The sequence below is a fragment of the Streptomyces sp. NPDC041940 genome, assembly GCF_055589465.1.
The window spans coordinates 1-56,164 of sequence record NZ_JBVJBP010000013.1; the positions used below are offsets into that span (position 1 = coordinate 1).

Here is a 56,164-nt window from a genome sequence, read left to right on the forward strand (position 1 = left end):
GGGGGGGGGGGGGGGGGGGGGGGGGGGGGGGGGGGGGGGGGGGGGGGGGGGGGGGGGGGGGGGGGGGGGGGGGGGGGGGGGGGGGGGGGGGGGGAGGGGGGGGGGGGGGGGGGGGGGGGGGGGGGGGGGGGGGGGGGGGGGGGGACCCCCCCCCCCCCCCCCCCCCCCGCTCGGCGTGCCTGTCCGAACTGGCGTGGACCCGTCGCATATCCACCGTTTCCCAGCGGTAGGAAGCACCTTGGTGGCAGTCTGCTCAACAGCAGATACGCAAAGTAGAGGCACGCAGCCGGAGGTGCACGTCCCGTGGCGTCCAATACCAATCCCACCGTCCGGCGGCGCCGGCTGGGCATGGAGCTGCGCAGGCTCCGCGAAGCCAAGAACATGACCGCCGAACAGGTGGCGGCACGGTTGCTCGTGTCGCAATCGAAGATCAGCCGACTCGAGAACGGCCGCCGCAGTATCAGCCAGCGCGATGTCCGGGACCTGTGCGAGGTGTACGAGGTCGAGGACCACAAGATGGTCGACTCGCTGATGCAGATGGCGAAGGACTCCCGCCAACAAGGCTGGTGGCATGCCTTCGGGGACATCCCGTACAGCGTCTACATCGGTCTGGAGACGGACGCGGAGTCGCTTCGCGTGTACGAGCCGCAGATCATCACGGGGCTGTTGCAGACCCGCGCCTACGCCGAGGCGATCATTCGGGGCGCATCGCCCGAGACCTCCGAGGACGACATCCGGAACCGTATCGAGGTTCGCATGCGTCGTCAGGGCCGCATCACTGCTGAGGGGGACCCGCTGCGCCTCTGGGTCGTGCTGGACGAGGCAGCCCTGCGCCGGGGTGTGGGGAACCGCCAGGTGATGCGCGAACAACTGGAGTACCTCGCCGACGCGTCGCAGCTTCCGCACATCACGGTGCAGGTGCTGCCGTTCGACGTAGGCGCCCATGCGGGGCTCAACGGGCAGTACTCGATCCTGGAGTTCTCCGATGCGACCGATTCGAACGTCGTGTACATCGAGGGCGTGACCAGTGACCTGTATCTGGAGAAGGCCCAGGACGTGCAGAAGTACACCGTGATGTACGAGCACCTCCGCGCACAGTCCCTGAACGTCGACCAGTCGCTGCGTCTCATCCAGGACACCGCGAAGGAGTACGCACGCTGAGCTTCGGGAAGTGGCGGATCTTATAGCCATGGCACGCCCGCGCGGAAGGAACTTCTGGAATATGCCACCCGGTCGGGTGAATGACTGATCCGGATGGCGGGAGCGACCGGTAGCGTCGATCAGGTCAACGATCACCATGCGTTGGCGGAAACCGTGCTCAGTCTCCTAGCCAGAACTGCCAGCACGGAGACAGCGATTCGACAACTGGCTACCGGAGTGGTCATGGCAATTCTTCTGGGTGCCACGGAAAAGTGGACGACGTCCTCCTACACCAATGGCAGCGGCGCCTGCGTGCAGGTCAGGTCCACCGCCGTGAAAGCGCTCGACGTCGGAGACACCAAGGTCCCCGACGGTCCGACGCTGACGTTCCCTGCCGATGCATGGAGCGCCTTCGTGGCCCTGGTCAGGTAGTACCGATCAGGCAGGTTCACACGCACGACCGAAAGCCCTCTCGACAGGCCCGCCGTCCTTGCCGAGGGGGCTCCGCTCGTGCCCCGGGGGATCCGAGAAGGATCAGCTCACGGGGAACGCCACGTCACACACAGGATCCTCGGCCCCCGCCGCCGCCCAGTCGGCGAAGTACACCTCCCGGCACGGGCCCGCCTGCTCCAGGCCCTCCCGGGCGATCCACTCCTGCACCGCCTCGAAGGCCGCCATGATCTGCGGATGCGCCACCTGCGCCTTGGTGATCCGGGTGTAGGCCAGCCGCTGAGCCCGGTGGACCCGCACCTTCGCCCCGTAGGTCCGGCCGTTCTCCTCGACCCACGCCCGGGCGGCCGCCTCGTCGGCCACGGGGACGCACGACTCGGCGGGGCCGTCGCTCTCCATCGACACCTCGGAGTGGTAGACGACGAACGGTGGTGCCGTGACGCCGCCGCACTCTCGCGCCGCCGACTCCAGCCGGCCCAGCGACGCCCCGATCCACGCGGGCAGCTCGCCCGCCAGCACATGCCGGGTCTCGGTGATCACCACCTGCCCGGGCACGTCCACCGTCTCGACCGCGAACTTCTCGTACATCTCGGAGCTCCTCCCCGACAGTCGTCCACGGAGGTAGTCGGCGAGCGTCCGCTGCCCCGCGACCCGTGCCTCGACGTCCGCCCAGTACGTGCCGAGCAGCGCGGCCGCCGTGGGACCGTCGGCCGCCGCGACCACCTCGGCGATCCGGGCGAGCGGCATGTCCAGCTGCCGCAGCATGGCCACGAGCCGGGCCTGTTCGACCTGGCCGGCACGGTAGTAGCGGTAGCCGGTGGCCTCGTCGACATGCGCCGGGGCGAGCAGCCCCAGCCGGTCGTACAGCCGCAGGGCCTTGGCCGAGAGCCGGGCGCGCGCGGCGAACGACCCGATGGTGAGCAGTTCCCGGTCCGGTACGTCCACCACGGCATCCTCCGTCACCGGGCGGGTCTTCCGCCCGGTGACGAGGACACTCGGGCCTGCCCCAGGGGCAAGGTCAACCGGGTCGGGGCCGAGGCCTCAGCCCAGCTGGGCCTCCACCGCCCGCACGACCTCGTCCGACTCCGGCTCGGTCTGCGGGGAGAAGCGGGCGACGACCTGGCCGTCCCGGCCGATGAGGAACTTCTCGAAGTTCCAGCGGATGTCGCCGCTGTGCCCCTCGGCGTCGGCGAAGCCGGTCAGACGGTCGTACAGCGGGTGCCGGTCGTCGCCGTTGACCTCGACCTTCTCGGTCAGTGGGAAGGTCACGCCGTACGTCGCCGAGCAGAACTCGGCGATCTCCTCGGCGCTGCCGGGCTCCTGCCCGAGGAACTGGTTGCAGGGCACGCCGAGGACGGTGAAGCCGCGCTCCGCGTACTGCTCCTGGAGCTTCTCGAGCCCCGTGTACTGCGGGGTCAGACCGCACTTGGAGGCGACGTTCACCACGAGCACGGCCTGGCCCGCGTACTGGGACAGGTCGGCGGAACCGCCCTGCAGTGCACCGATCTCGACGTCGAGGGGAGAGGAACCGTTGGAGCCGTTGGTAGTCGTCATGAGCGCGATGCTAGCTCCGGCGGGTGCCGGCCCGGTGCCCGGCCTCCACGGCGTCCACCAGAACCTGCCCCGCCGCCGTCCGCGAGTACAGCACCGACCTGCCCGCCCGCCGCCGCTCCACCAGCCCGGCGTCCAGCAGCACCCGCAGATGACGCCCCACCGAGCCGAGCCCCTGGCCGGTCACGGCGACCAGCTGACTGGTGCTCAACGGGGAGCCGAGCCGGACCAGCACACCGGCGCGGGCCGTGCCGAGGAGCGCGCCGAGGCTCGCGGGCGCGGCCCTGCCGCCGGGGTCGGCGAGCGCGCCCGCGCACGCGTAGACCACCGCGTACCGGTCGGGCTCCTCCCAGGACACCCAGCCGGTCCTCGGGGTGACCGGCACGAACAGCAGCTCGGCGCCCGAGATCTCACGCGGCGGGTACTCGTGCAGGTTCACCTGGAGCCGGTTGTCGCCCAGCCACCGGGTCCGGCCCGGTCGCAGCGTGTCCAGCGCCGCCGCCCAGCCGCCCCGGCTCACCTGCGCGGTCCGGGCGACCACGTCCGCCTCCAGCACCCGTCGGCGCCGGTCCCAGTCCGGTCGTACGGTCTCGGCCCAGACGTAGGACAGCAGGCCGGCCGCCCGCTCGGGGAGGTCGTCCCGGTCCAGGGCCGCGGGGAGCGGGCCGGCGAGGGAGATCCGCAGGTTGGCCCGGGACCCGCCGGGGCGAGCCGCCCGCACCCGTGCCACCCCCTCCTCGAAGGTCTCCCCGCTCCTCGGGGTCGGCGTGAGGAAGTCGGCGATCCAGGACCGGCCCAGTCCGGCGCGGACGAGCAGCGCGGTCACGGGGTCGGCGGCCAGCCGGGCCCGGTAGCCGGGCAGATGGTCGCGCAGCCAGGCCTGCTCGCCGGGGTGCGCGGGGGTGCCCCGGTGCAGCAACTGGAGGCAGGCGAAGGTCTCGGCGAGCGGGGAGAGCACGAACCGGCTCCCGGCCAGGGTGTCGGCGTTGACCTGCCACCAGCCCACGCACACCCCCGACGAGCCCCGTTGTTTCGCACCCGCGCGAAACAATAACCACCCCGTACGGGCCGCCACAGACTCCCCGCATGCGCAGCTACCGCGAACTGTTCCGCACCCCCGAGTTCACCCCGTTCTTCCTGGCCGCGTCGGCCCAGACGGTCGCCCAGACCATGGGCGGCCTGGCCCTGGGCACCCTGGTGTACCGGGCGACCGAGTCGCCGCTGCTGTCCGCGGTGAGCATGTTCGGCTCGTCGCTGGTGCAGGTGCTGGGCGCGACGTTCCTGCTCTCGGCCGCCGACCGCCTGCCCCCGCGCGCGGCCCTGACCGCCCTGCCCCTGCTCTTCGCGGCGGCCACGGCCGCCTTGGCCCTGCCGGGCCTGCCGGTCTGGGCGCTCTTCGTGATCGTGTTCGCCAAAGGGCTGGCGGAGTCGGTGGGCGGGGGAGTGCGCTGGGGCCTGCTGAACGAGATCCTCTCCAAGGACGGCTATCTGCTCGGCCGCTCGGTCTTCAACATGATGAGCGGCCTCATGCAGATCGCCGGCTACGCGACCGGCGGCGCGCTCGTGGCGCTGCTGTCCCCACGGGTGTCCCTGCTGGTGGCCGCCGCCCTGTACGCGGTGTCGGCCGCGGTCGTGCGCCTGGGCCTGGCCCGCCGCGCGCCCCGTACGACGGGCCGCCCCTCGGTCGCGGCGACCTGGCGCGCCAACGCGCTGCTGTGGTCGTCCGCGCCCCGCCGCCAGGCATATCTGGCCCTCTGGATCCCCAACGGCCTCATCGTCGGCTGCGAATCCCTCTACGTCTCCTACGCCCCCGAGTCCGCCGGCACCCTGTTCGCCTGCGCCGCGCTGGGCATGCTGGCCGGGGACGTGCTGGTGGGCCGGCTGGTCCCGCCGCGTCTGCGCCCGCGCCTGGGCTTCCCGCTCCTGCTGCTCCTGGCCGTCCCGTACGTGCCGTTCCTCCTGCACCCTCGGGTCCCGCTCGCGGCCGCCGCGGTCACCCTGGCCTCCGTCGGCTTCGGCGCGAGCCTCGTGCAGCAGGAGCGCCTGGTGGCCCTGACCCCCGACGCCCTGACGGGCCATGCCCTGGGCCTGCACTCGGCGGGCATGCTCACGATGCAGGGCGTGGCCGCGGCGCTCGCGGGCTCCGTGGCCCAACTGACGTCTCCGGCGGTGGCGATGACGGTGATGGCCACGGTGTCGACGGGAGTGACGCTGTCCCTGATGGCGGCGGGACGGCGCGAGGAGCGGGCGGTGCCGGCCGTGGCCCGGGAGTCGTGACTCCCGCCCGTAGGGCTGCTCCACGTCCGGCTACTCGACGCCGAAACCGTCCCTCTCCGCCTCCGCGAACACCTCGGGAACCTCGTTGTCGACCACGACCCGCGACAGCAGCACGGCCAGCCGTTCCCGTTCGACGCCGTTGAGCCCGGCCGGCAGGGCCTCCATCCGGCGTACGGTCTCGGCGTAGAACTTCTCGGCGAGCGAGGCCCCTTCCTCCGTCAGCCCCACCCGCACGGCCCGGCCGTCCCTCGGGTCGGCCTCCCGCCGTACCAGCCCCCGGCGCACCGTCCGGTCCACCAGCCCGGTCAGGCTCGACTTCGCCAGCCCGAGCGTCTCCCCGAGCTCCCCCATCCCGTACGGCTGCGGCATCAGCACGCACAGCAGCTGTCCCTGCTGGGGCGTCAGTCCGTACGCCCGGCTGGCCTCCGCGTACACACCGTCCACCAGGAACGCCGCCCGCACCAGCGCGGCGACGACACCCACCTGCCCGCCTGCCCCGTTCCCCATCGGGTCAGGGTACCGAGCGGTAGGACCGGCCTCGGCCGGTTCGGTGGCGTACCGGTCACTCCTCGTCCGGGGCCTCGCCTTCGATGAGCCGTTCCGCGATGTCGTCGGCCCACTCCTGCGCCCAGCGGCGCAGGCCGGCGACGGCGGAGACCTCGAGACCATGGACGGTGAACGCCCGGTCGTCGATCCAGTCCGTGCCGGTCAGCCGGGCCTGGAGGTCGGTGAGGTCGAAGGTGTCGGGGGCGTGGCGGCGGCCGAGTTCCTCGAGTTCGGGGTGGCTCCAGCGGGCCGAGGCGGCGTGTACGTCGACCAGGTCGCGGGCGAGTCCCCGGTCGGCCAGGTCCCGTACCCGGGTGCCGACGAGGTCGTCGAGGGAGAGCGCGGGCCCCAGCTCCGTCCGTACGGCCGGGCGCCACAGCACCTCCTTGTGGACGCCGACTTCGTACTCCTCCTCGGTCGCCGCGTCCGTGACGAGGAACTGGGCGGACAGCGGCTCGGTCTCCCGGGTCTGCACGAGCCAGCCACGCGCCACCAGCCCGGCCCGGACCGTGCCGGCGACGGCGTCCATCCCGGCGGGGTCCTCGGTCGCCACGTCCACATCGGGCCCGGCCCGCTCCACGAGCCCGTGCGCCAGTACGGCGTACCCGCCCGCGAGAACGAGCGAGTACTCCTCACCCACCGCGAGAAGATCACCGACGAGACGGCTGCGCGGCTCGGAGAGGGGCGGCGGGGTGATCATTCCCTGATTATCGTCCGGGGGCTGTGGGTGGCTGAGGGGATGGGGCCCGTACGGCGGAACGCCCTTGTGCTTCTGGGGGCGCGGGGAACTGCGCGACCAGCCCCCACGGCGCCGCACTGGACCACGAACCCGCTACGGCTTACGGCCGACGCCGCAGTACGCGTCCACGGCCACACCGAGGTCGGACGACGACTCAGGCCGCCACTCCGAAACCCGCACCACCCCCGGCCTCACCAACTCCAGCCCATCGAAGAACCCGGCGATCTCTGCAACCGAACGGACGTGATACGGCACCGCCCCACTCGAGTTGTACGCCTCCGACGCCGCGATCATGCCCTCACTCGTGGCCGTACTGTCGCTGACCACCAGGTGGCTGCCGGCCGGCAACCCGGCCATGAGCCGCCGCACCAGCTCCCGCGCCCGCTCGTAGTCGGCGACATGCCCCAGCGTGTTGAGGATCATCAGCCCGACCGGCCGCGACAGGTCGAGCGTGCCCGAGGCGGCCTCCAGGACGGCCTCCGGGTCGTACAGGTCGGCGTCCAGATACGCGGTGACGCCCTCGGGCGTGCTGGTGAGCAGCGCGTTGGCGTGGGCCAGCACGATGGGGTCGTTGTCGACGTACACGATCCGGGCGTCCGGTGCGACGCGCTGGGCGACCTCGTGCGTGTTGTCGGCGGTCGGCAGCCCGGTTCCTATGTCCAGGAACTGCCGGACGCCCTGCTCCTCGGCCAGCTGCCGGACGGCCCGTCCCAGGAAGCGGCGGCTGGTGACCGCCACATCGACCAGGCCGGGAAAGATCGACTTGATCTGGTCGCCGATCTCGCGGTCGACCTCGTAGTTGTCCTTGCCGCCGACGAAGTAGTTCCAGAAGCGGGCCGAGTGCGGCTTGGAGGTGTCGATACGGGCACGCAGGCTGTCGTCGAGCACGGCAGGGCCTCCTGGGGGTGGGGAAGGGGGACCGGTTCACCAACCTAGGCGAATCACCTGGCCGGACAGTGAAGTTGTCCGCTCCCCGCCACTCCCCACCATGGCGTTTCGGCCACCCGGCCGTGGCCGGGTCACACGCCGCGCGGCGAGACCCCGCCCAGACGCCCGGCCCCGCCGTCGCCGCCCCCGTGACCCCGCGTCGCCAGCCACACGCCCCGTCCCAGGGCCCACAGCAGCAGCCCGGCTGCGACCGGCGTACCGAAGATGACCAGCATCCCGGCCCCGATGTTGGCCCCGACCACCCCCGCGGTCAGGACCCTCCACCCCACACCGGCCATGAGCCCGACGACCACGAGCGGGCCGAGCACCCCCCACCACCGCCGGTCCAGCGCCCCACTGCGCGCCGCCCGCACCAGCACCGCGGCCCCGGCCCCCGCCAGCACCAGCGCGACCCCGCCGACCACCGCCGCGACACCGTCCCCGACGCCCCACGGCTGGTAGGCGTAGTCGAGCTCACTCGCCGGCAGCCCGTCATAGTCCTGCTGCCCCATCAGCCCCCAGGCGGCGACAGGCACCCCAAGAGCGAGCGCGACCCCGGCCGTAAGCATTCCCCGATTCCTCATACAGCCATGGTCGCGTCGGCGGACCGGGCCGTCATGAGCACGCGTACTCAAGTACGTGGGCCCATGTGCACCAAGGCCCTGGACTGTCAGTCCCGTCGCATAGGGTTCCCACATGGCTCTCGCCGACATATCGCGCATCGAGATCGAGAAGGCGATCGAGGAGTGTGACCGGCTCGGGCGTGACGCCTTCCTGAGCGCCTACGGGTTCTGGCGGGCCCGCCGCTACCTGCTGCTGCACAAGGGCAGGCACTACGACTCGAAGGCGATCGTCGGGGCGGCACACGGTTTCCTGCCCGGGGAAGGGCCGCTGGCTCCGAACGCGAAGGGTTTCTCCGGAGGTGCGGAGCACGCCGCACGCTTCCTCGAGCGCCTCGGTTTCTCCGTAGGGCCTGAGGAGAGCGGCCTGACGCACGACGAGTTGCTCTTCCGGATCACCCACCTGAAGGTGAACCGTTCCGCCGGCCGCCCGGCCCTGTACAAACCGATCGTGCTGCTGTGGGCCATGGGACGGGCCCTCCGCGACGAGGCCCGGCTCCTTCCCTGGCCCGAGACCGAGGAAGCCCTCAATGGCCTGTTGCGGCGGCACGCCACGCGTGGCGAGCGCCTGCGCCCGGACTATCCGATCGCGTCTCTCCACCGCGAGGGCATCTGGGAGTTGGGGGACTGCCCGCACCCGGTGCCCACCGCACACGGCGACGCCCAGCTGAAGCGCTGGTTCGCCACGCACGAGCCGCTCGGTGGCCTCGTCGAGCCCGCGCGCGACTTGTTCCGGCATTCCGCCGTGACGCGTCTCGCCGTCATCGACGAACTCCTCGGCACCTTCTTCGAGGACCTCGACCCCGCCCCGCTCCTCGCCGACGTGGGCTTGGACGACGTCGAGTCGGCCGAACCCGCGATCCCGCCGGGCCGTGCGACGGAGCAGTGGCTCCTCACCGCCGCCGAGTACGAACGCGGTTGCAGGCTCGTCGAGGAGCGGGAATCGAGGACCCAGGGCCACCGGCCCACCCGGACCACCCGGCCCCCGATCCGCTCCCGGGCCGCCCGCTTCCTGGTCCTCGGACGCAGCCAGGGCCACTGCGAGAACCCGCGCTGCACGGGCCAGCCGGCCGATGTCACCGACCGCGATCACCCGATCCTGGAGGTCGACCACGTCGTCGACCTCGCCCTCGGCGGTCGTGACCACCCCAGCCAGATGGTGGCCCTCTGCCCCAACTGCCACGCGGTGAAGACCCGTGGGCGGACGCGGGAGGCGCTCCGCGAGCTTCTGGTCGAGGTGGCGCTGGAGCGGCACGCGACCGGCGGCGACGGCGGGGCCGCCGCTCCCGGATCATCCCTGTAGAAGGCGCGCCGTTCCCGCACCTCCTTCAGCTCCCTCAGCCCGGCGCCACCGCGCGCCCCGTCTGTGGGGAGATCATCCCCGCGCACAGGCCCCGGGCCGTCAGGGTCTGGGCGATGCGGGGGACGGCTGCGAGGGTGTTGGCGGGCCAGTCGTGCATGAGGATGATCTGGCCGTTGGTGAGGCGGGCGGTGGCCTGGACGATCGCGTCGGTGCTCGCGCCGTTCCAGTCCTGGGAGTCGACGTGCCAGATGATCTCGGTCAGGCCGTGCCGGGCCGCGATCGACTTCACCGTCGCGTTGGTCTCGCCGTAGGGCGGGCGGAACAGTTTCGGGGTGCCGCCTCCCGCGCCCGCGACGGCCTGCTGGGTCCGGGAGATCTCCGAGTCGATCTGCGCCTGGCTGAGTCGGGTCAGGTGCGGGTGCGTGTAGCTGTGGTTGCCGACCCACATGCCGGCGGAGACCTGGGCCCGGACCAGGGACGGGTTGGCGGCGGCGTACTGGCCCTGGTTGAACATCGTGGCCCGCAGCCCGTTCTGGCGGAGCGCGTTGAGGAGTCTCGTCGTGGTGCCGGAGGGGCCGTCGTCGAAGGTGAGTCCGACGTAGCCGTTGCAGGCGGCGGCCTGTGCCGGGGCGGTGGTGACGGTGAACGCGGTCGCTGCCGTCAGGAGGGCGGTGAGCAGCGCGGCGCGTGCTGTGGCTGCCATCGTCAGCGCACCGTGATGCTGGAGCTGCCGCTGCTCCGGTAACCCTCGGTCGCCATGATCATGTAGTACTTGAAGTTGCCCAGGGGCATCCCGGCCCGGGCCCAGGCGTCGAAGTGGTTGCCGGTGGTGATGGTGCCGCCCGTCCGCTTGGACTGCCGCACGCTCCAGTACTGGTCGAAGGTCTTCGTGCCCTCGACGGACGGGGCGTTGTAGCGCGTGGTCTTGTAGATGTCGTACGTGCCGCCGTCGCTGGTGACGGTGCCCTTGTACGTTCCCGTCGGCCGGTACGTGCCCCAGTTGTCGACGATGTAGTACTCGATGAGCGGGTTCGCCGTCCAGCCGTAGAGGGTCAGGTACGAGTTGCCGGACGGGTTGAAGGTGCCGGAGTAGGTCACGCTGCGGCGGGCTCCCGTGCTCCAGCCCTTGCCGGCGACGAAGTTGCCGGTGTTCCGCCATGACGTGCTGTAGCTGCCGCCGGCGGACAGGTTCATGGAGACCGTGCCCTGGCTGTCGGTCCAGAACGAGTAGTAGTAGCCGTCGTGGGTGCCGGTCTGGTTCCTCGTGACGACCGTGTCGGCGTGGGCGGTGCCCGGCAGGGCCAGGACGGCCCCCGCGACCAGCAGCATCGTGCAGACACCGCTGATGAGCAGCCGTAAGCGGCTGAGTGCGTTGCTCATGGGCGTGCTTCCTCCATCGTCCTCGTGGGGTGGACGGGGTGCTCTGTCACCGGGGAGTGTTGGCCTGACCCTGTCAACTGTCAATGGTTTCGGTGGTGGTTGCGAAAGATTCGTCGGCTGGAGGCAGGGGATCGTGGCGTATATCCGCTGGTCCAGGGGGGATTTGGGGCTGGGGTGGGGGGAGAGGGAGTGGCATTCCAGACGGAATGTGAAGTTCCGTTACTCGAATCTTTCGGACCGTTTCCGGATCAAGCGGCCTTTGTTCCACGGACGCTCAGACCGAGCGATCGTGGGGACGGGGGGTGTTCCCCACCCGCGAGCGGTGGCTCGCCGGATGGGCGGCGGCATGCGCCTGCGGTGATCGTGTACGGACGGGTCTCCCGCTCGCCGGGGACCACTTGACGAACACCGAGGGGGAACAATGAAGCGTCCTACGGAGCACGCTCTGGCGCGACGTACTCTGCTGGCCGGAACGGTGGCGGCACTCGGCGCGGGAACGGTGTGGGGTGTCGCGGGGACGGCCGCCGCCGATGGGCGGAGGGGACCGTTGGGGCAAGGGTCGCTGGACGCCGAGGTGGCGCGCCTGGAGCGTGGGCTGATCGAACTGAGACGGGACATCCACCGGCATCCCGAGCTGCCGGGGGAGGAGCGTCGTACGGCGGGCGTGGTCGCCCGGGAGCTGCGGGCGGCCGGGCTGGCCGTCACCACCGGAGTGGGCGGTCACGGCGTGGTCGGTGTCCTGCGCGGTGCGCGCCCCGGCCGGACGGTCGCGTACCGGGCGGACATGGACGCCGTACCGCCGAAGGACATCGTCGGAGGCGGCCAGGCCGCGGCCCACTTCTGCGGGCACGACATCCACACGACCGTGGCGATCGGCGTCGCCAAGGTCCTGGCGCGGCTGCGGCGGCAGCTCAGCGGCACGGTGGTGTTCCTCTTCCAGCCCGCCGAGGAGAGCCTCTCCGGAGCCCGCGCCCTGATCGAGGCGGGCGTGCTGGAGCGCACCCGCGTCCAGGAGATCCACGCGCTGCACTGCGGGCCCTTCCCCGTCGGCCGGTTCGCCGTGACCCCGGGCTACGGGATGCCGGGCCAGGACAAGGCGGAGCTGACCCTCCAGGGCCCTGACGCACCCGACGCCGCGCGGCGACTGGCCGCCGAGATCGGCGCGCTCGCCACCGTGACACCCCCGCGGACACCCGCGGACATCGAGCGGATGATCACCGACGCCCAGACCCCCGACGGCCCGCTGGCCCGTTTCGTGGCCCTCCGGGCCTCGGCGCAGGAGGCCAAGGTGAGCGTGTCGTACCGCTGTTGGCCGCAGGAGCGGTACACGGAGGTACGCGAGCACATCCGCCGACTGGCCCGGTCATACCCCGGAACCGAGGTCCGCTTCCCCACCGAGCCGTTCCCCGCCATGGTCTGCCCGGCACCGGACGCCCAGGCACTCGCCCGTCATCTGCGCCGCGGACTGGGCCCGGACGCGGTCACCACACTCCATTCCGCGTTCCCGCCCTTCAGCGGCGAGGACTACGCCCTCTACCTGGACCGCGTCCCGGGCACCTACACCTTCCTGGGCGTCCGCACCCCGGGCGCCCCCGTCACCACCAGCTATCCCCACTTCACCGACTTCGCCCCGGACGAGCGGGCCATCGGCATCGGAGTACGGGCGATGACGGGGTGGATCGCGGAGCGGACCTGTGAGCCGGCCGTCAGGGCTGCGTCGCCGCGACCTTGACGCCGAAGCCGATCAGGACGACGCCGGTCACCCGGTCCATGGCGCGGCGCACGGCGGGCCGTTCGAAGAAGGTACGGGCCTTGGACAGCAGCGCCACATAGCCGCTGAGCCAGAGGACGGTGAGCCCGGCGTGCAGCAGCACCAGAAGTGCCATACCGGCGTGGGGAGACAGACCGGTGGGGGCGAGTGTCGGCAGCAGGCCGGTGTAGAAGACGGCGATCTTGGGGTTGAAGACGTTGCTGACCAGCCCCGTCCGCCAAGGGTTCCCGGCCGGCGCCGCTCCCCCTGGTCCGGGCGCCCGCTTCTTCCGGCTGCCGAGCAGCGACTGGACCCCGAGGACGACGAGATACGCGGCCCCGACCAGCTTGACGACGGTGTAGGCCGTGGCGGACGCCGCCAGGACGGCCGCCAGCCCGACCACCGTGAGCACGCCCCAGACCAGCAGTCCGGCCGTGATGCCGCCGACCGTCCGGAGCCCGTCCCGCCAGCCGCGGGCCACCGCCCGCTTCGTCACGACCGCCATGTCCGGCCCGGGAACCATCGTCAGGGCGGCGAGCACGCCGACCGCCGCGAGGAGCTGTACGAACATGTCCGCCATCTTCGCACTCGCATGCGAGCGGCCTGTCCGTGTGCCCGGGTGTTCACACGGCCCCGGACCCGTCGGGAAGCAACAGCGCGGAGCCGTCGTGCAGTGTGATGCGGATCGCCGTGAAGTCGACGGCCTCCGCGGCCGGCTTGCCGGTCCCCGGATTGCGGGCGTACCGAGGATGCGCACCCCCGCTGATCTGCCAGCGAATCCGGTGCCCGGCCGGGAAACGGTAGGCGGTGGAGCTCATCGGCACGGTGACCTCCGAGGGCCCTTCCCCCGCCGTCTCCACCTGGGCCAGTCCGTCGCAGACGTTGGTGGAGCGGCCCTGCGCGTCCACGTCGCACAGACGGCTGAAGACATCGGCGTACCCGGTGTCCGTGGAGACGCTCAGCCGCGCGGAGACCGGACCGAGGACGTCCACGGGCTCGGCCAGCGGGGGGCCGGTGAACGTCAGGACGTCCTCCCGTCCCTCCAGAGTGCTGTTGTCGCGGGCGCCGGCCGTCCGGGACAGCAGGGGACCGCCGAGGGACGGCGTCGGGTCGGCCGGGTCGTGGCGAAGGGACGCCAGGGGCACGGACTCCGCTCCGGCGGCGGGAGCCGCAGGAGCCCGCCGGTCGAGGTGCCCGTCCGCCGCGGCAACCCATGAGGTGGTGGCGGGGGAGGAGGGGGACGGCCAGTCGTCGAGGTCCCGCCACACGTCCTCGCCGCCGACGTGCACACGCACCCGCGTGGGACGCAGCCCGGAAGGATCGCCGCACAGGTGCGCGCGCAGCCACGCGAGGCTCTCGGCGAAGACCTCGGGCCAGCCCTGCTGCATGGCGGAGGTGTGCGTCCAGGGGCCGACCAGCAGGGCGGTGTCGCACCCGGCCGCGCGCAGCCGGGCGTACTGCTCGAAGGTCTGGTCGGCCAGGGCGTCGTGCCACCCGGTGACCAGACTCGTGGGGACGCTCAGCCCCTCGGCCGCCCGGGCCAGGGACGCGCCGTCCCAGTACGGGTCCGTGGCGTCCGGGTGCGTCATCACGTCGTCCAGCCACGGCACGTCCCCGAGGGCGGAGGCATACGCCCCGCGCAGCGGACGCGCCGTCACGATGTCGCGCATACGGCGCTGCAGCCGCAGCGTCGCCTTGGCGACCGGCATGATCCCCTGGTGCTGGTACGTCATGCCCAGGCCCACGAGCAGGGCGTTCTCCAGCCGCAGGGCGCCGTCCGCGTAGAACAGGGCGTACGGGTCGTGCAGACCGACCTGCACCACCATCGCCTTCAGCTCCGGCGGCGGGTCCAGGGCGAGCGCCCACTGCACGTACCCGAGGTAGCTGGGGCCGATGGTGCCCAGCGTCCCGTTGAACCAGGGCTGTTCGCGCAGCCAGGCCACCGTGGCCCGGCCGTCGGCGGCCTCGTTGTGCCACAGATCGAACACGCCGCCCGAGCCGCCGGTGCCGCGGCAGCTCTGCAGGACCACATGGAAGCCCTGCTCGGCGAAGAGCATGCCGTACTGCGGGGACCAGGGCAGACCCCTGCCGTACGGCGAGCGCACCAGCAGGGTGGGGAAATCGCCGTCCGTGTCCGTACGGGGGAAGTAGTGGTCCGTGACCAGCGCACTGCCGTCGGCGGCCGGCACCTCCAGCCCCGGCTCCCATCCGACGTCGTACCGCTTCTCCGGAAGCCCGCGCCAGATCGCCCGCATCATCCGCGAGGACAGCGGCGGCTTCCGGGCGGACGGCGTCCAGGCCGGCTGTGCCGCTGGGTCGTGGGTGCGTGAAGCCATGGTCGGTTCCCCCTCCTCGATTTTCCGTACGTTGTACGAGAATAGGGGATGCTTGGATACGACGACAGCGGCCCTCGGTGAACAGGAGTACGCGACCGTGACGCGTGAGGACGGTTCCGGCACCCCGGGCCACGACCCGCAACAGCTGTGGCTGAGCCCCGGTCAGCCCCGCAGGGGCCGCAAGCCCGCCTTCAGCCGGGAGGCGATCACTACGGCGGCGGTGGCCCTCGCGGACGCGGAAGGCCTCGAAGCGGTCACCATGCGGCGCGTCGCCGCACAGGTCGGCGCCGGAGTCATGTCGCTCTACAGCTACGCCCCCGACAAGGACACCCTGCTGGAGCTGATGGTCGACCACGTCAGCGGCGAACTGCCCGCCTCGGCCGCCCTCACCGGCGACTGGCGCACCGACCTCAAGACCATCGCCCACCTCCAGCGCGCCAACATGCTGCGCCACCCCTGGCTGCCCACCGCCCTGTCCACCCGCCGCAGCCTCGGCCCCCACACCCTGGCCTTCCTGGAACACGCCCTCGCCGCCCTGCGCCCCACGGGCCTGGACGGCGCGGCCAAGCTGGAGATCTTCGCCCAGCTCACGGCCTTCGTCGCCGGACACGTCACCCACGAACTCACCCAGGCGGCAGCCGCCGGCTCCCCCGACCGGGCCGCGGCCGAGGCCCGCTACCTCGCGACGGTCGCCGCGGACGGCCACCACCCGGAACTAGCCGAGGCCCTCGCGGCCCCCGCCCGCCCCCTGACCCCCGAGGCCACCTTCACCCGCTTCCTCAACCGCCTGATCGACGGCCTCGGCACGGACTGAACCTTCAAGGCCGACCGAGCCGACCGAGCCGACCGAGTCGCGTCGGCCCCACGGACCGGTCCCCGGCGACACCTCGCCCGCAGGCGCATGATGAAGACATGACCGACCGCGACGACTTCCTGGCGTGGGTCAGGACCGCCCTGTACGAGGCGGAGCGCGCGCTGCACAACGGCGATGCGGCCCCCCGCCGGGCACTCTGGTCACGCGACGAGCCCGTGAGCGTCATGGGGGCGTGGCGCGACGCCTACGGCCGGCGGGAACTCGACAAGCTCTTCACCACCCTCGGGGAGAGCTTCTCCGACTGCACGTCGTACGAGTTCGAACTGCGGGCGTACGACGTGTCCGGAGACATGGCCTACACGGTCGGCCTCGAACACGCCTCCGCCTCCGTCGACGGAGAGCCGCGCACCTACACCCTGCGCGCCACCCAGACGTACCGACGCGAGGACGGCGAGTGGAGGGTGGCCCACCGTCACGCCGACCGAGTCACCGAGTGACTGCCGCCATTCATGCCGGATCGGAGACACGCATGACAGATCTCAAGTTTGAGCAGAAGCGCTCCCTGTCCCGCCTGGAGGCGGCCGACCAGCTCACGGCACTCGCAACCGCCCTGAGAGAAGGTGGCGACGCTGAACTGGAACTCAGCTCCGGAACGCTGAGCCTGCGCATCCCCGACGACCTCCAAAGCGAGATGGAGGTCGAGATCGACAACGGGGAGATCGAGCTGGAAATCGAACTCAAATGGCCGACCACGCCGAAGCGAAATAAGCCCCCCGCCAAGGCCGCCCGGAAGAGCCCGAGCCCGAGTACGAGCAAGCCCAAGACCACGAAGCGGTCGGCCACGAAGAAGCCGACCACGAAGAAGCCGACCACGAAGAAGTCGGCTACGAAGAAGCCCTGAGCGGCACCGGAGACGAGGCCGGCGCCGAGTCTCCGTAACGGGCGGCCAGCGCGGCGGCACGGTCGCGCAGGGCGGAGCGCAACGACTGCGGAGCCAGCGCTTCCGCGTCCGTGCCGAGCTGCCACAGCGCCCATTCCGCGTGCCGTGAATCCTGGAAGGTCACCTCCAGCCGCAGCCGGCCGTCCGCGTCGGGCTCTTCCGCGCGGACGGCCAGCGCGCTGTCCAGCAGCTCCTCCCGCCGCGCCGGGGCCACCCGGACCAGCACGGTGATGTGGTCGCCGCCGGAGAGAAACCGCGCGGAGCGTTCCCGCCAGATCCGGTCCAGATCGACCCGGTTCGGTCGCTGCGCCGCTTCGGGCAGCTCCTCGGCGGCCAGCACCCGCGACAGCCGGTACGTGCGGTCCGTTCCGGCTCTCGTGGCCAGCAGATAACCCCGGTCGCGCACGGTGACCAGGCCGATCGGGTCCACCGTGCGCCACCGCGGCGTCTGGCCCGTGGCCGCGTAGTGGATGCGCAGCTTGTGCCCGGCGAGCACCGCGCGCCGGACCTCGGCCATGGTGGCGCCGGGCACCTCATCGGTGACCAGCCGACGCGCGAGCAGGTCGGTCTCCGGATCGACGAGAAATCGCTGAGCCGCGTCGCTCGCGGTGGCCCGGTGGTTCTCGGGCAGCGCGTCGACCACCTTCCGCATGGCCGAAGCGAGCGCCGAGCCGAGGCCGAACGCCTGCTCGCCGCGCACCGATCCGGCGGCCAGCAAGGCGAGGGCTTCGTCGTGGTTCAGCCCGGTCAGCTCGGTCCGGAACCCGGGCAACAGCGCGAAACCGCCGTGCCGCCCACGCTCGGCGTAGACCGGGACACCGGCCGCGGACAGCGCCTCGATGTCGCGCAGCACGGTGCGGGTGGACACCTCCAGCTCGCGGGCCAGCGTGTCCGCGGTCAGCCGACCGCGCTGACGCAGCAGGAGCACCAGTGAGACCAACCGGTCGGCGCGCATACAAGGACGCTAACGGAATACATGACCAAGGGTGTCATGATTTGTTGCGAACCTCGTTGCCACGACGTCGAATCGAATCGAATGGAGCTGACGTGGCGATGGAACGCACGGCGATCAACCCGGTGACGTGGTCCGTGGACATGGGGTTCAACCAGGGCGAGGTCGTCTCCGGGCACACCCGGACCCTGTACATCTCGGGACAGACCGCGATGAGCGCCGACGGCAAGCCCCAGCACGACGGCGACATGGCGGCGCAGTTGGCGCTGAGCATCGACAACCTGGAGGCCGTACTCGGCGAGGCCGGCATGTCTCTCACCAACCTCGTCCGGCTCAACGTCTACACGACCGACGTCGATCTCCTCCTCCAGCACTACGGCGTACTGGCGGCACAGTTGGGCGCCGCCGCGGTGGCGCCGACCACCACGATGCTCGAAGTGAAGCGTCTGGCGATCCCCGGCCAGCTGGTCGAACTCGAGGGAACCGCCGTCGCGTGACGCGACCTCGCCGAGACGTTCGGCGGCTCACCGCGCCACGGTCGCGAGGACGTCATGCCCCAGCCGCTGGATGACATCCGTGGCGAGCCGGTGCCGCACCAGTTTGCCGTCCCGGGTGGAGCGCACCAGGCCAGCGTCGCGCAGGGTCCGCAGGGCGCGGGAGACCTGCGGTTCGCTGGAGCCGAGCCGGGCGGCGAGCTCCGAGGTGGTGATGGGCTCGCCCAGCAGATGGCGGCACAGTTCCATCCGGGCCGGCGAGGTGAGCGCCATCAGCCGGTCGTGCAGATCCCGCAGGGTCAGCTGTCCGCCCGGGACGGCGCCGCGCGCCGCGTACTGCAGCACCACGCACGACGGGTGCTCGTGTTTGACCGTCAGATGCGGCCACACCCGGGCGGACGGCACGAGCACGAGGGGCCGCGGTGCCACCTTCACCTCGTCGATCTGCAGCTTGTCCAGCCGTACCCGTTCCCCCGGCCCGACCCGGGCCGCCGTCGGCAGCAGTCCGGTGAGCACCTCCGCGGGCGACCGTGCGGCCAGTGCGCGGCGTACCTCCCGCGCGTGGTCCTCCAGGGCCGGCCGCAGGGTGCGCCAGTCCTCGGCGAAGAACGCCGCGTCGGCGGCCCGCAGCACCGCCACCAGCCGGTCCCGCAGCTCCAGCGGCGCCGCCACCAGCTGCCGCGCCAGCTCACCGCGGGCGTAGGAACGGCGTAGGCAGCGGCGTACGTAGTCCTCCGCGGCGGCGGTGTCGGCGCGCAGCTCACGGGCCGACGGCACGGGCAGCGCGGTGGTGCCGAGGACGCCGGGCGCCGCCAGCTCCAGGAAGTCCTCGGCCGGCAGCGCCGCGATCGCGGTCAGCTCCTCGTCGAGGCCGTACGCGAGCGGCAGCGCAAGGGGAAAGAACAGGCGGCAGCGGAATCGGGCCCACAGCGGAGCGAACACGGACAGCTCGTCGCGCAGTTCGTCTCCCGCCGCGGCGGCCCGCGCCGTCCAGCCGGCGGCCTCCGGGTGGTGCTCGGGCTCGGCGAGGACGTGCAGGCTCGCCATCAGTTCCGACAGCGCGGAGGGCCCGACCGCGAGGTCCGAGGGCCCGAGCCCTCCCAGGTCGAGGACGATGCTCACGTCGTCAGCGTACGGCCGGTCGCCCGCGCCGCCGGCTCACCGTACGGGCGCGCCCGGCCCGAGCGGGATGCCCAGCAGGTACCAGGCGAAGAACAGCAGCACCCAGACCACCAGCATGATCATGGCCAGGGGCAGGGTGAAGGAGATCAGGGTGCCGATGCCGGCCTTGCGGTTCAGGGTCTGCAGATAGCCGACACAGAGCATGAACGACGTGCTCATCGGGGTGATGGAGTTCGTGCAGGAGTCGGCGATGCGGTAGAGCGCCATGGTGGTGGCCGGGCTGGTGCCGAGCAGCATCAGCATCGGCACCAGCGCCGGGGCGACCAGGGTCCACAGGGCGGAGCCGGAGGTGATGAGGAGGTTCAGCAGCGCGACCGCGACGATCAGCAGGGTGAACAGCACCAGCGTGGGCGCGCCCAGCTGGTCGAGGAAGTCCGCGCCCTCGACCGCGACGACCGTGGCGATGTTGGTCCACTTGAACAGGGCGAGGAACTGCGACACGGCGAAGAAGAGCACCAGCAGCGGCGCGATGGAACGCACCCCGTCCGCCATGAACTGCGGTATCGCGCGGCTCCCCCTGATCCGCCCGGTGAGCCGCCCGTACACCGCGCCGATGAGCAGGAAGAAGACGGTCAGGAAGACGGCGATGGCGTTCATGAAGGTGGACTCCACGATCGCGCCGCCCTCGCCACGCAGCGGCGACGAGGCGGGCAGCATCGCGAGCACGACCAGCGTGGCGTAGCCGAGCACGGCCAGCCCGGTCAGCCTCAGGGCCCGCCGCTCGGTGGCGTCGTCCACGTCGGCGGCGACCACCTGCTGTGCCGCGGCGGCCTCCAGGTCCGCTTCGGGGACCAGACGGTGCTCGCGCCTGGCGAGGATCTTGTCCACGACCAGGGCGATGGTTCCGGCCAGCACGAACGCCGACACCGTGGTGAAGTACATGTTGTCCGTCGCACGGACCACCACGTCCTGGTCGACGAGCCGCGCCGCCTCGGTGGCCACGGAGGCGAACAGCGCGTCGCCGGGGGCGATCAGCGGGTTGGCGTCACCGGCGGCGTTGATCGACACGAACGCGACGATCATGCCGAGCATCGGGGACCGGCCCACGGCGCGGAAGGCCACCGCCCCGAGCGGGATGAGCACCACGTACGCGGAGTCGGACAGGAACTTCCCCAGCACACCGCCCAGCGCCACACCCAGCACGACCGTGCGCGGGGACAGCCCCGACAGCATGCGGCGGGCCAGCGCCTCGAACAGCCCCGACCGCTCGGCGACCGCGACGCCGAGCATCACCATCAGCACGATGCCGAGCGGCCCGAAGGTCACGAAGGACTCCTCGGCGCCGGTGAGCAGATCCCGTACGGCGTCCGCCGACAGGGCACTGCGCACACCGACCAGGTCACCCGAGGAGGGATCCTCGACCCTCAGCCCGGAGACGTTCAGCGCCCAGCTGGCGACGGCCACGACCCCGCACAGGATCCAGAACAGCCAGAACGGATGCGGCAGCGCGTTCCCGGCGCGCTCGACCAGGTCGAGGAGCCGGGAGCCACGCCCGCCCTGGTCGGGCCCGGTGGCCGGCACCTCCCGGGTGCGGTCGGCGGATGTGCTCATGGCGGGGCTCCTGGGGCTGCTCTGGGGACGATGGACCAAGGGCGGCATGTCGCGGGCGGACCCGGGTGACCACGCCGCGAGCGATGCGAGACGGGAAGCGGAACCGGAACCGAAACCGGAACCGGAACGGCGCACGATCTCCCGGCACGGCGTGGGACGGCACGCGGGGCGTTCCCGGGTTGCGCTGCACAGTAGGTCCGCCGTCCGCCCCCGTCACCGTCCGGCGCAACAGTTGACCTGATGACGTCAAGTGATCGCCATGACCTGGGCCATTGCCTAGCGTCACGGAGGTGACCTCGTACGACACCACGCCCGCCCGCCGCTCCGCACCCCTCCAGGACGGCGCCCCGTGGCTCCGGCCCCTGCGCATCCCCATGCGGGACGGCGTCCGTCTCGCCGCCGACCTGTACTCGGCCTCACCCGAGCCGGAGGCGACCGCGCTCCCCGTGCTCCTGGAACGCACCCCGTACGGCCGGCGCGCACAGCGCGGCTCGGACCAGGACCGCGCCGACACACCGCTCCCGCGCCCCGAGGACATCGCCCGGCACTTCACCGCAGCCGGCTACCACGTCGTACGGCAGGACTGCCGGGGCCGCGGCGACTCCGAGGGAACGTTCGTGAAGTACCTGGGCGAGGGCCCGGACGGAGCGGACACGATCGCCTGGCTCAGGGACCAGCCGTGGTGTGACGGCAGGGTCGTGATGACCGGCGTCTCCTACTCCGCGCACGTCCAGGCAGCGGCGGCCGCCGAAGGCCCCCCGGGCCTGGCCGCCATGTTCCAGGACTCGGGCGGCTTCTCCTCGGCGTACGACGCGGGGATGCGGATGGGCGGCGCCTTCGAGCTGAAACAGGTGACCTGGGCACTGCGGCACGCACTCCAGAGCCCGGAGGCCGCCGCGGACCCGGTGCTGTCCGAGGCACTGCTGCGGGTGGACGTCGGAGGCTGGTTCGGCGCGATGCCGTGGCGCCCGGGCTGCACGCCGCTGCGCCACCTCTCACCGTACGAGGACTACCTGCTGGAGCAGTGGCGCCAGGACACCTTCGGCGACTACTACCGCAACCCCGCGATCTACGGCCGGGGCTACTACGACCGCTTCCCGGATGCCCCCAGCCTGCACATGGGGAGCTGGTACGACCCCTACGTCCGCTCCACCATCGAGAACTTCTCCGCCCTGCGCGAGCTGAAGTCGGCCCCGTCCTACCTGGTCATGGGCCCGTGGACGCATGGCCGCCGCTGCGACACGTACGCCGGGGACGTGGACTTCGGCCCCCGCGCCACACTGGACGGCAACCTCGCTCCCTCCTACCTCGACTTCCGCCGCCGCTGGTTCGACCGGGCACTGGGCCGCGAGGCCGCCCCGGAACGGGAGCCCGCCGACCTGCCGGCCGTCCAGTACTTCCTCATGGGCGGCGGCGACGGCGGACGCGACCCGGCGGGCCGCATGCGGCACGGCGGCACCTGGCGCACCGACACCCACTGGCCACCGACGTCGACGTCCCCCGTCGCCCTGTACCTCACCCCCACCGGCAGCCTCACCCCCACCCCGCCCACCACGCCCGCGGCATCGGTGACATACGACTTCGACCCACGCCACCCGGTCCCCACCATGGGAGGCCAGGTCACCTCGGGCGAGCCGGTGATGACAGGCGGCGCCTACGACCAGAACGCCCCCGATGCCCGGGTGTACGGCGCTCGCGAGCCGTACCTCCCCCTGGACGCCCGCCCGGACGTGATCAGCCTGAGCACCCCGCCACTGGAACGGGACGTGGTGCTGGCAGGCCCGGTATCGGCAAGGCTCCACATCTCGACCACAGCCCCCGACACGGACTTCACCATCAAACTGATCGACGTCCACCCGCCCAACGCCGACTATCCGCACGGCTTCGCCATGAACCTCACCGACGGCATCGTCCGCTGCCGCTTCCACCGCTCCTGGGAGCACCCGGAGCCGCTCACGCCGGGCGAGGTCTACGAGATCGAGGTCACGGCCCCCGACACGGCCAACCTCTTCGCCACTGGCCACCGCATCCGTCTCGACATCTCCTCCAGCAACTTCCCCCGCTTCGACGTCAACACCAACACCGGCGAACCGGAGGCGACAGCCCGCCGCACCGCGACGGCGACCAACACGGTGCACATGGACGCGGAGCGCCCTTCCCGCCTGCGGGTGTGGCTGGAGGGAGGAGCGGACGCGCTCGGGTGATGTGCCCCGGCCTTCTGTAGCCCACGCGAGGGAACCGCTGCTCAGACCGCTCGGGCGCTGGGAATGATGGACGCGTCGATCGTCCATGTCTTCAGGTGTCTTCAGGTGTCTTCAGGTCTCTTCAGGGGAGCGAGCATGTCGAACATTCCGGCTGAGCTGCGTTACGCCGAGTCGCACGAGTGGGCACGACGGGAATCGGACGGCGCGGTCACGGTCGGCATCAGCGATCACGCTCAGAAGGCCCTCGGCGATCTCGTGTTCGTGGAGCTGACGCAGATCGGCAAGGTCTTCGAGGCCGGTGAACCTGCCGGTGTCCTGGAGTCCGTGAAGGCGGCGACGGACATCTACTCGCCGGTCGGCGGTGAGGTGATCGCCGTCAACGAAGAGCTGGCGGACAGCCCGGAACTGCTCAACGACGACCCCTACGATGCCTGGATCTTCAAGCTCAAGCCGTCGAACGCACGCGAGTTCGAAAGCCTCCTGAACGCCGCCGGCTACAAGTCCGCGATCGGCGAGTGACCGGCACGCTCCTGAGCTTGAGGCCCGTGGATCGAGTGGAGGGCGTCTATGGCCCGGAACCGCCGTCTGATCCTGAGCTCGCCGTCGGAAGTCTGGCGCCTGCTGTCCGATGGCCACCGCTACGGCGAGTGGGTGACAGGAACCCAGCAAGTCCTCGCCGTGGACCCGCACTGGCCGGACGTCGGCGCCCGGCTCACCGTCCGCGTCGGCGCCGGCCCTCTCACCCTTGACGACACCTGCGTCGTCCGTATCGCCGAACCGCGCCACCGCTTGCAACTGGAAGCGAAGGCAGGCCCCTTCGGCGCGGCCCGCATCGCCATGAAGCTGACCCCCTGGGGCGAGCACACCCTCTTCACCCTCGACTGGCACCCCCTCCGCGGCCCCGGCACGCGCATGCACGGCCTCCCCGTGGACTACGTCGTCGCGGTCCGCAACGGCATGATGCTGACGAAGCTGGCCCGGATCGCGGTGCGCGAGCATGCGGCGAGTGTCTGAGGCACCTGAGGATTCTCGTTCCCCTGCTTCGGAGGGTGCGGCTCTTAGCCGTCAGGGCCGGCGAGGAGCAGGAACCGGCTTCGTCATGCCTGGAGGCCACAGCGTTCGGCCAGCGCCCGCAACTGCGGCACCGGAGCGGGCGTCGCGCCGACCAGGTCTTCCACCAGGTTCACAGTGCATCCGTGATCTTCTGCGATCGGCAGGCGGCCGGCGACGGTCGCCCCGTCTCCGATCTGGCCTCAACGCCGCGGCGGACGCTCGACCGCGTTCTGGGGTCGGAGGGGTGACGTCGCCCGTCACAGAGCAGTGATTCCTCGGCGTACCGCCACCGCTGTCCCGTCCAGCAGACGGCGCTCGCGCACGCGCCAATCCGCCTCGATGCGAAACGGATCCCCCTTGAAGCGGCTCGCCCGACGCGAGATCGGCTCGCAGCTCAACCCGCACATCGAGCGGAGTCTGCGGGCCGCCCGGCAGCTGGACGAGAAGGCTCCGGCCGGAACCGTCCGTATCCCGACCGACGGCCTGTCGGTCCAGGACATCGCCGTACGAGTGATCAAGGCGGCGGCTTGGTAGCAGCAGCCGCCCTCGACCAGAGTGCGCACAGCGTGCCGCAGGAGTGACCCGATCACGTGGACCGCTTCCTTCAGGTGCTACACCGAGAGCCACGAATGGACATCGCCGTGTCTGCGGACGGGGCAGCGCAGGTGACAGCGCTGGGAGGGCTGACCGTGACGGCCACGACCTGACCACGGCGAGTCACCCTGCTGTGCTTCACCCTGCCGTGCTTCAACTGGGGGGCTTGGCCGCCACGGGGCCGGCTGAACGGAGCGTCGGCTGCGGGCGCCGTCCGCCAGCAGTGGTCTTCGCCCGGGCGAGCCGGCGAGTGGCCGGAGAGCGGCGGCTCGTCACACCTTCTCGACTCGCACGGAGTGCCCGGCGAGGAGTTGCTTCATGTCATCGGTGTCGGAGGTGAAGACGGTTGCCTGAGCTCCCTGTGCGGCTTCCCGCCCTGCCACGGCCGCCAGAATGGCGTCGATGGCGTACTTGTGCCCATGCAGACCGGCTGCCTTCAGCATCCCGCGCGCCGTGGCAATCACCTGATCGTCCGTGTGCACGACGCGGATCCGGGACAGCGTCCAGTTCCACAGTGCCTGCCTCGACGTTTCGCGAGGGTCCCATGCCTCCAAGGTCGTGAGCGCCGAGGTGACGATGGGGATGTCGAGCCGTGGAGCCGTCTTGATCAGCGCGGACATCTCCCGATCGCCCTGAACCGCCTTGGAGAGAGCCTCACAGTCAAACACGAAGACGCGCTGTCGCGGCCGGTGCAGCTTCGCCTGAGCGGTGCGGCTCACGCGGCCTCGTCCGAACTCGGTCGCCGCTCGTCATGCCAACCGTCGATGGCGGCGATACGATCCAGCGCTGCTTGCTGCTCTTCGTCCGTCACAGCGCCGTGCTCTTCTTCGAGACGGTCGGCCAACTCGCGCAAATTGTCCATGGCGTCCTGATGAGCGGCGGCGGCCGCGATGTAGCCGGACACTCCGCGTGCGTCGACGCGTTCCTTGATCGATTCCACCAGTTCTTCCGGAACGGTGATAGTGATCTTCCGAGTTGCCATACTTCAAGTATGCCACGCTTGGTGCGGTGCGGCCTGGTCTCCCAGGGGTCCGCACCCGCCCCTGCAGTCCTCCCCGCGGACGCCGCCGCGCACCTCGCGAGAGGCGTTTCTCGGACGCGTGTGGGGTTGGGGATGTGGACCCCTTGTGGACTCCAGGCATGAGAAAGGCCCCCCGTTCGAATGGAACGAGGGGCCCGGAACTCTCTGACCTGCTGCGCAGGTAGTGCCCCGGCAGGATTCGAATCTGCGACACCCGCTTTAGGAGTGGGATCGAATCCTTGCCGGGTGGTGTCCGGCGCTGCCACGCGGTGCTGTTTTCCCTGGTCAGGAGCGCGGGGCGAGCCACTTGATCCGGCGCGTGCCGCCCTGTACTGGGCCGTCCGCTCACGCATCGCTCACGCGCTGCCGGTTGCTGAGCAGCGCGTGGGTCAGACCTGGCCGAGTCGATCTCCATCGGGAAGGGGGCCGCTACCTCGAGGACGCCGGTGAACGCGTCTCCGTCCCGGTAGGTCATCGTCGCTGGGTCGAGAACGTAGGTGTACACGAGAGGAACGCCTGTCGCGGCCTGCTCGATCCGCCAGTAGAAGAGAAGCCGATGCCTGCCTTGGCATACTGGTCGACCTTCACGATCCGGTCGGTGGTCTCCGAGCCCGGCGACACCACCTCCGGGACCAGCAGCACGTGCTCAGGGCGGGTTGGGGGTGATGTCGATCGTGTCCGCGCGGTACACGGCGACGTCCGGACGGCGATTGGTGAGCGGGACATCCTGAAGCCGGACGTCGAAGCCAGTGTCGGCATTCCACTCCGGGCCGGCGGCGGCATCCAGGGTGTTCGCCAGAATCTGGGCCAGCCGGTTGTGCCGCTGCTACGCACTCGGACTCACGACGACCATCCCGTCCACGATCTCGCGACATCCGACCAGTACGCCCACGACAACTGGGAAACCGGCCGGTGGACTCGTCGCTAGAGGATCGGAACACGGCCGGCGTCACCACTGGCCCGACGGCCACACCGGGGAGCGCTGAACCATTTGGCGACGCTGCTTCTGGAGGGAGCGGGTCAGGAAGCCGAACCATCGAGGTCGAGGCGGATCACGGCGAGCGCCTCGGCAATCTCGACGGTCATCTCGTCCTCCGGGCCGAACACCATGCACATGTCCTGGTGGAGCGGTTCGAGGACCTGCCGGGCTTCGGCGGCCCGCCCCTGGGCGAGCAGCAGCATCCCGATGTTGTGCCGCAGCTCCACGGCTTCCTCGCTCACGTCGCTGTCGACGGCCCGCACGACGTTCAGTACGCCCTGGAGCGCGGCCAGCGCGTCGGTGACCTGGCCGAGTTCGGCGCGGCAGCGGGCGGCCTGGGCGCGGCAGGCGCGGGCCTGCTCGCCGGTGGGCCCGGCGATACGGGCGTAGGCGTCGGCGAGGGCCTCGAACTCGGGCAGGGCGGCCCGGTAGTCGCCGCCGAGGAGGCGGATCGCCGCCCGCTGGCGGCGCAGCGCCAGGACCTGCTTGCTCTCGGAACCGAGTGCGAGGGCGGCCGGTGCGATGACCTCGCCGAGCACCTCAGCGGCCTGCGCGAACCGCTCCTCCTCCAGCAGGGCGTCGGAGTGGGCGTAAGCCTCCTTGATGTCCTCGCGCAGCCGGGCGGGGACGGGCACTGGCTGGGCCCCCGGGAGGACGGCCGTCGGCGCCGGACCGCCGGGCGCCGGGGCTTGGGCGCGGGCGCGGGGCGCGAAGGGGCGACGGAACACGTCCGTCGGGTCGGGCGCGCCGGTCGGCCCGGCGTCCGCCGTGCCGGGCTCCTGGCCCGGCGGCGGGAGGAACGGCAGCAGCCGCGCGTACACCTCCTGCGTGTCGGCGGGCCGCGCCTCGGGCGCCTTGCGCAGCAGGTGCAGGACCAGCTCCTCCAGCGCCTCGGGGACGTCGGGCCGCAGCTGTCGCAGCGGGGTGGGGGCGGCGTTGACGTGCTGGTACATCAGCAGGTATTCGCTCTCCGCCTCGAACACGAGCCGCCCGCTGAGGAGTTCGTGCAGCACACAGCCGAGCGCGTACAGATCGGTCTGCGGGGTGATGCGTCCGCCGCGTACCTGCTCGGGCGACATGTACTGGTGGGTGCCGATGGGGCTGCCGGTGGCGGTCAGCTTGGTGACGTCGGTCCGCAGCATCGCCGCGATACCGAAGTCGAGGACCTTCACGGTGCCGTCGCGGGCGACGAGGATGTTGCCCGGCTTGAGGTCCCGGTGGATCACCGGCACGTCGTGCGCGTACGACAGTACGGTCGCGACCTGCGCGGCGACGGCGGCGGCCCAGCTGACCGGCAGGGGCCGACGGGGGTCGAGGTAGGCGGACAGCGGTACGCCGTCGACGAGCTCCATCACCAGGAACAGCCGCTCGTACGACGCGTCGAGCACCGCGTCGTACACCTGCGGCACACCGGGGTGCTGGATACGCGCGGTGATGCGGGCCTCGCGACGGAAGCGCCTGGCGAACTCCTCGGCCAGCTGCGGGGAGGTGACCGACGCCTGCCGGATGAGCTTCACGGCGACGGGCCGGTCGAGCACGGCGTCGTAGCCGCGCCACACGTCGCCCATGCCGCCGTGGCTGAGCTCCTCCAGGAGTTCGTAACGGTCGGAGATCGCCTCCTGCGGCACCTTGCCCCCGATGTGCGTGATGAACAGTCACGGTCAGCGGTTCAAGTGTGGCCGCTGTGCCGATCTTCCGTCCAGGGCGCCGTCCAGGGCTCGCGGCGCTACAGGGCCACGGTTGCGGCGCTGGACGACGGGCAGGAGGGCGCGGCGGCCGGGCCGGCATCCCGCCGACCGGACCGCCTGAGCCGTACCTTCACCACCGCCGTTGGGCCCAGTCGCGCGGGCGGCTGGGCCCTCACGTCTTGCACGGTCAGCCGAGACAGAAAAACGCCTCCGCTCCGAAGAGCTGGGGGCCACCTGCTGGGGTCAGATCCAGGTGACTTGGAGGACGTAGCCGCACTCAAACCGGGGGACGATCAGGAAGACGAACATGCCTCCGGGGACATCCACGGTTTCGCTCTTCGGCCCCATGCCTTCGTACCTCGTGCCGTCGAGGTAGAGAGCTTCAGCGGCGCGGATCAGCTCGTCGGCTTTCTTCTCGACCTCGGCGATGAAGGCCGGCGGAGCTCCGCCGGCCACGTACTCCTCGCTAGGGTCGTACTCCCATCTCCAGGTCACTCGGACACCGCCTTGTAGGCGGCGCGGATGATGTCGCCGGAGATCCTTACGTAGCGGCGGCTTTCTTCAAGAGTCTCGGCGGCGTTGGCCATGTACTCGGCGCGGCGCAGCTCACGCGCCGCCTCGGGAAACCGCTCGATTTCGATGTTGGCGGCCCACGCGATCATGAAGAGCTGGAGGGGCTTGATGCTGCTCTGCTCGATGGCGGCGGCGACGGCCTTGCGCTGATCGGCGTCCATTTCGGGCAACCGCTCCGGCGCGATGGCGGCAAGGGCAGCCCGGAGGGCCTCAGGGGTCCGCGCGGGGCGCGGAATCAGCTCTGTGCCGTGGTCGGGCTGTGTGCTCACGATGTCCTCCAAGGGATGCCCCGGCCAGCATATCCAGCCGGGGCACACGCATCAGATGTCGTCGTCCAGCCCCTCCTCGCGGCGGATCATCCGCCAGCTTGCCGTAGGGGACGATCTGCGCGAGGAAGCCGTACTTCCTGACGTAGTCGTTGAGGTCGGCGCGGAAGCCCTCCGCCGTCTCCTGGTCGTTTTCGTCCTCGCTTTCGAGCAGCGCGGTGGAGCGGGCGACGGCGGGGGAGAGCAGAAGGCACCGCCGGCCCTGCGGCCGAACTGCCGCTACGCCGTCACTCCCTGTCGGCCGCCATGATGCCGACGCATTCTTCGAGCGCTGCGTGCAACGGCGTGACGAAGGCGGCGAGCTCGGCGTCCGACGCCTTCCCCACCTCCAGCACTGCGCCGACGACCGTCACCAGGACAGCGGCGGCCTTCAGCGCGTGCGCGTCGGCCAACTCCTCAAGACGGCCGCCGGGGTGTGTGACTGCCAGGGCCTCCTTGCCGGTGTCCGGGTCGAGGCCGAGACTGCGCAGACGCGGCGTACTCGTGCTCATGCGGCGACCTCCCACGGAACCGGAACGTAGTCCTGCCCCAGCGTCGCCAGGACCGCCGCCCGGCGCCGCTCGCGCTGAAGGCGACGCCGGTCACGTTCGTCCCGCTCGCGTTCCCATTCGACGACGTAGGGCCGGACCAGGGGCATGCCGTCGACGGTGATGACGTCCGCCGGGTGGGGACACGTGATCACGGGCGGGGGCGCCGGAGCGGGCGGACAGGGGATGAGGGGCAGTGGTGGTGGGGATGCGGGGGAGCGGTGGGTACCGCGGGCGGGCAGGAAGAGGGTCAGGATCGCGGCCAGTAGGCTGCGCATAGGTCGACTCCCAATCAGTCGGCTGAGGCCCCGGTAGGGAAGTAGCCGCTTCCCGTCGGGGCCGCTCTGCGTTGTGAACCTACAGTAGCGTGGATAACCGCAGATAACCACGGATGCACGGAATGCCGTGGTCACCCACGCTGATGTCATGGAGCTTGACCGCACGCGCCCCCTGTGGCGGCAGATCGCAGCGGAGATCATCCGGCGCATCGAGAACGGCACGTATCCGCCGGGAAGCCGTGTGCCCTCCACTCTGGAAATCGCCCAGGAGTTCGGCGTAGTGAACGCGACAGCGGCGAAGGCGATGCGGTATGTCCGGGAGCAGGGGTGGACGCGGGGAGAGGTCGGGCTGGGGACTTTCGTCGCCGACCCCCTGCCGCCCTCTCCCGAATCCCCCGCCCCCTCCGCATAGCCAAGCCCGGTCGGGCCTGATGCGGCGCCGCTACTTCACATCTTTGGCCAGGACGGCGACGGCAACCCTGCCCACCACCCTCGTCAGGACGTAGTTGGTCGAGCTGCTGAACGCGACACCCACGCCGGCCGGAATCGCCTTGGCCATCGCCTTCTGGGTGAAGGTGATGGACACCCGCTTGAACAACTGCTTGATCGTGACCAGGGCGGGCCCTGTGAGGTACTGGTAGACCAGCTTCTGGGCGATCTTCTGCACCGCCGCCTTGCCGCCCTTCGCCGCCATCTGTTCCGCCGAACCCGCCAGGGCGATGGTGAAGGCGAGGTGCTTCTTGTCCTCGGTGCTCAGCTCGGTCTCGAACACCTCGACCAGGCACATGCACATGTCGACCTGGAGCTTGAGCGCCAAGGCGACGTCGGTGGCGCCACCGCCCAGGATCGCGACCGCGGTCCCGACCCCCGGAACCACGCTAGGGGCGGCGGTGACGGCTCCAGCGGCTGCCGACATCTTGGAGTACCGGCCTATGATCTTGGCCGCGATCCGCCGCTTGTCCTCCAGGCTCTCGGGCTTCCGCTCGTTCTTGTCCTCGAAGGTCGCACGGTAACCGTCCACGACCTTGGCGGCCGCTGCCGGTGTCATGACCATCGTCTCGACGGCCTTCTGGAGCCGAGATCCCTCGGGCTCGTCCACCGCGTTGTTCATTTACCCCTCCCCATTTGTTGCACCTCATGGCGAGGGCAACCCGTACTTCCGGCAGTGCTGGTGACGTTCTCGAAGGACGCCCCGGCCGCCCCCTGGGCCGGGGCGTACACGTCAGATGTCGTCGTCCAGCCCCTCCTCGCGGCGGATCATCCTCCAGGCCGCCTTGCGGGCACTGCGGTCCAGGCTGGACTTGAATCCCTTGTCGGGGCCGAAGTACTGGCGGCCCATGCCCGCGATGGTGTCGATGTGGTCGGCCATCTTGTCCGCGAAGACGTTGTCGAAGACGAGGCCGAAGTTCTCCTCGTCGTTGACGACTGCCGCCGCCCGCACCTTCGGGTCGGCCTTGGCCTCCTCGAACGGTCGGATGACGTCCTGCTCGGTGAACTCGGTGCCGAACCGTTCGTTGAACTTCTCGATCAACTCGGAGAGCAGCGACTTCTCCGCCTCCTTCGCGCCGCCCGAGCCGTCGCCGAAGCCCGGCATCGTCGCCGGCCCCTCGGGGGTGAGGGAGACGTCGTACTCGCCGGTCTTCTCCACCCGCATGTGGCTGAGGTCGACCTCGCCTATGTCCACTCCGCCGTCCGCGCGACGCGGCAGCCGGTTGAGGAGATAGCGGCCGTAGAGGTGAAGCCGTTCCAGCTCGGCGTCCCGGTAGGGGACGATCTGCGCGAGGAAGCCGTACTTCCTGACGTAGTCGTTGAGGTCGGCGCGGAAGCCCTCCGCCGTCTCCTGGTCGTCCTCGTCGTCGCTGTCCTGCAGCGCGGTGAAGCGGGCGACGGCGGGGGAGAGCAGCCGGTACAGCTCGGCGTGCAGCTTCTCCCACTTGGACTGGGAGCCTGCCGCCTTCTCCTTGGCGGCAAAGTACGCGGCGGCGAACTCGTCCATCTCCTGCCCGGAAAGGATCGCCGCCTGCATGACCCGGCTCTGCGCGGTGTAGAGCAGGTTGGGGTCGGAGGGGAGGGTGTTCGCCTCCTCGAAGTACGGGCGGAAGGAGTCCTGTATGTCCTCGGCGTCGTTGACGAAGTCCAGGACCGCCAGGTCGGCCTGGGTCTTGCGCTCGGCGGTGCGGTTCAGCCGGGACAGCGTCTGGACGGCGGAGATGCCGGTCAGCGTCTTGTTGACGTACATCGTCGTGAGGAGCGGCTGGTCGAAGCCGGTCTGGTACTTCTCCGCCACGACCAGGATCTTGTACTCGCGCTGGCCCGGACCGCCGGCTCGGACCGCCTTGTCGTCGGCGCGCGTGTACGCGAACGCCTTCGGCAAGGCGCTCTCCGACAGCCCACCGTTCTCCTTCGGCTCGGTGGTCTCCTCGCCGTCGATGGTGAGCGATCCGGAGAAGGCGACGAGGACACCCAGGTCGGGGTACTTGGTGTCGTAGTCCCGGTCCTTGACGTAGCTCTTGATCGCGCGCGCCATCTGCACGGCGGACTGCCGCGAGGCGGTCACCACCATCGACTTGGCCCGCCCGCCGAGACGGCCCCGGCTGTGCGCCACGAAGTGCTCCACGATCACCTGTGCGTGCTGGGCGACCGTCGAGTCATGGGTCAGCGCGTACCGGGCGAGCAGGGAGTTCGCCTTCAACGGGTCGACCTCCCGCTCGTCGGGGTTCTGGTTCACCAGCTTCCAGTACGTGTTGTACGTGACGTAGTTGCGCAGCGGGTCGAGGATGAAGCCCTCCTCGATCGCCTGCCGCATCGAGTACGTGTGGAAGGGCCGGTAGGTCGCCTTGCCCTCGATGTCCTGGAGCGTGCCGAAGAGTTCGAGCGTCTTGGCCTTCGGCGTGGCGGTGAACGCGAAGTAGGAGAGGTTCGCGGCGCGGGAACGCTGCTCGGCCCGCTTCTTGAGCTGCTCGTCGAGGGTGGCGCCCTTGGCCTTGACCGTGATCGCGCCCGCGTCGTCCGAGTCGGAGTCCAGGCCGAGGTCACGCAGAGCGGCCCGTACGTCCTTGGCGGCGTCGCCGGACTGCGAGGAGTGGGCCTCGTCCACGATGATCGCGAAGTGACTGCCCCGGATCTCGGTGGGGTTGCGCTCGATGTATGAGATCAGCGCCGGGAACGAGTGCAGGGTGACCGTGACGATCTTCCCGGTGTCACGGGACAGCGCCTTGGCGAGCTGCTCGCCCTTCGCCCCGTGCTTCTCGTCGATCTTCACGACGAGGCCAGCGGTCTGCTCGAAGTTGCCGACAGTTTCCCGGAGTTGCGCGTCCAGGTTGCGGCGGTCGGTGATGACGATGACCTTGTCGAAGACCGGCACGCCGGGCTTGAGGCCCTTGGCGATGGCCTCGGCGTCGAGTTCGCGCGGGTCGGTGGGGGTGTGCAGGTCGCTGAGGCGGTGCGCGAGCCAGCCGATGGTGTTCGACTTGCCCGAGCCGGCCGAGGCCATGACGAGGTAGTCGTGGCCTGCGCCGTGGGTGGCGGCGTGCGCGGTGAGCTTCTTGACCACGTCCCACTGGTGGAACCTGGGGAAGATCATCGTCTTGGTGCTGCCGCCGCCGGGCGTTTTGCTCTTGTGCAGGTGCACGAACCGCTGGAGCAGGTTCAGCCAGTTGTCCGGCTGCCAGACCTGCTCCCAGAGGTAGGAGGTCGCGTAGGTGCCGTAGGCGGTCGGGGCCGGGTTGCCTGCGCCGCCCGGCTGACCCGGTCCATTGGAGCCGGTGTTGAAGGGCAGGAAGCGGGTGTTCTTGCCCTTGAGCTGGGTGGCGACGAAGACGAGATCCGGGTCAACGGCGAAGTTAGCGACGACCCGACGCGTGAAGATCAGCTCGGTGGGGTCGCGTTCCGTGCGGTACTGCTCCTTGGCCTGCTCCACGCCTTGCTTGGTCAGCGGGTTCTTCAACTCGGCCGTGGCGACGGGGATTCCGTTGAGGAAGAGGGCGAGGTCGAGCCGGTTGCCCCAGTCGGCCTGCTTCGTCGCGTACTCCAGCTCGCGGACGACGGTGAGGCGGTTGGCCCGGTATCCGTCGAGCACGGAGTCGTGGGCGACGAGGTTCGGCTTGAAGTACGCGACGCGGAGCAGGACTCCTCGGTCCTTGACGCCGTTGCGGAGGACCTCGAGCAGCCCGTTGGTGGCGATGGCCTGATCGAGGCGGCCGGCGAACCCGCGCTGGGCCTCGTTCGGGTCGCCGCCGTAGACGGTGAGCAGTTCGCTCCACTCGTCGGGCTGGGTTGCCCCGATGAAGGTGAACAACTCGTTGGTGTCCAGGCCTAGATCGGCCTGATAGTCCTGCGGGCTTGCCTCGCACCAGCCGCGCTCGACCATGGCGGCGACGATGGCATCACCGAAGGCGGACTCCGTGTAGATGGGGCTCATGGCTACGCGATGACTCCGTCCGTTACGTTGCGCCCGCTGGCGGTGGTTACGTCGAACTGGCCGGTTACGGCAGCGGTGATGAGGGCTTGGCGGCGTTCGGCGAGCAGGGTTTGTTGGACGATCATTCGGCGGCGTAGATTCTCGCGTTGAGATAGGATCTGGGTGATTCGAGATGCAGATTGCTCCTGAGTCTTCAGATCCGGAATCTCAATCGCCAAATTTGCTACTTCGCCAAGCCCGAGTCCCACCTTTGTTCCTCCGTAACTGTTCATGCGGAGAAACTGGTTTGACCGGGCAGATTTGATGGCGTATGCCAGCCATGTCGGGTTACAAGAACCCTGATCTGGGCGGACCATTGCAACATGCTGACTAATATTGGCATCCGTGGCGCGGTCGTCGATAATTGCCACCGATCCAATATCTGCGGTAATACTGACTAGGACATCGCCGGATCGGGTTCGTGACCTTTCTCGTTCTGGCCCTGATGGTGCGGTTACGTGCAGAGAGTCGCTGAGATCAAGTGTGATTCCGCGTCTCGGGATATTGGTGATGCGAAGAAATAGGGATCCTTGGTCCGTTACCAAACCGCCCCAACCTCGGGGGCCACTCGTGATCCTCGTTGCAAGGTGCTTCACTCGCGTTGGGGTGCCCACGGTCGATTCCAGGGAATCACCGATGATGCTGGCCTCTGATGACTCCAATAGGTCGATCTGCTGTTTCCTGATGGCAGACATGCGGTCGATGCGGGCAGTCTCGGAGTCGAGGAAGTCGGCGATGCGGCGCTGCTCATGATCCGGAGGCAGTGGCAGCGGGATTTTTTTGATGTCTCGCTGGAACAGGTGAAGAACATCCATGCCGTTCTTAGCCGCCCACATGTGCCCCTGGATTGCACTGCTGGCGATTACGTAGCACAAGAAACGAGGATCGATCCCGTGGCTGCGTAGGACGGCGATTGAACCGTTGACTGTAGCTGGCCTAGGGAGCTCGCGGACAACATTCACCGTTCCGAGGGTGAAACCGTCTTTCGTGAGTAGAACGTCGCCTTCTCTGAGTTGCAGTTCGGGCGACTCCCGATAGCGGAACTCGGAGATGTAGTTAACATTGTCGAAGTCGATCTCTTTTCCTTTGATGTTCGGAGTCGAAAGGAACGCGTACCCATTCGGCTGGTATTCGGCGGCGGTGAGCGCTTTCCAGCCAATGCGGGCATTCACCGTGGCCACGCGATCCATCCGCGTAGTCTCCCAGTGAGTTGGCATCGATCCCAGTCCGTCGCTCATTCTGTAACCTCCGCAAGCAGCGCCTGAATCTCCGCCTCCAGCGACTTCAACTCCGCGTCGATCTTCACCAGCGGCCTCGGCGGCTTGTACACGTAGAAGTGCCGCGTGAACGGGATCTCGTAGCCGATCTTCGTCTTCGTGTGGTCGATCCACGCGTCGGGGACGTGCGGCAGCACCTCCCGCTTGAGGTACTCCTCGACGTCCTCGCCGAGCGGAACGTTCTCGTAGTCGCGCAGGTCCGTGTCCGGCTCCGGGGCGCCCTTGATCTTCTGCACCTCGCCCTCGGGGTCCCGGACGCCGATCGTCTCCCGTACCGCCTTCGCGAACGGCGCTCCCGACGGCCAGGTCAGGCCGGCCTCGACCACCGCGTCCTTGAGCGCGATGAAAGCGTCGGACTTCGTCGTCCAGGACGAGCCGAGCAGCGTACGTACCGCCGCGACGAACTCCTCGCTCCGCTCCAGCCTCGCCGCCGGCTTGGACTCCGTCAGAGACGCCAACGTCTCCTCCGTCACCTCGAAGCGCAGCTTCAGCGGGCGTTCGACGGTGATGCGCTGGTAGCCGAAGTCCTCGTTCCAGAAGACCTTGACCTTGCCGTGCAGCGGGTGCTCCGCGTCACCCGCGACCTGAAGGGCCTCCGCGTACAGCCGCGTGATTTCCCCGATGTGGTCGGGGCGACCGTTCGTCCCGTCGCCCAACTCCTTACGCTTGTCGCCCAGCGACTTGCGCATCTTCACCCACTGGTCGCGCGCGTCGAGCAGGACGACCTTGCCCTTGTGGTCCTTGTCCTTACGGTTGGTCAGGATCCAGAAGTACGTGGAGATACCGGTGTTGTAGAAGAGCTGGTCCGGGAGGGCGACGATCGCCTCCAGCCAGTCGTTCTCCAGGATCCAACGTCGGATCTCCGACTCACCAGACCCCGCCGCGCCGCTGAACAGCGGGGAGCCGTTGAAGACGATGGCGATGCGGGAGCCGCCCCCGCCGGTGACGTCCACCGGCTTCATCTTCGAGATCATGTGCTGGAGGAAGAGCAGTGAGCCGTCGTTGATGCGCGGGAGGCCCGCGCCGAAGCGGCCGGCGTCGCCGAGCGACTTGTGCTCGTACTCGACCTCCTCCTTGACCTTCTTCCACTCCACGCCGAACGGCGGGTTGGCGAGGATGTAGTCGAACTTGCGGCGGGCGTGGCCGTCGTCGGAGAAGGAGTTGCCGAAGCGGATGTTCTCCGGGTCCTGGCCCTTGATCATGAGGTCGGACCGGCAGATCGCCCACGACTCGGGGTTGAGCTCCTGCCCGTACACCTCGACCGTCGCGCCCGGGTTGAGGGCCTTGACGTGGTCGTCTGCGGCGCTGAGCATGCCGCCGGTGCCGCAGGCCGGGTCCATGACCGTGCGGACGACACCGGGCAGGCTGAGGGCGTCCGCGTCTGGTGCGACCAGCAGGTTGACCATCAGCTTGATGACCTCGCGCGGGGTGAAGTGCTCACCCGCGGTCTCGTTCGACTGCTCGGCGAAGCGGCGGATCAACTCCTCGAAGATGTAACCCATGTTGTGGTTGGGCACGACATCGGGGTGCAGGTCGAGGTCGGTGAACCTGCCGATGACCTGGTAGAGCAGGTTCGCGCCTTCGAGCTTCCTGACCTGCTGGTTGAACTCGTACTTGTCGAGAACCTCGCGGGCGTTGTCGGAGAAGGCGCCGACGTAGATCTGCAGGTTCTTCGCCGCGTTCTGCGGGTCGGCCGCGATCTTCCGCAGCGTGAGGTCGCTCTTGTTGTAGAAGGAGTGGCCCGAGGCCCTGCGCAGGAAGTGGCCGGTGTCGATGTCCTGGCCCGCGAACCTGGCGACGGTCTCGACGACCTTCTCGCGCGTCGGCTCCAGGACGCACTCCAGGCGGCGCAGCACCGTGAACGGCAGGATGACCTTGCCGTAGTCGGACTGTCGGTAGTCACCGCGCAGGAGAACGGCGACGGACCAGGCGTGGTTCGCCAACTCCGTGTGCTTGCTGCTGTTCAAGAGGTCCCGGCTTCCTTCCGAAGAGCGCCGTCCGAGCGGGGGACGGCAGGGATCCAGTGTGGTCGTACGCGGTGGGACGCGTGGGGCGTTTCAGACAGAACGGCTGTCCGGGGTGCCCGACGTATCCGGGCTGCCCGGGGTGTCCGGTGGCAGGAGTACGCCGGCGGTGAGGCCGGTGGTGAGGGTGGCCGCGGTATCGGCGGCGAGGTCGGCGGTTCGGCGGACGGCCGCGCGCAGCTCGTGCACACGGCGGAACGCCTCCCCGTAGCGCCGCTGTTCCTTCAGGGGCAGCAGCGGTACGCGCAGGCGGCCTGGTGTGACGTGCACGAGGGTGGAGCCGGTGGACGCGGAGGCGATGTTGTCGTCGGCGCCGAGGAACCCGGCGAGGAACCACGGGTCGAGGCGGGCCGGGTCGGGGCGCAGCAGGTGGATGTGCTGACCGAGCAGCGCTCCGGCGTCTTGGTCGTCCGCGACCCGGGTCATCGCGGCCTGGCTGCTGCCGCTCGCGACGGCGCGGACGAGGACGTCCCCGGCGACGGGCTGCGCGGCGTCGGCGTGGAGGTCGACGGCCCCGCCGGACGGGGGGTTGCCGGTGGAGACGTCCTGGGCGGTGAGGACCGGCCGGTCGACGGCGGGGGCGGCGGAGCCCTTGGAGCCGCGGGTGCCGGGGGGCGCCGCCCGCAGCACGGTCAGGGCACCGCCGCGCGCCAGGTCGGAGACGGTCGCCGTACGCCACTCGCGGGCCGAGGCTCCGGACGGCTGCCAGCCGCCGTACGCGGACGCGGATGCCAGGGCGGCGACCTGTTGGGCCAGTTGCTCGTGCAGGTCGTGGACGCGCCGGACCAGGGCCGCCGGGTCGATGTCGGCCGCGGTCGCCCGGACATGGCGGGCAGGGGAGACGTCGACGACGTCGTCGAGGAGGTCGACGAGCGGCACCGCGCGGGCGACGCCGGGCTCGTCGGTGTACGTGTCGGGGGAGGTGCTGAACGCGGCCCACTGGCTGAGGACCCGCTCCGACAGCCCCTCCCAGTCGAAGGTGGCGGTGGAGGCCGAAGAGGTGGTGGCGGAGGAGGCGGCGGAAGCGGAAGGGCCGGACCGGCGGGAGTGCGAGCCGCCGCGGGTGCCGGCACCCGCGGTCGCCGTACCGGTGGCGGGTGGCGTGCCCGTGGCGCCGTCCCGCTGCTCGCCCTCCCCGTCGACGAACAGCACCGTCGCACGGTCCGTGCCGCCCGGCTCGGGACGCTGGAGCACCCAGATCTGCAGGCCGATGTGGAGGGGATACGCGGCACGCGCCGGGAGGGAGACGACGGCGCGCAGGGCCCCGCCGCGGATGAGTTCCGCGCGGACGCGGCGGCCAGAGGCGCGGAAGGCGAGCGCGGGAGGCAGCAGCATGACCGCGTGGCCGCTGGGCTCCAGGTGCGCGAGAGCGTGTTGCACCCAGGCCAGTTCGGATTCGAAGCGGGGCGGGAGTCCGTACGCCCACCTCGGGTCGTAGGCCAGCTCGTCGTGACCCCAGTCACGGTCGGCGAACGGCGGGTTGCACAGGACAGCGTCCACGGTGATGTCGGGGAAGGCGTCGGCGCGCAGGCTGTCGCCGACGCGGATCGCCGTCTCGGCCTCGGGTGCGGCGATCAGCAGCCGGACCGCGGTGCGTTGGCCCTGGACGGGGAGCGAGTCCTGCCCGAAGAGTTCCCGCGCGCCCTGCCGTGCGGCGGCGGCGAGGAGCGTTCCGCTGCCGCATGCGGGGTCGAGGACGCGGGGCGCGACGGCGGGCAGGAGCCGTGCCATGAGCCGGGCCAGGCCCTCCGGCGTCTGGTAGACGCCGCTGGCGGCGCCCTCGTCCAGTTCGCGTTCGGCGAGGACGTCGAGGGCGGCCTGGGCCCCCGCCTCACGGACGCAACCCAGCAGCGAGCGGACCGCGCCCGCGTCGTCAGGGCCGTAGCGGACCGGCTCGGCTTCCGGCACGGCGGCCGGTAGCTCTTCCGCGGTCTTGTCCGCCCGGGCGATCAGTTGGCCGTCGGGCAGGGCGGCGAGGTCGGCCAGTTCCTCCGGCGTGCGGCGGGACGCGGCAGCCACCAGCGGGAAGAGCCGCGCGGCCACCCCCGAGCCGGGCCCCAGCAGCCGTAGTGCCGTCCGCAGCTCCTCGGTCGGCGAGGCGGCGGAGGTGTGACCGCGTCCCCGCAGCCATGCCTGGACGGCCGACAGGTCGTAGAGCGGGCTTGCTTCCGTGCCTGCACTGGGGGCAGGGAAGTCGTCGTGGCGGCGGCGCCAGTTGCTGACCGTGGCCCGCGTGACCCCTGCGATGCGGGAGATCTCGGCGGCCGTCACTTGCGCGGAGGGTGCCAATGGGGCTGGGGGCTGCTGGGGCATGGCGTGGGGTTCCGCACCTCTCGGGCCTGTCGGGTAGGGGTGGTTAACACGTTACAACAGCAGTCAAGTCCGTAGATTTGTTTGACAGTGCTTTCACGCATATGTTTATCTGGTCACGCTTACCGATAGAAGCGTGCGCCCTCACTCCGCAATCGCGCCGTGAAGCGTCCTGGCGCCGTACCGCGCCACGCATCCCATCTCTCCCGGTCCCTTTTCGTCGCAACGCCATACCTCGGGGCCGTCCACTCCGCGCCCATTCCGCACCGCAGTCGCCAGCCACCGCACACACGGGAGGAACCCGCATGACCGTGACGGAACAGCCCCCGCAGAACGCACACCACCCCACCGACCCCGCCTGTCCGGCCCCGTCCGACCAGCCCGCGCCCGTGGCCGCTCTGGTGGAGGCCCGCCTGGCTGAGGAGGCGCTCACCGAGCCCGTGAAGGTGCTCCTGAAGGAGGCCTTGGGCGACGGCGAGCACTGGGGGACCTCCCCTGCCGGCCGGATCTACCTCGACTCCGTCGCCGTCGCCCGGTTCCGTGGCATCGGACCGCGTGCCTGGCTCAAGCTCAGCCCCAGACCCGGCGTGAACCTGGTCGTGGGGCGCAACGGCTCCGGCAAGTCCAGCATCGCCGAGGCCATCGAGACAGCCTTCACCGGCGTGAACATGCGCTGGCAGGGCCAGCACGCGATACGCAGCAGCAACTGGCGCAACCTCCACGACACCGACGGCAGGCCGGAGATCGAGGTCAAGCTCGCCGTCGAGGGCGACACCGGCCGCAGCACCCTCACCCGCACCTGGGAGGGCAACGACTTCGACGCCTCCCAGGCCGAGCTCAGGCGACCCGGACACGGCCGCGCCCCCCTCGACCCGGTGGACTGGAAGCAGGCCCTGCGGGACTTCCGGCCCTTCCTGTCGTACGTCGACCTCGACCGCATGATCAGTGGCAAGCCCTCCGAGATGTACGACGCCATCGCCACCATCCTCGGCCTGGGGCAGCTCAACGCCGCCGACGGACGGCTCCGCCAGGACGCCAAGGCGCTCGAAGACGCGGACAAGGCGGCGAAGGCGGAGCTGCCGGGCCTCAAGGAGGCGCTGTACGAGTTGGAGGACGACGAGCGCGCGGTGCAGGCACTCGTCGCCGTCGACACGGCGGGAACGCCCGACTTCGAGACGGTTGAAGCCCTCGTCGCCGGTCTGCCCGCCGACGGGGACGACGGCCTGCTGGCCCGGCTGCGCGCCGAGGCAGAGGTGCACGGCCCCGAGACGGCGCAGGTCCACGCGGCCCTGGACCGCCTGCGCAATGCCCTCGCCGATGTCGAGGACCTGCGCGGCACCGGCACCGAGGACGCCCTGCGGTGTGCGGAACTCCTCGAACGGGCTGTGGCGCACCACGATCGTCACCCCGACACGGCCGCCTGCCCCGTGTGCGGGACCGACGGGATGCTGGATGCGGCATGGGCCGCGGACGCCATCGCCCAGATCGCCGCACTGCGGCAGGAGGCGGAGGCGGCAGCGGGCGCGCGCAGCGAACTCCGGTCGGCCGCGCGGGCCGTGCAGGACCTCGTCCACACGCCCCGACAGATCCCCGCCGCCCTGGCCGACCCGTGGCGCGCCTGGACCGCCTGCCGGACGATCAGTGATCCCGGCGAGCTCGCCCAGCGCGCCCACGAGGCCGCCGCGACCCTGGCCGATGCCTGCGCCGCGGTCAAGGAGAACGCCGTCAGGGAACTGGAGAAGCGGGACGAACGCTGGCGCGGGCTCGTCACCCGCCTGGCGGGCTGGGCGGAAAGGGCCCGTGCCGTGCAGGCGAACAAGCCCCGGCTGCGGGACATCAGGAAGGCGAGCACCTGGATCAAGGCGCTGGCCGCCGAGTTGCGGGAACAGCGGATGGAAGGCTTCGCCGACCAGTCGCAGCGCATCTGGGAGCGGCTCCGCCAGGAGAGCAACATCGATCTCAAGGCCGTGAGCCTGAAGGGCAGCGAGAAGGCCACTGTCCGCAAGCTCGTCATGGATGTCACCGTCGACGGCCAGGAGGCCTCGGCTCTCAGCGTCATGAGTCAGGGCGAGCAGCACTCCCTCGCGCTGTCCCTGTTCCTGCCCCGGGCCGCCACCGCCGACAGCCCGTTCGGCTTCATCGTCATCGACGACCCCGTGCAGTCCATGGACCCCGCCAAGGTCAACGGACTCGCCCAGGTCCTGCACGAGCTCGGCGAGCACCGGCAGGTCGTCGTGTTCACCCATGACACCCGGCTCCAGCGGGCGTTCACCAGCCAGGGTCTGCCCGTGACGGTGTTCGAGGTCGAGCGGGCCGAGTCGTCCAAGGTGAAGGTGAAGCCGGTGGCAGACCCGGTTCGGCAGGCACTCGACGACGCGCGGGCCCTCGCCAGTACCGGTGACCTGCCGTCGGCGGCACGGACACACGTGCTGCCCAGCCTGTGCCGTATCGCCCTGGAGAACGCCTTCCTCGAGGCCGCCTGGATCCGGCACCACCGCTCCGGCGCGCCCGAGGAGGAGCTGCAGGCCGCCGTCGGCAGCGCCGACAAGCTCATGAAGGTCGCGGCACTGGCCCTGTTCGGCGACGCCGGTCGGACCGGCGACGTCTACCGGGAACTGCGCACCCTTTGCGGACCACGTGCGGTGGCACTCCTCAAGGAGTGCCAGAACGGCGCCCACGCCACGGGGGCGCAGATCACCGACCCTCACCGCTTCGTGGACGACATCGAGATCATGGCCCAGAAGGTGCGCAAGCCGGGGGTGACCGCGTGATGAGCACTCCCACTACCTCGGCCGAGGAGCTCCTGCTGACGGCGGATCAGCTGCTTGCCGCCTGTACGCGCGCCACGGCCGTCGGCCGGCACCGCGGAGCCTCCCTCGCTCTGCGGACCGCCCTGGAGCTCTCTGTCGACCGCGTGCTCGACGCCGCGGTGCCAGGGCTCGCCGGCACCACGATGCGGGCCAAGATGCTGTGCCTCCACTGCTACACCGCGGCGGAGACCGCTCGCCGCACCCTCGCCGTCTGGTCGCACCTCTGCCTGGGATGCCACTACCACCAGTACGAGATCGGCCCCACGCGCGACCAGGTTCGCGCCTGGCGGACGGAGGTCGGCGAGCTGGTCGGGACGTTGACCATCTGACTGCTTGTTACCAGCAGGTCTCTGATAGTTATTTCGGCGGGGCCGGGCGTATGCCCGTCGCAGCGTCCTCCGGGGTGCTGCAAGGGGGAGGGGACATGTACATGGGCACCACCACGCGCGACGAGATCATCGCCGTCGAGCAGCAGGCGGTGGACCGCGCCTACGACTGCTATGCCGCGCGGCTGGCCGAAATGACCGGTGGCTCGGTCGCCATGGCCTCCGCCAGCGGCAAGGACAGCGTCGCCAACCGGATCGTGGCCGAGGAGCGGGCCGCGGCATACGACGGACTCGGCAACGAGTCGCTGGTCATCAGCCGCGTCGACGCACCGGACGAGGACGAGCCCGGCAAGGAGCCCAAGACCTGGTACGTCGGCCGACGTGCCGTTTCCGACGTCCGTACCCGCGACACCGTCGTCGTCCTGTGGACCAGCCAGCAGGCCAAGAAGTGGTTCGAGGCGCTGCCCGATGCGCCGGGCGAGGTGCTCCTGCGGCGGCGACTGCGCTGTGTACAGCGTGTCGTCGAGGACTACTTCGACGAGATCACTGCCACCGCCCCCGTCCCGCAGCCACGGCCGGCGGCAGACGACGTCCAGCGGGAGGCCCGGTCCGCGGAGCCGGCCACCGTCACGCAGAAGGAAGGAGCACCGAGCCCGCCCGTCCCCACACCCGCCGACATCGCCCGCGTCCAGCGCCAGAAGCCCCGGCAGCCCGACGACTTCCTCCTGCGCGAACTCCAGCGCTCGCGCAGCGGCAGCATGCGGGACATCGTCGAGACCATCCGCCGCGATCAGATGGCCCTGGTCGCCGGCTCGCCCTCCGACATCCTCGTAATCCAGGGCGGCCCGGGTACCGGCAAGTCGGCGGTCGGCCTGCACCGCGTGACCTGGCTCGTCAACAACGAGCACTTCAAAGCCCAGGACGTCCTCGTCGTCGGCCCCCATCAGCGGTTCCTGGAGTACGTGAGCCAGGTGCTGCCCACGCTCGGCACCCGGAACGTCAACGCCGTGCAGGTGACGCGCCTGTGGGACGGCGAGATCCTCGGCACCGACATCCCCACGGCGCGGATGGTGAAGTCCGATGAACGTATGGCGGCCGTCCTGCGGCAGCGCGTCGAGATCGAGTGCCGTCCCGAGGCCGTCGACGAGTTCACCACCACTGCCTCTTACGAGGGGGCCAAGCCTGAGCTCACCGTCACCGTCGGCAGCACGACCCTGCGCGTCCCGCGCTCCGAAATGCTTTCGCTCCTCGAAGACGTGCGCCAAGGTGATGGCTCCTACCGTGAGCGCCGCGAACGCTTCCGCGGGCTGCTCGTCGACCGCCTGCTGCGCGAACTCGTCGCCGTCACCCCTCGCCGCAGCCGCGACGACACGATCCGCCGCGACCTGGAACGCAACCGTCAGGTCGAGCGCCTCATCGAACGTGTCTGGCCTTCGCCCGGCGCCAGGGAAGCCCTCCGCACTCTCTACGACTCCAAAGACCTCCTGCGCACCTGCGCCGAGGGCATTCTCGACGCCTCAGAGCAGGCCGCTCTGCGCCGTCCTCGGGCCGACACGGCCGACGCCGATCCCTGGACGCTCGAGGACCGGGTCTGCCTCGAAGAACTGCGGTATCTCATCACCGGGGAGACCCCGCACCGGTACGGGCACATCGTCGTCGACGAGGCACAGGACCTGACACCCATGCAGGCCCGCTCTCTGCGCAGGCGCTCAGCGGCGCAGGGCTCCATGACCATCCTCGGCGACCTCGCCCAGGCCACCGGCCCCCACACCCACACCGACTGGGACCGCCTCGGCACCCTCCTGTCCGACCACGGCGACTGGCGCGTGGCCGAGCTGAACACCAGCTACCGCGTGCCCGCCGAAATCATGGAGTTCGTCGCCCCGCTGGCCCGTACCGTCGCCCCCACACTGCCTTTCCCGCAGGCCGTGCGCGCGGCGGGTGAGGACGCCGTACGGACGATCGCGACCGAGCCGTGGAAACTCCTCGACGACACCGTGGCCCAAGCCACCCGCCTCATCGGCACCAGTGACGGACACACCCTGCGCTCCGTGGCTGTCATCGTCCCCGACGACTCCGGCTGGCTCGACGAGATCAGCCGCCAGCTGGACCTGGCCGAGGGCATCACCGAGCAGGGACGCGAGGCGGTGTCCGTGCTGGCTGCCGCCCAGGCCAAGGGCATGGAGTACGACCACGTCCTCGTCGTCGAACCTGCCACCATCGCCGACCGGGGCCCAGCCGGACTGCGCCAGCTGTACGTCGCGCTCACCCGCAGCACCCAGAGCTTGACCGTCCTGCACACGTCCCCGCTCCCGGAGGCCCTCACGAACACCGACGGCAGCAGTACCGAACCAGCACCTGCCGAAGGCGAACCAGGCATGGCGGACGCTGACGTCCCCGACATCGGTACGGACGTCCGAGTCCGCGTGACCGGCCGGGCACCCGGCGGCCGGTACAGGGTCAAGGCCCTGTCTCCCGCGATCGACGTCCCTATGGCCCTGACCGTCCGCCACGGCTCGGTGTCCCCGCGTCCCGGCGCGGTACTGGACTGCTGGGTGTTCGCTCACGAGACGAACCACTGCCTGCTCACCGCGGACCAGCGTGGCCGCCAGCCCATCTCCCCCACCATGGCGGATCGGTATGTGGCGGCGCTCAGCGTGTTTGACGACCTGATCAACGGTGACGGAACCATTCCGGAGAACGCCCGTGATCGCCTGTCCGAGCTCAAGGGCATGGCCAACCGCGTCCTCCGCCGTGACCAGGCGGACTGGGTGGAGGTGCGTCGTGTGCTCGGATCCCCGGACAAGCACCGCCTCAGCCTCCTGCGCGACCTGGCAGCGCACACCAACCGCATGCTCAAGGACAACAACCTGCACCTGAACCGACTCCAGGCGGACCTGGCACGGGCCGACTGGGCCCAGGCCCTGAACGCGGCCCGAGAGGCGCTTCAGCACCGCCGGGCCACCCCGGGCGAACCGGAAACCGAGAGTGCGCCCGCCTCCGCCGAACAGCCGTCAGAGCAGAAGGAAGTAGAGCCCGTGACCTCCGAAGGCATGCCCACCACGCCAGCGCCTGCCACGCCCGCCAAGGGACTTCTGCACACGCTGGAGACCACGGCGGCCGCCGACCGCACATGCAAGAAGCACGAGGCGGTGCGCCATGCTCTCAAGGCGGCTCTGCTCTGGGCGGACCTGCAGCCGACCGACTCCCCGGTCATCGATGTCAGCCGCACCGCGGAAGACGGCCACTTCCTCTACGAGATCCTCGGTGCCGGCCACTCCACCTACGCCGACCTCCGCTCGGGAGCCACCCGCCTCCTGGAGATCAACCACACTCTGCCCGCTCCTGCCGACCGCCTCTACCTGGTGCTCTCAGAACCGCCCGCAGAGGACTGGTCGGCTGACACCGTGTTCGGTGTCTTCGGGGTTCAGGTCCTGTGGCGCACTCCCGACAGTTGGGGCGGCCACGACGCGGAAACCGCCCTGGGTTCCGGAGAGGCGTAACCACTTTCGACAGAAGCGCGATTCTTCCGTGCGCGCTCGTGCGTTCCTTGGGTGCCTGAAGCGGAGCCAGAGCCCGATGGCCCGGAGAAGACGGGGCCGGAGCCCGTGCCGGATGATGCCTATCCGCTGGAGAGGTTTGGGGATCAACTCTCCGTCCGCTCACGCAAACGGCCCCGGACAAGGATTCCGAGGCCGAGCAGGAGCCCTCCCTGGGGCAGAAACCCCAGGTCAGAGCGGTAGCGCGATGTGCCCCCGGCAGGATTCGAACCTGCGACACCCGCTTTAGGAGAGCGGTGCTCTATCCCCTGAGCTACGAAGGCAGTGGCATCGGACGCAAGCAGCGGCGTGCCTGTGGTCTGGGAGGACCACTGGCGTCAGCGTACCGGATGCGGGTCGGGTGGGTGTGGGGGTCAGGTCAGGGGGACGTGGGTGTAGCGGGCGGCGGTGTGGAGGTCGGACTCGATGCGGGTGGCTGTGGTCGTCAGTTCGGGGAGGAGGTCCGTCACGCATTCCCGGAGGGTGTGACGGCTGGCGTGCATCGCTGTGTTCAGGGCGGACACGACTCTTCCGGAGCGGTCGCGGATGGGGACCGCGATGGAGCGGAGGCCCTCTTCCAGTTCCTCGTCCACCAGGGCGTAGCCCTGGGAGCGGATCGTGGTCAGGGCGTCCGTGGTGGGCCTGTCCGACAGGAGGACTCGGCCCAGAGCCGTCGCGTGCGCCGGCAGGCGGGTGCCCAGGGTGATGTTCACGCTCATGACGCGGCCCGTCGCCACCCTCGCCGTGAACTGGATCTCCTCGCCCGAGTCGGAGAGCACCGCCAGTGACGTCGACTCGTGGATGCGGGACGTCAGGTCGGAGAGGTGCGGGTGGGCGATGTCGGGGAGGGTCGTGCGGGAGAGGGGTGGGAAGCCCAGGGAGAGGACCCGGGGGGTCAGGGCGAAGGTGCGGTCGCCTGTCGGTGTCACCAGGTCCAGGTGTTCGTAGGTGATCAGCGCTCGGCGGGCCGTCGCCCGGGCCAGGCCCGTTGCCTGGGCCACCTCCGTGAGCGTCAGCTCCGGCCGGTCCGCGCCGAAGGCCGTGAGGACCGTCAGGCCCCGTGCCAGGGATTCGATGAAGTCGCGGCCGAGCTGTTGCTTCGACGCGCCTGTCCAGAGTGCGAGGTTCGACGGTGGTGTGCCGGGTGGCGGGGGCGGGGTGTGGTGCAGTTCCTGCTCCATCTGCTCCACCGCCGCCCGCAGTCTCGGCAGCAGCGTGGTGCGCAGGCTGTGTGCCGTGTGGCGGCTCGTGTGGCTGACCACGCTCGCCACGCAGGCCGGTGGGCGGTGGGCAGCGGTCGTGTGAGGGGAGCGGACCGGTACCGAGACCGCTACCAAGCCCGATTCGATCAGCTGGTCGTCCAAGGCCCAGCCGTTCGCGGCCGCCTCCCGCGTGCGGCCCACGAACCTCTCGTCGTCTCTCGCGTCCGTTCCGTACTTGCGCGGTGGTACGGCCGTGAAGGAGAGGTCCCTCGGGTCAGCCGCCCGGCGTTCGCGCCAGCGTTGCCAGTCGGTGGCCGTCCACTCCGTCGCGAACAGAGGGCCGGGGGCGGTGCGTTCGGCGGGGAGCAGGTCGCCGATGCGGAAGCTCAGGGACATCGCGCGGCGGCGGGTCGCCTGGTGGATGAAGCGGATGCCGTCGCGGTCGGCGACCGCCAGGGAGACCGACTCGTCCAGTTCGTCGGCCAGGGCGTCCGCCCGGGAGGCGAGGAGGGAGGGGAGGCGCAGGGCGGCGAGGTAGGCGTTGCCCAGTTCCATCAGGCGGGGGGAGAGGTGTACGTCCCGGCCGTCCAGACGGACGTAGCCCATGCGGGCGAGCGTGGCGGTGATGCGGTCGACCGTGGAGCGGGCGAGGCGGGTGGCCCGTTCGAGGCCGCTCAGGCTCAGCGTGCCGTCCGCCTCGGTCAGTTCCCGCAGCACCGCGATGCCGCGTATCAGCGGCGTGACCGCCTCGTCCGGTGTGGTCGACCTCCTGCCGCCGGCTTCTGCCGCCGTGCTGCCGTCGGCTTCTGCCGCCGTGCCGCCGTCGGCCTCTGCCGCCTCCCCGTGCCCCGCGTCGCCCGGCGTCCCGCCGTCGTTCACCGCCGCCCCGTTCTCGTCGGCCGAGGAGGCGGACCCCTCGGGGTCGTCGTTCATGGGCTTCGCTGGCATCGGCTCTCCGGTACGGCGGTCGCGGCAGGCCTACGGTAATCCGGAGTCCGGGACGGGGTCCTCCTGGCGTCGCTAGCCCCTCGTGACCCGCACCCGGTATCCGCCCTCACCTCCGCCTCCACCCTCCAGATCGATCCCCGCCACCTCGATCTCCACTCCCTTGCGCGCATCCCGGAACGTCTCCCCGGGCGTGAGCGGCGCGTCCGACAGTTCCGCGTGGACGTTCGGCGCGCGGGTGCAGCCGCCGCTGTCGCGGCGGGAGTCGTAGACCGTGACGGGGCCCATGCCCGTGTCCACCTCCGCGTCGACCTTGTAGATCAGGACGCCCGGGCGGCACACGGTCTCGTCGTTGCCCGCGCGGGTGCGCAGTTCCACGGCGTAGCCGGTTTTGCCGTCCAGGGGGAGGACGACCAGCTTGGAGCCGCCGGCGTTGGCCAGCGGGGTCAGGGTGTACTCCGAGGTGCCGGGGGTCGCCACGCAGTGGACCTGCGCCGCGTCGAGCCAGCCCAGCTTCCACTTGTGCCAGCCGAGGAAGTCGTTGTTGGCGCCCCAGTCCTCGCTCATGATGTCCCAGTGGCCGACCGCGCCCCCGCCCTCGGCGGTGTACAGATCGGGCAGGCCGAAGACGTGGCCGTTCTCGTGGGGGAGTACGCGGTAGCCGTTGCGGTCGTAGGAGCCGGAACCGTCGTCCTGGCGGGAGTAGACGAACGAGGCGTTCGCCACGGGGGTGCCGTCGGCGGTCGGGGCCTCGGGGTTGCCGGCGAAGGTGACGGACAGGACCGTGTCCAGGGCGGACGGGCCGGCGTTCGGGGTGACCAGCACGTTGACGAGGTCGTACGCGCGGAAGTCCACCTTGGGGTCGGCCGCGGCCACGAGATCCTGGACCAGGGTGCGGTAGCCGGGGTCGAAGGGGGCGCCGCGCTCTATGCCGTACTCGCGGAAGGACTTCGGCATCCGCAGCCACCCCGGGACCGGGGTCTCGGGGCGGTAGTCGAGGCGGCCGTAGGAACTGGTGCGGAACCACTCGCGGGTCTGCGGGAAGAACTCCCGGAAGCGGTCCAGGGCGTCGCCGTCGCCGGGGGCGTCGGAGAAGTCGATCATCAGGGTGAGGGCGCGGACGGTGCCGGTGGAGCGGGAGTAGCCCTCGGAGGTGGGGATGCCCTCGGACATCTGGACCTCGCGGGCGCCGCGGATCAGGCAGGGGGCGTGCGAGGAGGTGCGGGACAGGGAGATCGGGCCGGCTCCAGCCGCCGTGGCGCCGGGGGTGAGGTGGCCCGTGCCGGCCGAGGTGCTGACCGAGAAGGTCAGGGCGGTCACGCAGGCCAGGGCGGCCAGACGGTTGCGGGGCGGCCGGGGTATCCGGCTGTGGGGAGGCTGCGTACGGCCCGAGCCGGGCGACCCCGTACGGCCCGAGCCGGCGGATCCCGCACTGCCTGACCCGGATTGCTGCGTACGGCCCGGGTCGGGCGATCCCGCCCGGCCCGATCCGGATTGCTGCGTACGGCCCGGGCCGGGCGATCCCGCCCTGCCCGACCCGGAACGCTGCGTACGGCCCGAGTCGGCCGACCCCTCCCTGCCCGACCCGGAACGCTGCGTACGGCCTGGGCCGAGCGACCCCGCCGCGCCCGGCCGGGGTCGCTGAGGCTGCGGCTGCATGCAGGGGACCTCCCGCGCCACGGCAGCCGCCGGTCTCCGGCTGCACCCTTTCGCTCACCCTGCGTTGCTGCGGATGGGGGCGCGCGTTGGAGGAGACCGATCGTGGGTTTCCCGTCAGTAGCGCCCTGCGCCCCCCAGGGCACCTGTGATCCAGGTCACAAAGAAAAACCCCGGCTACGGGAAATACCGGGGACCCAGTCCCCGTTTAGCCATGTGTCAGAGCGAAACGGGGACCCACTCCCCGGATCGCGAAGCACCGCACACCACACCCATCCAGGAGTACGCCGTGCAGACCGCCACCCCCGAACAGCGCAAGGCGCCCCGGCCTCGCGCCGACGCCCTGCGCAACCGGGAGCGGATCGTCACCGCCGCCCGGGAGATGTTCGTCGAGGACGGCCCCGAGGTGCCGCTCGACGAGATCGCCCGAAGGGCCGGCGTCGGCAACGCCACGGTGTACCGCAACTTCCCGGACCGCGACGCGCTGGTGCGCGAGGTCGTCTGCTCCGTCATGGACCGTACGGCCGCCGCGGCCGAGCTCGCGCTCGCCGAGACCGGCGACGCGTTCGAGGCGCTGGAGCGCTTCGTGCACGCCGCCGCCGACGAGCGGATCAGCGCGCTGTGCCCGATGGTCTCCAGCACGTTCGACAAGCACCACCCGGATCTGGAAGCCGCGCGCGAACGGGTCGAGAGCCAGGTCGCCGAGGTCATGGACCGTGCCAGGGAGGCCGGGCAGCTCCGCTCCGACGTGGGCGTCGGCGACGTCATGATCGCCGTGGCCCAGCTCAGCCGGCCCCCGGCCGGGACGGACTGCTTCCGTGCCGACCCCTTCGTCCACCGCCATCTTCAGCTGTTCCTGGACGGGCTGCGGGCACCGGCTCGCTCCGTTCTGCCGGGCACGGCCGTGACCCTGGAGGATCTGCGCCAGCCCTGACCGATTAGTTCAGCGCGTCCCGTCCGTCTGTATCCAACGCGTCCCATCCGTCTGCAACCAAGACGACAGTCCCTGCGGCCGTCCCCGTAGATGAGCCGTCAGCTCTCGACATCTCTTTCCGTCACGAAGTCCCGAAGTGGGTACCCCCATGTCTGAAACAGCCTCAAAGGCACTCGGCACACCGGCCAGAGAACCGGACGCCGGCCGCTGGAAAGCGCTCGTCTTCATCGCGCTCGCCCAGCTGATGGTCGTCCTGGACGCCACCATCGTGAACATCGCCCTGCCCTCCGCCCAGCAGGACCTGGGCATTTCCGACGGCAACCGGCAGTGGGTCGTCACGGCCTACGCCCTCGCCTTCGGCGGTCTGCTCCTGTTCGGCGGCCGGATAGCCGACCTGTGGGGCCGCAAGAGGGCGTTCGTCCTCGGGCTCGGCGGCTTCGCCGCGGCCTCCGCGCTCGGCGGCGCGGCCACCAACGAGGCGATGATGTTCGGCGCCCGCGCACTCCAGGGCGTCTTCGGTGCCCTGCTCGCGCCCGCCGCGCTCTCCCTGCTCGCCGTGATGTTCACCGACGCCAAGGAGCGCGCCAAGGCGTTCGGCATCTACGGCGCGATCGCCGGTGGTGGCGGTGCCGTCGGTCTGATCCTGGGCGGCTTCCTCACCGAGTACCTGGACTGGCGCTGGACGTTCTTCGTGAACATCCCGTTCGCCATCGTCGCCGCTGCCGGTGCGTACTTCGTCATCCGTGAGCCGGAGGGCGGCCGCAACCGCTCGCCGCTCGACATCCCCGGCGTGTTGCTGTCCACCTTCGGCCTGGTCGCCCTGGTCTACGGCTTCACCCGCGCCGAGTCCGACGGCTGGAGCGACACCGTGACCGTCGCCATGTTCGTCGCCTCCGCCGTCCTGCTGCTGGCCTTCGTGTTCGTCGAGTCCAAGGTCAAGGCCCCGCTGCTGCCGCTGCGCGTGGTCACCGAGCGCAACCGCGGCGGTGTCTACCTCTCCCTCGGACTCGCGATCATCGCGATGTTCGGCCTGTTCCTCTTCCTGACGTACTACCTGCAGATCGTGAAGGGGTACTCGCCGGTCAAGACCGGTTTCGCCTTCCTGCCGATGATCGTGGGCATGATCACGGGCTCGACCCAGATCGGCACCCGTCTGATGACCCGGGTCGCGCCGCGCCTGCTGATGGGCCCCGGCTTCCTGGTCGCCGCGCTCGGCATGCTGCTGCTGACCCAGCTGGAGATCGGCTCCTCGTACGCGGCCCTGCTGCTGCCGGCGATGCTGCTGCTCGGCCTCGGCATGGGTACGGCGTTCATGCCGGCCATGTCCCTGGCCACCCAGGGCGTCGAGCCCCGGGACTCCGGTGTCGCCTCCGCGATGGTCAACACCTCGCAGCAGGTGGGCGGCGCCATCGGTACCGCCCTGCTGAACACCATCGCCGCCTCGGCGACGACCTCGTACATCGCCGACCACATCGTGGGGGCGACCAGCCGGTCCCAGCAGCAGCTGGTCCAGCTGGAGGGCATGGTGAAGGGCTACACCAGCGCCATCTGGTTCGCCGTCGGCATCCTCGTCGTGGCCGCCGCGATCGCCCTGACCTTCGTCAACGCCGGCCGGCCGGACAGCACCACGGTGACCGGCTCGGACTCCGGCGCGGACGACGAGGTGCAGATCCCGGTCGTCGCCCACTGACGAGGGCTCGCGACAGAACCCCTTCGGGCCATCCACAGGCACGAGGAAGGGGACGCCTCGTACCTGTGGATTCCAGGACCTGCCCCGGCTCAGCGGAGCCAGGGCAGGTCCGCACCGGCTTCGGTCGGCTGAAGTCCCTCGGCGACGATCCTCATGATCTCGCCGAGGGACTTCTGCTGTTCCGGGGAGAGCCGGTCGAAGACCGCCTGCCGTACGGCCTCCACATGGCCCGGGGCGGTCTGCCCCAGCACCTCGTAGCCCTGGTCCGTGAGCACGGCGAACTGGCCCCGCTTGTCGTCGGGGCAGTCCTCGCGGCGTACCCAGCCGTTCTTCTCCAGACGCGCGATGGCGTGCGAGAGCCGGGAGCGGGTGATCTTCGCCAGCATGGCGAGCTCGGTCATCCGCAGTTGCCGCCGGGGTGCCTCGGCGAGCTTGACCAGAAGGCCGTAGTAGACGTGCGGCATGCCCGCGTCGCGCTGGAGCTGACGGTCGAGATGGTCGTCGAGGAGGGTGACGCCCTCCATGAACGAGCGCCAGACGCGCTGCTCCTCGTCGGTGAGCCAGCGCGGTTCCTGGGGCTCCTGGCCGGAGCCCGGTGTCGGTGCGGATGCGGGTGCCTTCATGCCTTCCACTTTACGTGGCCCCTCCTTGAAGATTAAACAAATGGCCCGTACAGTTTTGTCAGGGAACCATTCTGGAGGGAGTCGCAGCATGTCCGCCGCCACCCAGGAGCGCATGCCCGCTCTGTACCTCAGCCACGGCGCCCCGCCGCTGGCCGACGACCCGGTCTGGCCCGGTGAACTGGCCGCCTGGTCCGCCGGACTGCCGCGCCCCAAGGCGATCCTGATGGTCTCCGCCCACTGGGAGGAGGCCCCGCTCGCCCTCGGCGCCACCGAGACCGTCCCCCTCGTCTACGACTTCTGGGGTTTCCCCGAGCACTACTACCGGGTGAGGTACGAGGCTCCCGGCGCACCGGAGCTCGCCGAGTCGGTACGGAAGCTGCTGCGCGCCCCCGGTACGCCCGTCCAGGACATCCCCGACCGTGGCCTCGACCACGGCGCGTACGTCCCGCTGGTCGAGATGTACCCGGAGGCCGACATCCCCGTCCTCCAGGTCTCCATGCCGACGCTCGACCCGGTCAGGCTCATGGAGATCGGCCGCAGGCTCGCCCCGCTGCGGGACGAGGGCGTGCTGATCGTCGGCTCCGGCTTCTTCACCCACAACCTGGCCGCGCTCCGGCAGGGCGGCATCCCCGGCTGGTCGGCGGAGTTCGACGACTGGGGCCGGCGGGCGCTGGAGGCACGGGATGTGGACGCGCTGCTGGACTTCACGCGCACGTCTCCGGCCGGGCAGCTGGCCCATCCGCGCACCGAGCACTTCGCCCCGCTGTTCGTGACCATGGGTGCCGCCGACGCGGCCGGTGAGCTGGATGTGCAGAAGTCGGTGATCGACGGGTTCTGGATGGGGCTGGCCAAGCGGTCGGTGCAGTTCGGCTGAAATCAGCCTCGAGGGTCCCGTGGCCGCAGCGGCTTCTCGTACCAGGCCACGTCCCAGTAGCGGCCGAACTTGCGGCCGGCCTCCCGGTACGTTCCGACGTACTGGAACCCGCAGCGCTCGTGCAGCCGGCCGGACGCCTCGTTCGGCTGGCTGATGCCGGCGTAGGCGCGGTGCAGGTCCTCGCCGGACAGGGCCTCGAAGAGGGCCTCGTACAGGAGGGTGCCGACGCCGCGACGGCCCGCGTGCGGGGCGACGTACACGGTCGTCTCCACCGAGGTGGCATAAGCGGGCTTCTGCCGGAAAGGGCTTGATGTGGCGTAACCCAGAATCTCCTGTGAGTTGGTGCCCGTGGCAACCATCAGGCGATGCGGGCCGTCTACTGGGTGGGAGAGCAGCCAAGGGCGGCGCTCTTCCGGAGTGAAGACAGCGGTATCGAATGTGATCGCCGTCTCACGTACATAGTGGTTGTAGAGGGCTGTGAGAGCTTCGAGGTCGGCCTCGACTCCCGGCCTGACCTGCACCTCTGTACGTTCTGACGGCATCGTGCCTCCCCAGGTGGCCGGACAGGGTACTGCATGATCAGGAAAATCGTGGGGCGGGTTGGGAATTCTGTCCTGATTCCAGTCGTTGTTTCCATCGGATGCAGGGCACCCGAGGAGAGTCCGGAGAGTCCCGGAGACGGAGTCCAGCGTCCGAAGGACCGCCCGCTGACCTCACCATCGCAAGGGAGCACGCATGGCAACCCGTGCCGTCGCCCGTCGTAAGTCCGCCACCGGCGAGACGGCCGACGCGGCAAGCAGTGTTCGCGCCGTTCGCGCCCATGGCGGCGAGATCGCCGACCGCGACCTGGTCGGCATGTACCTCGACGAAATAGCGCGCACGCCACTGCTCGACGCCGCCAAGGAGGTCGAGCTGTCGCAGGTCATCGAGGCGGGTGTGTTCGCGCGGCAGGTCCTCGACGGGTTCGAGGACACCAAGGCCGACCCCACCCGTGACGAACTCGAGGCCCTGATAGCCGACGCGGAGCGGGCCAAGGACATCTTCATCCGCTCCAACCTCCGCCTGGTCGTCGCCGTCGCCCGCCGCTACCCCCGCAGCGGTCTGCCGCTGCTGGACCTGATCCAGGAGGGCAACGCCGGCCTGGTGCGCGCGGTCGAGAAGTTCGACTACCGCAAGGGCTTCAAGTTCTCCACGTACGCGACGTGGTGGATCCGCCAGGCCATCACCCGTTCGATAGCCGACCAGTCCCGTACGATCCGCCTGCCCGTCCACCTCGTGGAGGAGCTCGGCCGGATCCGCC

At 70.2% G+C, this 56,164-nt stretch carries 51 protein-coding genes, 1 tRNA gene and 1 pseudogene (1 of these 53 cut by a window edge); 21 read left to right on the forward strand and 32 right to left on the reverse strand.

Annotated elements, in window-relative coordinates:
• Positions 1-303: 303 nt before the first annotated feature.
• Both ACZ6I3_RS22095 and ACZ6I3_RS22100 read left to right on the forward strand, forming a co-directional pair.
• Positions 304-1,161 (forward strand): helix-turn-helix domain-containing protein, encoded by an 858-nt coding sequence (locus ACZ6I3_RS22095; RefSeq protein ID WP_469416684.1) that lies wholly within the window; start codon positions 304-306, stop codon positions 1,159-1,161.
• 222 nt (positions 1,162-1,383) lie between these two features.
• Positions 1,384-1,572 carry a DUF397 domain-containing protein gene (locus tag ACZ6I3_RS22100; RefSeq protein WP_469417009.1) on the forward strand — a complete coding sequence of 63 codons (189 nt, stop codon included), beginning with the start codon at positions 1,384-1,386 and terminating at the stop codon, positions 1,570-1,572.
• Positions 1,573-1,674: 102 nt separating this feature from the next.
• On the opposite strand, the gene ACZ6I3_RS22105 is transcribed toward ACZ6I3_RS22100, so the two are convergent.
• From ACZ6I3_RS22105 to ACZ6I3_RS22115, 3 genes are all read right to left on the reverse strand, one after another.
• Positions 1,675-2,553 (reverse strand): MerR family transcriptional regulator, encoded by an 879-nt coding sequence (locus tag ACZ6I3_RS22105; RefSeq protein ID WP_469416687.1) that lies wholly within the window; start codon positions 2,551-2,553, stop codon positions 1,675-1,677.
• 78 nt (positions 2,554-2,631) lie between these two features.
• Positions 2,632-3,144 carry a glutathione peroxidase gene (locus tag ACZ6I3_RS22110; RefSeq protein WP_469416689.1) on the reverse strand — a complete coding sequence of 171 codons (513 nt, stop codon included), beginning with the start codon at positions 3,142-3,144 and terminating at the stop codon, positions 2,632-2,634.
• A gap of 10 nt (positions 3,145-3,154) precedes the next feature.
• A complete protein-coding gene (locus ACZ6I3_RS22115) occupies positions 3,155-4,147 on the reverse strand; it encodes an ArsR/SmtB family transcription factor (protein WP_469416690.1) in 993 nt (330 codons plus the stop codon).
• Positions 4,148-4,227: 80 nt separating this feature from the next.
• Between ACZ6I3_RS22115 and ACZ6I3_RS22120 the strand changes: the two genes are divergently transcribed.
• Positions 4,228-5,418 (forward strand): MFS transporter, encoded by a 1,191-nt coding sequence (locus ACZ6I3_RS22120; RefSeq protein ID WP_469416692.1) that lies wholly within the window; start codon positions 4,228-4,230, stop codon positions 5,416-5,418.
• 30 nt (positions 5,419-5,448) lie between these two features.
• Here ACZ6I3_RS22120 and ACZ6I3_RS22125 read toward each other — a convergent pair whose 3' ends face one another.
• The 4 genes from ACZ6I3_RS22125 to ACZ6I3_RS22140 form a co-directional block, all read right to left on the reverse strand.
• A complete protein-coding gene (locus ACZ6I3_RS22125) occupies positions 5,449-5,925 on the reverse strand; it encodes a MarR family winged helix-turn-helix transcriptional regulator (protein ID WP_468194455.1) in 477 nt (158 codons plus the stop codon).
• A 55-nt stretch (positions 5,926-5,980) separates the two neighbouring features.
• Complete coding sequence (locus tag ACZ6I3_RS22130; protein ID WP_469416694.1) at positions 5,981-6,664, reverse strand: hypothetical protein; 684 nt, start codon at positions 6,662-6,664, stop codon at positions 5,981-5,983.
• 132 nt (positions 6,665-6,796) lie between these two features.
• Entirely contained in the window at positions 6,797-7,591 is a 795-nt protein-coding gene (locus tag ACZ6I3_RS22135; protein WP_469416696.1) for an SAM-dependent methyltransferase, read from the reverse strand.
• A gap of 131 nt (positions 7,592-7,722) precedes the next feature.
• Entirely contained in the window at positions 7,723-8,199 is a 477-nt protein-coding gene (locus tag ACZ6I3_RS22140) for a hypothetical protein (RefSeq protein ID WP_469416697.1), read from the reverse strand.
• Positions 8,200-8,326: 127 nt separating this feature from the next.
• Between ACZ6I3_RS22140 and ACZ6I3_RS22145 the strand changes: the two genes are divergently transcribed.
• On the forward strand, positions 8,327-9,553 hold the full coding sequence (locus ACZ6I3_RS22145) for an HNH endonuclease (RefSeq protein ID WP_469416699.1): 1,227 nt from the start codon (positions 8,327-8,329) through the stop codon (positions 9,551-9,553).
• Positions 9,554-9,587: 34 nt separating this feature from the next.
• Here the strand turns inward: ACZ6I3_RS22145 and ACZ6I3_RS22150 are convergent, their stop codons facing one another.
• Both ACZ6I3_RS22150 and ACZ6I3_RS22155 read right to left on the reverse strand, forming a co-directional pair.
• Positions 9,588-10,256, reverse strand: coding sequence for a polysaccharide deacetylase family protein (locus ACZ6I3_RS22150; RefSeq protein WP_469416700.1), 669 nt, complete (start codon positions 10,254-10,256; stop codon positions 9,588-9,590).
• A gap of 2 nt (positions 10,257-10,258) precedes the next feature.
• Positions 10,259-10,933, reverse strand: a complete 675-nt coding sequence (locus tag ACZ6I3_RS22155; RefSeq protein ID WP_469416702.1) for a glycoside hydrolase family 11 protein — start codon at positions 10,931-10,933, stop codon at positions 10,259-10,261.
• 421 nt (positions 10,934-11,354) lie between these two features.
• Between ACZ6I3_RS22155 and ACZ6I3_RS22160 the strand changes: the two genes are divergently transcribed.
• Positions 11,355-12,665 (forward strand): M20 metallopeptidase family protein, encoded by a 1,311-nt coding sequence (locus tag ACZ6I3_RS22160; protein WP_469416704.1) that lies wholly within the window; start codon positions 11,355-11,357, stop codon positions 12,663-12,665.
• Here ACZ6I3_RS22160 and ACZ6I3_RS22165 read toward each other — a convergent pair.
• Together ACZ6I3_RS22165 and ACZ6I3_RS22170 are read right to left on the reverse strand one after the other, a co-directional pair.
• Entirely contained in the window at positions 12,640-13,254 is a 615-nt protein-coding gene (locus ACZ6I3_RS22165; RefSeq protein ID WP_469416705.1) for a LysE family translocator, read from the reverse strand. The genes ACZ6I3_RS22160 and ACZ6I3_RS22165 overlap by 26 nt on opposite strands.
• Positions 13,255-13,306: 52 nt before the next feature.
• Positions 13,307-15,019: a CocE/NonD family hydrolase gene (locus ACZ6I3_RS22170; RefSeq protein ID WP_469416706.1), complete on the reverse strand. Its 1,713-nt coding sequence runs from the start codon at positions 15,017-15,019 to the stop codon at positions 13,307-13,309.
• A 97-nt stretch (positions 15,020-15,116) separates the two neighbouring features.
• On the opposite strand from ACZ6I3_RS22170, the gene ACZ6I3_RS22175 reads away from it, so the two are divergent.
• From ACZ6I3_RS22175 to ACZ6I3_RS22185, 3 genes are all read left to right on the forward strand, one after another.
• Entirely contained in the window at positions 15,117-15,833 is a 717-nt protein-coding gene (locus tag ACZ6I3_RS22175; RefSeq protein ID WP_469417010.1) for a TetR/AcrR family transcriptional regulator, read from the forward strand.
• Positions 15,834-15,931: 98 nt separating this feature from the next.
• Positions 15,932-16,330 (forward strand): YybH family protein, encoded by a 399-nt coding sequence (locus ACZ6I3_RS22180; RefSeq protein ID WP_399017882.1) that lies wholly within the window; start codon positions 15,932-15,934, stop codon positions 16,328-16,330.
• A gap of 32 nt (positions 16,331-16,362) precedes the next feature.
• On the forward strand, positions 16,363-16,734 hold the full coding sequence (locus tag ACZ6I3_RS22185; RefSeq protein ID WP_469416709.1) for an amphi-Trp domain-containing protein: 372 nt from the start codon (positions 16,363-16,365) through the stop codon (positions 16,732-16,734).
• Here ACZ6I3_RS22185 and ACZ6I3_RS22190 read toward each other — a convergent pair.
• A complete protein-coding gene (locus tag ACZ6I3_RS22190) occupies positions 16,718-17,728 on the reverse strand; it encodes a helix-turn-helix transcriptional regulator (RefSeq protein ID WP_469416711.1) in 1,011 nt (336 codons plus the stop codon). The genes ACZ6I3_RS22185 and ACZ6I3_RS22190 overlap by 17 nt on opposite strands.
• 98 nt (positions 17,729-17,826) lie before the next feature.
• On the opposite strand from ACZ6I3_RS22190, the gene ACZ6I3_RS22195 reads away from it, so the two are divergent.
• The gene (locus ACZ6I3_RS22195) at positions 17,827-18,222 is read left to right on the forward strand and encodes a RidA family protein (protein WP_469417011.1); all 396 of its coding nucleotides are present in this window, start codon (positions 17,827-17,829) and stop codon (positions 18,220-18,222) included.
• A 27-nt stretch (positions 18,223-18,249) separates the two neighbouring features.
• Here ACZ6I3_RS22195 and ACZ6I3_RS22200 read toward each other — a convergent pair whose 3' ends face one another.
• Positions 18,250-19,341, reverse strand: coding sequence for an ArsR/SmtB family transcription factor (locus tag ACZ6I3_RS22200; protein WP_469416712.1), 1,092 nt, complete (start codon positions 19,339-19,341; stop codon positions 18,250-18,252).
• A 36-nt stretch (positions 19,342-19,377) separates the two neighbouring features.
• Positions 19,378-20,952: an AbgT family transporter gene (locus ACZ6I3_RS22205; RefSeq protein ID WP_469416714.1), complete on the reverse strand. Its 1,575-nt coding sequence runs from the start codon at positions 20,950-20,952 to the stop codon at positions 19,378-19,380.
• Between the two features lie 290 nt (positions 20,953-21,242).
• On the opposite strand from ACZ6I3_RS22205, the gene ACZ6I3_RS22210 reads away from it, so the two are divergent.
• The 4 genes from ACZ6I3_RS22210 (at position 21,243) to ACZ6I3_RS22225 (ending at position 24,743) form a co-directional block, all read left to right on the forward strand.
• Complete coding sequence (locus tag ACZ6I3_RS22210; protein ID WP_469416716.1) at positions 21,243-23,156, forward strand: CocE/NonD family hydrolase; 1,914 nt, start codon at positions 21,243-21,245, stop codon at positions 23,154-23,156.
• Between the two features lie 135 nt (positions 23,157-23,291).
• Complete coding sequence (gcvH, locus tag ACZ6I3_RS22215; protein ID WP_469416718.1) at positions 23,292-23,675, forward strand: glycine cleavage system protein GcvH; 384 nt, start codon at positions 23,292-23,294, stop codon at positions 23,673-23,675.
• A 48-nt stretch (positions 23,676-23,723) separates the two neighbouring features.
• On the forward strand, positions 23,724-24,170 hold the full coding sequence (locus tag ACZ6I3_RS22220; protein WP_469416720.1) for an SRPBCC family protein: 447 nt from the start codon (positions 23,724-23,726) through the stop codon (positions 24,168-24,170).
• Positions 24,171-24,566: 396 nt separating this feature from the next.
• The gene (locus ACZ6I3_RS22225) at positions 24,567-24,743 is read left to right on the forward strand and encodes a hypothetical protein (protein ID WP_469416722.1); all 177 of its coding nucleotides are present in this window, start codon (positions 24,567-24,569) and stop codon (positions 24,741-24,743) included.
• A gap of 332 nt (positions 24,744-25,075) precedes the next feature.
• Here ACZ6I3_RS22225 and ACZ6I3_RS22230 read toward each other — a convergent pair whose 3' ends face one another.
• The 8 genes and pseudogenes from ACZ6I3_RS22230 to ACZ6I3_RS22265 form a co-directional block, all read right to left on the reverse strand.
• Entirely contained in the window at positions 25,076-25,522 is a 447-nt protein-coding gene (locus ACZ6I3_RS22230; protein WP_469416724.1) for a hypothetical protein, read from the reverse strand.
• On the reverse strand, positions 25,519-25,785 hold the full coding sequence (locus tag ACZ6I3_RS22235) for a hypothetical protein (protein WP_469416726.1): 267 nt from the start codon (positions 25,783-25,785) through the stop codon (positions 25,519-25,521). The genes ACZ6I3_RS22230 and ACZ6I3_RS22235 overlap by 4 nt, the downstream gene beginning before the upstream one ends.
• 442 nt (positions 25,786-26,227) lie before the next feature.
• Positions 26,228-26,692: pseudogene (locus ACZ6I3_RS22240) on the reverse strand (Uma2 family endonuclease); the annotation flags it as partial.
• A gap of 152 nt (positions 26,693-26,844) precedes the next feature.
• On the reverse strand, positions 26,845-28,431 hold the full coding sequence (locus ACZ6I3_RS22245) for a serine/threonine-protein kinase (RefSeq protein ID WP_469416728.1): 1,587 nt from the start codon (positions 28,429-28,431) through the stop codon (positions 26,845-26,847).
• 303 nt (positions 28,432-28,734) lie between these two features.
• The gene (locus tag ACZ6I3_RS22250; protein WP_469416730.1) at positions 28,735-28,986 is read right to left on the reverse strand and encodes a hypothetical protein; all 252 of its coding nucleotides are present in this window, start codon (positions 28,984-28,986) and stop codon (positions 28,735-28,737) included.
• Positions 28,983-29,333: a hypothetical protein gene (locus tag ACZ6I3_RS22255; RefSeq protein ID WP_306500862.1), complete on the reverse strand. Its 351-nt coding sequence runs from the start codon at positions 29,331-29,333 to the stop codon at positions 28,983-28,985. The genes ACZ6I3_RS22250 and ACZ6I3_RS22255 overlap by 4 nt, the downstream gene beginning before the upstream one ends.
• Before the next feature lie 284 nt (positions 29,334-29,617).
• A complete protein-coding gene (locus tag ACZ6I3_RS22260; protein ID WP_468747190.1) occupies positions 29,618-29,881 on the reverse strand; it encodes a hypothetical protein in 264 nt (87 codons plus the stop codon).
• Positions 29,878-30,195 (reverse strand): hypothetical protein, encoded by a 318-nt coding sequence (locus ACZ6I3_RS22265; protein WP_469416732.1) that lies wholly within the window; start codon positions 30,193-30,195, stop codon positions 29,878-29,880. Before ACZ6I3_RS22265 ends, ACZ6I3_RS22260 begins: the two co-directional genes overlap by 4 nt.
• Before the next feature lie 148 nt (positions 30,196-30,343).
• Here ACZ6I3_RS22265 and ACZ6I3_RS22270 point away from each other — a divergent pair, with 148 nt between their 5' ends.
• Complete coding sequence (locus ACZ6I3_RS22270; RefSeq protein WP_469416734.1) at positions 30,344-30,607, forward strand: GntR family transcriptional regulator; 264 nt, start codon at positions 30,344-30,346, stop codon at positions 30,605-30,607.
• 30 nt (positions 30,608-30,637) lie between these two features.
• On the opposite strand, the gene ACZ6I3_RS22275 is transcribed toward ACZ6I3_RS22270, so the two are convergent.
• The 5 genes from ACZ6I3_RS22275 to ACZ6I3_RS22295 form a co-directional block, all read right to left on the reverse strand.
• On the reverse strand, positions 30,638-31,306 hold the full coding sequence (locus ACZ6I3_RS22275) for an EcsC family protein (RefSeq protein WP_469416735.1): 669 nt from the start codon (positions 31,304-31,306) through the stop codon (positions 30,638-30,640).
• A gap of 111 nt (positions 31,307-31,417) precedes the next feature.
• Positions 31,418-34,615, reverse strand: a complete 3,198-nt coding sequence (locus ACZ6I3_RS22280; protein ID WP_469416737.1) for a type I restriction endonuclease subunit R — start codon at positions 34,613-34,615, stop codon at positions 31,418-31,420.
• A gap of 2 nt (positions 34,616-34,617) precedes the next feature.
• A complete protein-coding gene (locus ACZ6I3_RS22285; RefSeq protein ID WP_469416738.1) occupies positions 34,618-35,892 on the reverse strand; it encodes a restriction endonuclease subunit S in 1,275 nt (424 codons plus the stop codon).
• A complete protein-coding gene (locus tag ACZ6I3_RS22290; RefSeq protein ID WP_469416740.1) occupies positions 35,889-37,898 on the reverse strand; it encodes a type I restriction-modification system subunit M in 2,010 nt (669 codons plus the stop codon). The genes ACZ6I3_RS22285 and ACZ6I3_RS22290 overlap by 4 nt, the downstream gene beginning before the upstream one ends.
• A 90-nt stretch (positions 37,899-37,988) precedes the next feature.
• Positions 37,989-40,226, reverse strand: coding sequence for an N-6 DNA methylase (locus ACZ6I3_RS22295; RefSeq protein ID WP_469416741.1), 2,238 nt, complete (start codon positions 40,224-40,226; stop codon positions 37,989-37,991).
• A gap of 344 nt (positions 40,227-40,570) precedes the next feature.
• Between ACZ6I3_RS22295 and ACZ6I3_RS22300 the strand changes: the two genes are divergently transcribed.
• The 3 genes from ACZ6I3_RS22300 to ACZ6I3_RS22310 all read left to right on the forward strand — a co-directional run bounded on the left by ACZ6I3_RS22300 (position 40,571) and on the right by ACZ6I3_RS22310 (position 46,904).
• Positions 40,571-43,036: an AAA family ATPase gene (locus ACZ6I3_RS22300; protein ID WP_469416743.1), complete on the forward strand. Its 2,466-nt coding sequence runs from the start codon at positions 40,571-40,573 to the stop codon at positions 43,034-43,036.
• Complete coding sequence (locus ACZ6I3_RS22305) at positions 43,036-43,404, forward strand: hypothetical protein (RefSeq protein WP_469416745.1); 369 nt, start codon at positions 43,036-43,038, stop codon at positions 43,402-43,404. Before ACZ6I3_RS22300 ends, ACZ6I3_RS22305 begins: the two co-directional genes overlap by 1 nt.
• A 101-nt stretch (positions 43,405-43,505) precedes the next feature.
• Entirely contained in the window at positions 43,506-46,904 is a 3,399-nt protein-coding gene (locus ACZ6I3_RS22310; protein ID WP_469416746.1) for an AAA family ATPase, read from the forward strand.
• A 247-nt stretch (positions 46,905-47,151) separates the two neighbouring features.
• Here the strand turns inward: ACZ6I3_RS22310 and ACZ6I3_RS22315 are convergent.
• From ACZ6I3_RS22315 to ACZ6I3_RS22325, 3 genes are all read right to left on the reverse strand, one after another.
• Positions 47,152-47,224: transfer RNA gene (locus ACZ6I3_RS22315), tRNA-Arg, on the reverse strand.
• Between the two features lie 90 nt (positions 47,225-47,314).
• Entirely contained in the window at positions 47,315-49,090 is a 1,776-nt protein-coding gene (locus ACZ6I3_RS22320) for an IclR family transcriptional regulator domain-containing protein (RefSeq protein ID WP_469416748.1), read from the reverse strand.
• A 72-nt stretch (positions 49,091-49,162) separates the two neighbouring features.
• Positions 49,163-50,416, reverse strand: coding sequence for a M6 family metalloprotease domain-containing protein (locus tag ACZ6I3_RS22325; RefSeq protein WP_469417012.1), 1,254 nt, complete (start codon positions 50,414-50,416; stop codon positions 49,163-49,165).
• Between the two features lie 616 nt (positions 50,417-51,032).
• Between ACZ6I3_RS22325 and ACZ6I3_RS22330 the strand changes: the two genes are divergently transcribed.
• Together ACZ6I3_RS22330 and ACZ6I3_RS22335 are read left to right on the forward strand one after the other, a co-directional pair.
• Positions 51,033-51,677 carry a TetR/AcrR family transcriptional regulator gene (locus tag ACZ6I3_RS22330; RefSeq protein ID WP_469416750.1) on the forward strand — a complete coding sequence of 215 codons (645 nt, stop codon included), beginning with the start codon at positions 51,033-51,035 and terminating at the stop codon, positions 51,675-51,677.
• 148 nt (positions 51,678-51,825) lie between these two features.
• A complete protein-coding gene (locus ACZ6I3_RS22335; RefSeq protein ID WP_469416752.1) occupies positions 51,826-53,367 on the forward strand; it encodes an MFS transporter in 1,542 nt (513 codons plus the stop codon).
• Between the two features lie 89 nt (positions 53,368-53,456).
• Here ACZ6I3_RS22335 and ACZ6I3_RS22340 read toward each other — a convergent pair whose 3' ends face one another.
• Positions 53,457-53,990, reverse strand: a complete 534-nt coding sequence (locus tag ACZ6I3_RS22340; RefSeq protein WP_469416754.1) for a MarR family winged helix-turn-helix transcriptional regulator — start codon at positions 53,988-53,990, stop codon at positions 53,457-53,459.
• Positions 53,991-54,078: 88 nt separating this feature from the next.
• On the opposite strand from ACZ6I3_RS22340, the gene ACZ6I3_RS22345 reads away from it, so the two are divergent.
• The gene (locus ACZ6I3_RS22345) at positions 54,079-54,864 is read left to right on the forward strand and encodes a dioxygenase family protein (protein ID WP_469416756.1); all 786 of its coding nucleotides are present in this window, start codon (positions 54,079-54,081) and stop codon (positions 54,862-54,864) included.
• A 2-nt stretch (positions 54,865-54,866) separates the two neighbouring features.
• Here the strand turns inward: ACZ6I3_RS22345 and ACZ6I3_RS22350 are convergent, their stop codons facing one another.
• The gene (locus ACZ6I3_RS22350) at positions 54,867-55,406 is read right to left on the reverse strand and encodes a GNAT family N-acetyltransferase (protein ID WP_469416758.1); all 540 of its coding nucleotides are present in this window, start codon (positions 55,404-55,406) and stop codon (positions 54,867-54,869) included.
• Positions 55,407-55,599: 193 nt separating this feature from the next.
• Between ACZ6I3_RS22350 and ACZ6I3_RS22355 the strand changes: the two genes are divergently transcribed.
• Positions 55,600-56,164: the 5' portion of a sigma-70 family RNA polymerase sigma factor gene (locus tag ACZ6I3_RS22355; protein WP_469416760.1), read on the forward strand. The gene runs 443 nt beyond the window's last position; 565 of the gene's 1,008 nt are visible here — the first part of the coding sequence; its start codon is at positions 55,600-55,602; its stop codon lies beyond the right edge, outside the window.

Excerpts from the sequence above, each read along its gene's own strand:
- ACZ6I3_RS22100 (WP_469417009.1), top strand. The coding sequence starts at position 1,384 with ATGGCAATTCTTCTGGGTGCCACGGAAAAGTGGACGACGTCCTCCTAC.
- ACZ6I3_RS22110 (WP_469416689.1), bottom strand. The coding sequence starts at position 3,144 with ATGACGACTACCAACGGCTCCAACGGTTCCTCTCCCCTCGACGTCGAG.
- ACZ6I3_RS22120 (WP_469416692.1), top strand. The coding sequence starts at position 4,228 with ATGCGCAGCTACCGCGAACTGTTCCGCACCCCCGAGTTCACCCCGTTC.
- ACZ6I3_RS22125 (WP_468194455.1), bottom strand. The coding sequence starts at position 5,925 with ATGGGGAACGGGGCAGGCGGGCAGGTGGGTGTCGTCGCCGCGCTGGTG.
- ACZ6I3_RS22130 (WP_469416694.1), bottom strand. The coding sequence starts at position 6,664 with ATGATCACCCCGCCGCCCCTCTCCGAGCCGCGCAGCCGTCTCGTCGGT.
- ACZ6I3_RS22140 (WP_469416697.1), bottom strand. The coding sequence starts at position 8,199 with ATGCTTACGGCCGGGGTCGCGCTCGCTCTTGGGGTGCCTGTCGCCGCC.
- ACZ6I3_RS22145 (WP_469416699.1), top strand. The coding sequence starts at position 8,327 with ATGGCTCTCGCCGACATATCGCGCATCGAGATCGAGAAGGCGATCGAG.
- ACZ6I3_RS22150 (WP_469416700.1), bottom strand. The coding sequence starts at position 10,256 with ATGGCAGCCACAGCACGCGCCGCGCTGCTCACCGCCCTCCTGACGGCA.
- ACZ6I3_RS22155 (WP_469416702.1), bottom strand. The coding sequence starts at position 10,933 with ATGAGCAACGCACTCAGCCGCTTACGGCTGCTCATCAGCGGTGTCTGC.
- ACZ6I3_RS22160 (WP_469416704.1), top strand. The coding sequence starts at position 11,355 with ATGAAGCGTCCTACGGAGCACGCTCTGGCGCGACGTACTCTGCTGGCC.
- ACZ6I3_RS22165 (WP_469416705.1), bottom strand. The coding sequence starts at position 13,254 with ATGTTCGTACAGCTCCTCGCGGCGGTCGGCGTGCTCGCCGCCCTGACG.
- ACZ6I3_RS22170 (WP_469416706.1), bottom strand. The coding sequence starts at position 15,019 with ATGGCTTCACGCACCCACGACCCAGCGGCACAGCCGGCCTGGACGCCG.
- ACZ6I3_RS22180 (WP_399017882.1), top strand. The coding sequence starts at position 15,932 with ATGACCGACCGCGACGACTTCCTGGCGTGGGTCAGGACCGCCCTGTAC.
- ACZ6I3_RS22185 (WP_469416709.1), top strand. The coding sequence starts at position 16,363 with ATGACAGATCTCAAGTTTGAGCAGAAGCGCTCCCTGTCCCGCCTGGAG.
- ACZ6I3_RS22190 (WP_469416711.1), bottom strand. The coding sequence starts at position 17,728 with ATGCGCGCCGACCGGTTGGTCTCACTGGTGCTCCTGCTGCGTCAGCGC.
- ACZ6I3_RS22195 (WP_469417011.1), top strand. The coding sequence starts at position 17,827 with ATGGAACGCACGGCGATCAACCCGGTGACGTGGTCCGTGGACATGGGG.
- ACZ6I3_RS22205 (WP_469416714.1), bottom strand. The coding sequence starts at position 20,952 with ATGAGCACATCCGCCGACCGCACCCGGGAGGTGCCGGCCACCGGGCCC.
- gcvH (WP_469416718.1), top strand. The coding sequence starts at position 23,292 with ATGTCGAACATTCCGGCTGAGCTGCGTTACGCCGAGTCGCACGAGTGG.
- ACZ6I3_RS22220 (WP_469416720.1), top strand. The coding sequence starts at position 23,724 with ATGGCCCGGAACCGCCGTCTGATCCTGAGCTCGCCGTCGGAAGTCTGG.
- ACZ6I3_RS22235 (WP_469416726.1), bottom strand. The coding sequence starts at position 25,785 with ATGGCAACTCGGAAGATCACTATCACCGTTCCGGAAGAACTGGTGGAA.
- ACZ6I3_RS22260 (WP_468747190.1), bottom strand. The coding sequence starts at position 29,881 with ATGAGCACGAGTACGCCGCGTCTGCGCAGTCTCGGCCTCGACCCGGAC.
- ACZ6I3_RS22265 (WP_469416732.1), bottom strand. The coding sequence starts at position 30,195 with ATGCGCAGCCTACTGGCCGCGATCCTGACCCTCTTCCTGCCCGCCCGC.
- ACZ6I3_RS22270 (WP_469416734.1), top strand. The coding sequence starts at position 30,344 with ATGGAGCTTGACCGCACGCGCCCCCTGTGGCGGCAGATCGCAGCGGAG.
- ACZ6I3_RS22275 (WP_469416735.1), bottom strand. The coding sequence starts at position 31,306 with ATGAACAACGCGGTGGACGAGCCCGAGGGATCTCGGCTCCAGAAGGCC.
- ACZ6I3_RS22280 (WP_469416737.1), bottom strand. The coding sequence starts at position 34,615 with ATGAGCCCCATCTACACGGAGTCCGCCTTCGGTGATGCCATCGTCGCC.
- ACZ6I3_RS22285 (WP_469416738.1), bottom strand. The coding sequence starts at position 35,892 with ATGAGCGACGGACTGGGATCGATGCCAACTCACTGGGAGACTACGCGG.
- ACZ6I3_RS22300 (WP_469416743.1), top strand. The coding sequence starts at position 40,571 with ATGACCGTGACGGAACAGCCCCCGCAGAACGCACACCACCCCACCGAC.
- ACZ6I3_RS22305 (WP_469416745.1), top strand. The coding sequence starts at position 43,036 with ATGAGCACTCCCACTACCTCGGCCGAGGAGCTCCTGCTGACGGCGGAT.
- ACZ6I3_RS22310 (WP_469416746.1), top strand. The coding sequence starts at position 43,506 with ATGGGCACCACCACGCGCGACGAGATCATCGCCGTCGAGCAGCAGGCG.
- ACZ6I3_RS22320 (WP_469416748.1), bottom strand. The coding sequence starts at position 49,090 with ATGCCAGCGAAGCCCATGAACGACGACCCCGAGGGGTCCGCCTCCTCG.
- ACZ6I3_RS22335 (WP_469416752.1), top strand. The coding sequence starts at position 51,826 with ATGTCTGAAACAGCCTCAAAGGCACTCGGCACACCGGCCAGAGAACCG.
- ACZ6I3_RS22340 (WP_469416754.1), bottom strand. The coding sequence starts at position 53,990 with ATGAAGGCACCCGCATCCGCACCGACACCGGGCTCCGGCCAGGAGCCC.
- ACZ6I3_RS22345 (WP_469416756.1), top strand. The coding sequence starts at position 54,079 with ATGTCCGCCGCCACCCAGGAGCGCATGCCCGCTCTGTACCTCAGCCAC.
- ACZ6I3_RS22350 (WP_469416758.1), bottom strand. The coding sequence starts at position 55,406 with ATGCCGTCAGAACGTACAGAGGTGCAGGTCAGGCCGGGAGTCGAGGCC.